Source organism: Catellatospora sp. NPDC049111 (assembly GCF_040648615.1).
Lineage (GTDB): Bacteria > Actinomycetota > Actinomycetes > Mycobacteriales > Micromonosporaceae > Catellatospora > Catellatospora aurea.
The window spans coordinates 1-55,203 of sequence record NZ_JBEZEB010000039.1; the positions used below are offsets into that span (position 1 = coordinate 1).

The 55,203-nt window shown below is 70.7% G+C and carries 57 protein-coding genes, 1 tRNA gene and 1 pseudogene (1 of these 59 only partly in view); 29 read left to right on the plus strand and 30 right to left on the minus strand.

The window, feature by feature from the left end; genetic code table 11:
• Positions 1 to 190 precede the first annotated feature (190 nt).
• On the minus strand, positions 191 to 517 hold the full coding sequence (locus tag AB0B66_RS34185; protein WP_360537831.1) for a hypothetical protein: 327 nt from the start codon (positions 515 to 517) through the stop codon (positions 191 to 193).
• Positions 518 to 752: 235 nt separating this feature from the next.
• Between AB0B66_RS34185 and AB0B66_RS34190 the strand changes: the two genes are divergently transcribed.
• Entirely contained in the window at positions 753 to 1,247 is a 495-nt protein-coding gene (locus AB0B66_RS34190; protein ID WP_166388977.1) for a DUF3145 domain-containing protein, read from the plus strand.
• Positions 1,248 to 1,336: 89 nt separating this feature from the next.
• Positions 1,337 to 3,034: a glycoside hydrolase family 3 protein gene (locus tag AB0B66_RS34195; protein WP_360537833.1), complete on the plus strand. Its 1,698-nt coding sequence runs from the start codon at positions 1,337 to 1,339 to the stop codon at positions 3,032 to 3,034.
• Positions 3,035 to 3,111: 77 nt separating this feature from the next.
• Here the strand turns inward: AB0B66_RS34195 and AB0B66_RS34200 are convergent, their stop codons facing one another.
• From AB0B66_RS34200 to AB0B66_RS34220, 5 genes are all read right to left on the minus strand, one after another.
• A complete protein-coding gene (locus tag AB0B66_RS34200; RefSeq protein WP_360537835.1) occupies positions 3,112 to 4,386 on the minus strand; it encodes a sigma-70 family RNA polymerase sigma factor in 1,275 nt (424 codons plus the stop codon).
• Positions 4,383 to 4,721, minus strand: a complete 339-nt coding sequence (locus AB0B66_RS34205) for a YciI family protein (RefSeq protein ID WP_360537837.1) — start codon at positions 4,719 to 4,721, stop codon at positions 4,383 to 4,385. The genes AB0B66_RS34200 and AB0B66_RS34205 overlap by 4 nt, the downstream gene beginning before the upstream one ends.
• 365 nt (positions 4,722 to 5,086) lie before the next feature.
• Complete coding sequence (locus tag AB0B66_RS34210) at positions 5,087 to 5,617, minus strand: XdhC family protein (protein ID WP_360537839.1); 531 nt, start codon at positions 5,615 to 5,617, stop codon at positions 5,087 to 5,089.
• Positions 5,618 to 5,844: 227 nt separating this feature from the next.
• Positions 5,845 to 8,250, minus strand: coding sequence for an acyltransferase family protein (locus AB0B66_RS34215; RefSeq protein ID WP_360537841.1), 2,406 nt, complete (start codon positions 8,248 to 8,250; stop codon positions 5,845 to 5,847).
• Positions 8,240 to 8,467: a hypothetical protein gene (locus AB0B66_RS34220; protein ID WP_360537843.1), complete on the minus strand. Its 228-nt coding sequence runs from the start codon at positions 8,465 to 8,467 to the stop codon at positions 8,240 to 8,242. The genes AB0B66_RS34215 and AB0B66_RS34220 overlap by 11 nt, the downstream gene beginning before the upstream one ends.
• 432 nt (positions 8,468 to 8,899) lie before the next feature.
• On the opposite strand from AB0B66_RS34220, the gene AB0B66_RS34225 reads away from it, so the two are divergent.
• Positions 8,900 to 11,008, plus strand: a complete 2,109-nt coding sequence (locus tag AB0B66_RS34225; RefSeq protein ID WP_360537845.1) for an acyltransferase family protein — start codon at positions 8,900 to 8,902, stop codon at positions 11,006 to 11,008.
• A gap of 117 nt (positions 11,009 to 11,125) precedes the next feature.
• Here the strand turns inward: AB0B66_RS34225 and AB0B66_RS34230 are convergent, their stop codons facing one another.
• From AB0B66_RS34230 to AB0B66_RS34265, 8 genes are all read right to left on the minus strand, one after another.
• On the minus strand, positions 11,126 to 12,535 hold the full coding sequence (locus AB0B66_RS34230) for a carboxyl transferase domain-containing protein (protein WP_360537847.1): 1,410 nt from the start codon (positions 12,533 to 12,535) through the stop codon (positions 11,126 to 11,128).
• Positions 12,536 to 12,649: 114 nt separating this feature from the next.
• Positions 12,650 to 13,876: a beta-ketoacyl-ACP synthase II gene (fabF, locus tag AB0B66_RS34235; protein ID WP_360537849.1), complete on the minus strand. Its 1,227-nt coding sequence runs from the start codon at positions 13,874 to 13,876 to the stop codon at positions 12,650 to 12,652.
• 16 nt (positions 13,877 to 13,892) lie between these two features.
• Positions 13,893 to 14,135 carry an acyl carrier protein gene (locus AB0B66_RS34240; RefSeq protein ID WP_120316303.1) on the minus strand — a complete coding sequence of 81 codons (243 nt, stop codon included), beginning with the start codon at positions 14,133 to 14,135 and terminating at the stop codon, positions 13,893 to 13,895.
• A 58-nt stretch (positions 14,136 to 14,193) separates the two neighbouring features.
• The gene (locus AB0B66_RS34245) at positions 14,194 to 15,138 is read right to left on the minus strand and encodes a beta-ketoacyl-ACP synthase III (RefSeq protein WP_360537851.1); all 945 of its coding nucleotides are present in this window, start codon (positions 15,136 to 15,138) and stop codon (positions 14,194 to 14,196) included.
• On the minus strand, positions 15,135 to 16,100 hold the full coding sequence (locus tag AB0B66_RS34250; RefSeq protein WP_360537853.1) for an ACP S-malonyltransferase: 966 nt from the start codon (positions 16,098 to 16,100) through the stop codon (positions 15,135 to 15,137). Before AB0B66_RS34250 ends, AB0B66_RS34245 begins: the two co-directional genes overlap by 4 nt.
• Positions 16,101 to 16,218: 118 nt before the next feature.
• Positions 16,219 to 17,418 (minus strand): helix-turn-helix domain-containing protein, encoded by a 1,200-nt coding sequence (locus AB0B66_RS34255; protein ID WP_360537855.1) that lies wholly within the window; start codon positions 17,416 to 17,418, stop codon positions 16,219 to 16,221.
• Between the two features lie 41 nt (positions 17,419 to 17,459).
• A complete protein-coding gene (locus AB0B66_RS34260; protein ID WP_360537857.1) occupies positions 17,460 to 18,269 on the minus strand; it encodes a hypothetical protein in 810 nt (269 codons plus the stop codon).
• 52 nt (positions 18,270 to 18,321) lie between these two features.
• Positions 18,322 to 18,945 carry a hypothetical protein gene (locus tag AB0B66_RS34265; RefSeq protein ID WP_360537859.1) on the minus strand — a complete coding sequence of 208 codons (624 nt, stop codon included), beginning with the start codon at positions 18,943 to 18,945 and terminating at the stop codon, positions 18,322 to 18,324.
• A 269-nt stretch (positions 18,946 to 19,214) separates the two neighbouring features.
• On the opposite strand from AB0B66_RS34265, the gene AB0B66_RS34270 reads away from it, so the two are divergent.
• Positions 19,215 to 19,820 (plus strand): copper resistance CopC family protein, encoded by a 606-nt coding sequence (locus AB0B66_RS34270; RefSeq protein ID WP_360537861.1) that lies wholly within the window; start codon positions 19,215 to 19,217, stop codon positions 19,818 to 19,820.
• Between the two features lie 56 nt (positions 19,821 to 19,876).
• Here the strand turns inward: AB0B66_RS34270 and gltX are convergent, their stop codons facing one another.
• The gene (gltX, locus tag AB0B66_RS34275) at positions 19,877 to 21,319 is read right to left on the minus strand and encodes a glutamate--tRNA ligase (RefSeq protein ID WP_360537863.1); all 1,443 of its coding nucleotides are present in this window, start codon (positions 21,317 to 21,319) and stop codon (positions 19,877 to 19,879) included.
• A gap of 100 nt (positions 21,320 to 21,419) precedes the next feature.
• Positions 21,420 to 23,096: a glycosyltransferase family 39 protein gene (locus AB0B66_RS34280; protein ID WP_360537865.1), complete on the minus strand. Its 1,677-nt coding sequence runs from the start codon at positions 23,094 to 23,096 to the stop codon at positions 21,420 to 21,422.
• Between the two features lie 98 nt (positions 23,097 to 23,194).
• Between AB0B66_RS34280 and AB0B66_RS34285 the strand changes: the two genes are divergently transcribed.
• Positions 23,195 to 24,868, plus strand: coding sequence for a stealth family protein (locus AB0B66_RS34285; RefSeq protein WP_360537867.1), 1,674 nt, complete (start codon positions 23,195 to 23,197; stop codon positions 24,866 to 24,868).
• Between the two features lie 114 nt (positions 24,869 to 24,982).
• Here AB0B66_RS34285 and AB0B66_RS34290 read toward each other — a convergent pair whose 3' ends face one another.
• Complete coding sequence (locus AB0B66_RS34290; protein WP_360537869.1) at positions 24,983 to 26,767, minus strand: ABC transporter ATP-binding protein; 1,785 nt, start codon at positions 26,765 to 26,767, stop codon at positions 24,983 to 24,985.
• 9 nt (positions 26,768 to 26,776) lie between these two features.
• Positions 26,777 to 27,307 carry a MarR family transcriptional regulator gene (locus AB0B66_RS34295; RefSeq protein WP_360537871.1) on the minus strand — a complete coding sequence of 177 codons (531 nt, stop codon included), beginning with the start codon at positions 27,305 to 27,307 and terminating at the stop codon, positions 26,777 to 26,779.
• A gap of 84 nt (positions 27,308 to 27,391) precedes the next feature.
• On the opposite strand from AB0B66_RS34295, the gene AB0B66_RS34300 reads away from it, so the two are divergent.
• Both AB0B66_RS34300 and AB0B66_RS34305 read left to right on the plus strand, forming a co-directional pair.
• Entirely contained in the window at positions 27,392 to 28,630 is a 1,239-nt protein-coding gene (locus tag AB0B66_RS34300; protein ID WP_360537873.1) for an MFS transporter, read from the plus strand.
• 60 nt (positions 28,631 to 28,690) lie between these two features.
• Complete coding sequence (locus AB0B66_RS34305; protein ID WP_360537875.1) at positions 28,691 to 29,344, plus strand: ThuA domain-containing protein; 654 nt, start codon at positions 28,691 to 28,693, stop codon at positions 29,342 to 29,344.
• A gap of 200 nt (positions 29,345 to 29,544) precedes the next feature.
• On the opposite strand, the gene aceE is transcribed toward AB0B66_RS34305, so the two are convergent.
• The gene (aceE, locus tag AB0B66_RS34310) at positions 29,545 to 32,280 is read right to left on the minus strand and encodes a pyruvate dehydrogenase (acetyl-transferring), homodimeric type (RefSeq protein ID WP_360537877.1); all 2,736 of its coding nucleotides are present in this window, start codon (positions 32,278 to 32,280) and stop codon (positions 29,545 to 29,547) included.
• A 202-nt stretch (positions 32,281 to 32,482) separates the two neighbouring features.
• Here aceE and AB0B66_RS34315 point away from each other — a divergent pair, with 202 nt between their 5' ends.
• From AB0B66_RS34315 to AB0B66_RS34330, 4 genes are all read left to right on the plus strand, one after another.
• Positions 32,483 to 33,013 (plus strand): hypothetical protein, encoded by a 531-nt coding sequence (locus AB0B66_RS34315; RefSeq protein ID WP_360537879.1) that lies wholly within the window; start codon positions 32,483 to 32,485, stop codon positions 33,011 to 33,013.
• A 173-nt stretch (positions 33,014 to 33,186) separates the two neighbouring features.
• Positions 33,187 to 33,591, plus strand: a complete 405-nt coding sequence (locus AB0B66_RS34320; RefSeq protein WP_360537881.1) for a secondary thiamine-phosphate synthase enzyme YjbQ — start codon at positions 33,187 to 33,189, stop codon at positions 33,589 to 33,591.
• Positions 33,592 to 33,902: 311 nt separating this feature from the next.
• Positions 33,903 to 36,434, plus strand: a complete 2,532-nt coding sequence (locus AB0B66_RS34325; RefSeq protein WP_360537985.1) for a glycoside hydrolase family 9 protein — start codon at positions 33,903 to 33,905, stop codon at positions 36,432 to 36,434.
• Positions 36,435 to 36,529: 95 nt separating this feature from the next.
• The gene (locus tag AB0B66_RS34330; protein ID WP_360537883.1) at positions 36,530 to 38,110 is read left to right on the plus strand and encodes a DUF4139 domain-containing protein; all 1,581 of its coding nucleotides are present in this window, start codon (positions 36,530 to 36,532) and stop codon (positions 38,108 to 38,110) included.
• A gap of 54 nt (positions 38,111 to 38,164) precedes the next feature.
• Here AB0B66_RS34330 and AB0B66_RS34335 read toward each other — a convergent pair whose 3' ends face one another.
• Positions 38,165 to 39,079, minus strand: coding sequence for a metallophosphoesterase (locus AB0B66_RS34335; RefSeq protein ID WP_360537885.1), 915 nt, complete (start codon positions 39,077 to 39,079; stop codon positions 38,165 to 38,167).
• Positions 39,080 to 39,180: 101 nt separating this feature from the next.
• On the opposite strand from AB0B66_RS34335, the gene AB0B66_RS34340 reads away from it, so the two are divergent.
• The 6 genes from AB0B66_RS34340 to AB0B66_RS34365 all read left to right on the plus strand — a co-directional run bounded on the left by AB0B66_RS34340 (position 39,181) and on the right by AB0B66_RS34365 (position 43,781).
• Positions 39,181 to 41,499, plus strand: a complete 2,319-nt coding sequence (locus AB0B66_RS34340) for a thiamine pyrophosphate-dependent enzyme (RefSeq protein ID WP_360537887.1) — start codon at positions 39,181 to 39,183, stop codon at positions 41,497 to 41,499.
• 282 nt (positions 41,500 to 41,781) lie between these two features.
• On the plus strand, positions 41,782 to 42,225 hold the full coding sequence (locus tag AB0B66_RS34345) for a DUF3052 domain-containing protein (RefSeq protein ID WP_203687816.1): 444 nt from the start codon (positions 41,782 to 41,784) through the stop codon (positions 42,223 to 42,225).
• Positions 42,226 to 42,297: 72 nt separating this feature from the next.
• Positions 42,298 to 42,753 carry a peroxiredoxin gene (locus tag AB0B66_RS34350; protein ID WP_360537889.1) on the plus strand — a complete coding sequence of 152 codons (456 nt, stop codon included), beginning with the start codon at positions 42,298 to 42,300 and terminating at the stop codon, positions 42,751 to 42,753.
• A 72-nt stretch (positions 42,754 to 42,825) separates the two neighbouring features.
• Positions 42,826 to 42,900 (plus strand) — tRNA-Val (locus tag AB0B66_RS34355).
• A gap of 71 nt (positions 42,901 to 42,971) precedes the next feature.
• Positions 42,972 to 43,331 (plus strand): hypothetical protein, encoded by a 360-nt coding sequence (locus tag AB0B66_RS34360; RefSeq protein ID WP_360537891.1) that lies wholly within the window; start codon positions 42,972 to 42,974, stop codon positions 43,329 to 43,331.
• Between the two features lie 24 nt (positions 43,332 to 43,355).
• Positions 43,356 to 43,781: a hypothetical protein gene (locus AB0B66_RS34365; protein ID WP_360537991.1), complete on the plus strand. Its 426-nt coding sequence runs from the start codon at positions 43,356 to 43,358 to the stop codon at positions 43,779 to 43,781.
• On the opposite strand, the pseudogene AB0B66_RS34370 reads toward AB0B66_RS34365, so the two are convergent.
• Positions 43,782 to 43,886 (minus strand): annotated as a pseudogene (locus AB0B66_RS34370) (hypothetical protein); the annotation flags it as partial.
• Positions 43,887 to 44,190: 304 nt separating this feature from the next.
• Here AB0B66_RS34370 and AB0B66_RS34375 point away from each other — a divergent pair.
• From AB0B66_RS34375 to AB0B66_RS34385, 3 genes are all read left to right on the plus strand, one after another.
• Positions 44,191 to 44,745 (plus strand): hypothetical protein, encoded by a 555-nt coding sequence (locus AB0B66_RS34375; protein ID WP_360537893.1) that lies wholly within the window; start codon positions 44,191 to 44,193, stop codon positions 44,743 to 44,745.
• A gap of 438 nt (positions 44,746 to 45,183) precedes the next feature.
• A complete protein-coding gene (locus AB0B66_RS34380) occupies positions 45,184 to 45,522 on the plus strand; it encodes a hypothetical protein (RefSeq protein WP_360537895.1) in 339 nt (112 codons plus the stop codon).
• Between the two features lie 187 nt (positions 45,523 to 45,709).
• Positions 45,710 to 45,889: a hypothetical protein gene (locus AB0B66_RS34385; RefSeq protein WP_360537897.1), complete on the plus strand. Its 180-nt coding sequence runs from the start codon at positions 45,710 to 45,712 to the stop codon at positions 45,887 to 45,889.
• 109 nt (positions 45,890 to 45,998) lie between these two features.
• On the opposite strand, the gene AB0B66_RS34390 is transcribed toward AB0B66_RS34385, so the two are convergent.
• Both AB0B66_RS34390 and AB0B66_RS34395 read right to left on the minus strand, forming a co-directional pair.
• The gene (locus AB0B66_RS34390) at positions 45,999 to 46,418 is read right to left on the minus strand and encodes a hypothetical protein (protein WP_360537899.1); all 420 of its coding nucleotides are present in this window, start codon (positions 46,416 to 46,418) and stop codon (positions 45,999 to 46,001) included.
• 459 nt (positions 46,419 to 46,877) lie between these two features.
• Positions 46,878 to 47,057: a hypothetical protein gene (locus AB0B66_RS34395; RefSeq protein ID WP_360537901.1), complete on the minus strand. Its 180-nt coding sequence runs from the start codon at positions 47,055 to 47,057 to the stop codon at positions 46,878 to 46,880.
• Positions 47,058 to 47,209: 152 nt separating this feature from the next.
• On the opposite strand from AB0B66_RS34395, the gene AB0B66_RS34400 reads away from it, so the two are divergent.
• A complete protein-coding gene (locus tag AB0B66_RS34400; protein WP_360537903.1) occupies positions 47,210 to 48,430 on the plus strand; it encodes a helix-turn-helix transcriptional regulator in 1,221 nt (406 codons plus the stop codon).
• On the opposite strand, the gene cutA is transcribed toward AB0B66_RS34400, so the two are convergent.
• The 4 genes from cutA to AB0B66_RS34420 form a co-directional block, all read right to left on the minus strand.
• Positions 48,417 to 48,740 carry a divalent cation tolerance protein CutA gene (gene cutA, locus AB0B66_RS34405; protein ID WP_360537987.1) on the minus strand — a complete coding sequence of 108 codons (324 nt, stop codon included), beginning with the start codon at positions 48,738 to 48,740 and terminating at the stop codon, positions 48,417 to 48,419. The two genes, AB0B66_RS34400 and cutA, sit on opposite strands and share 14 nt — an antisense overlap.
• 110 nt (positions 48,741 to 48,850) lie before the next feature.
• On the minus strand, positions 48,851 to 49,684 hold the full coding sequence (locus tag AB0B66_RS34410; protein ID WP_360537905.1) for a helix-turn-helix transcriptional regulator: 834 nt from the start codon (positions 49,682 to 49,684) through the stop codon (positions 48,851 to 48,853).
• An 11-nt stretch (positions 49,685 to 49,695) separates the two neighbouring features.
• Positions 49,696 to 50,238 carry a DUF6879 family protein gene (locus tag AB0B66_RS34415; RefSeq protein WP_360537907.1) on the minus strand — a complete coding sequence of 181 codons (543 nt, stop codon included), beginning with the start codon at positions 50,236 to 50,238 and terminating at the stop codon, positions 49,696 to 49,698.
• Entirely contained in the window at positions 50,235 to 50,435 is a 201-nt protein-coding gene (locus AB0B66_RS34420; RefSeq protein ID WP_360537909.1) for a lipid A biosynthesis lauroyl acyltransferase, read from the minus strand. The genes AB0B66_RS34415 and AB0B66_RS34420 overlap by 4 nt, the downstream gene beginning before the upstream one ends.
• A 300-nt stretch (positions 50,436 to 50,735) precedes the next feature.
• On the opposite strand from AB0B66_RS34420, the gene AB0B66_RS34425 reads away from it, so the two are divergent.
• The 8 genes from AB0B66_RS34425 to AB0B66_RS34460 all read left to right on the plus strand — a co-directional run bounded on the left by AB0B66_RS34425 (position 50,736) and on the right by AB0B66_RS34460 (position 53,577).
• Positions 50,736 to 50,945 (plus strand): hypothetical protein, encoded by a 210-nt coding sequence (locus AB0B66_RS34425; protein ID WP_360537911.1) that lies wholly within the window; start codon positions 50,736 to 50,738, stop codon positions 50,943 to 50,945.
• Positions 50,942 to 51,142 carry a hypothetical protein gene (locus AB0B66_RS34430; RefSeq protein ID WP_360537913.1) on the plus strand — a complete coding sequence of 67 codons (201 nt, stop codon included), beginning with the start codon at positions 50,942 to 50,944 and terminating at the stop codon, positions 51,140 to 51,142. The genes AB0B66_RS34425 and AB0B66_RS34430 overlap by 4 nt, the downstream gene beginning before the upstream one ends.
• Entirely contained in the window at positions 51,139 to 51,414 is a 276-nt protein-coding gene (locus AB0B66_RS34435) for a hypothetical protein (RefSeq protein WP_360537915.1), read from the plus strand. The genes AB0B66_RS34430 and AB0B66_RS34435 overlap by 4 nt, the downstream gene beginning before the upstream one ends.
• On the plus strand, positions 51,387 to 51,647 hold the full coding sequence (locus AB0B66_RS34440) for a hypothetical protein (RefSeq protein ID WP_360537993.1): 261 nt from the start codon (positions 51,387 to 51,389) through the stop codon (positions 51,645 to 51,647). Before AB0B66_RS34435 ends, AB0B66_RS34440 begins: the two co-directional genes overlap by 28 nt.
• Before the next feature lie 191 nt (positions 51,648 to 51,838).
• The gene (locus AB0B66_RS34445) at positions 51,839 to 52,093 is read left to right on the plus strand and encodes a hypothetical protein (protein WP_360537917.1); all 255 of its coding nucleotides are present in this window, start codon (positions 51,839 to 51,841) and stop codon (positions 52,091 to 52,093) included.
• 6 nt (positions 52,094 to 52,099) lie between these two features.
• On the plus strand, positions 52,100 to 52,624 hold the full coding sequence (locus tag AB0B66_RS34450; RefSeq protein ID WP_360537919.1) for a hypothetical protein: 525 nt from the start codon (positions 52,100 to 52,102) through the stop codon (positions 52,622 to 52,624).
• A gap of 12 nt (positions 52,625 to 52,636) precedes the next feature.
• The gene (locus AB0B66_RS34455; RefSeq protein WP_360537921.1) at positions 52,637 to 53,119 is read left to right on the plus strand and encodes a hypothetical protein; all 483 of its coding nucleotides are present in this window, start codon (positions 52,637 to 52,639) and stop codon (positions 53,117 to 53,119) included.
• Between the two features lie 272 nt (positions 53,120 to 53,391).
• The gene (locus AB0B66_RS34460; RefSeq protein WP_360537923.1) at positions 53,392 to 53,577 is read left to right on the plus strand and encodes a hypothetical protein; all 186 of its coding nucleotides are present in this window, start codon (positions 53,392 to 53,394) and stop codon (positions 53,575 to 53,577) included.
• 102 nt (positions 53,578 to 53,679) lie between these two features.
• Here AB0B66_RS34460 and AB0B66_RS34465 read toward each other — a convergent pair whose 3' ends face one another.
• The 3 genes from AB0B66_RS34465 to AB0B66_RS34475 form a co-directional block, all read right to left on the minus strand.
• Positions 53,680 to 54,297 (minus strand): hypothetical protein, encoded by a 618-nt coding sequence (locus tag AB0B66_RS34465; RefSeq protein WP_360537925.1) that lies wholly within the window; start codon positions 54,295 to 54,297, stop codon positions 53,680 to 53,682.
• A 197-nt stretch (positions 54,298 to 54,494) separates the two neighbouring features.
• On the minus strand, positions 54,495 to 55,139 hold the full coding sequence (ribA, locus tag AB0B66_RS34470; protein WP_360537989.1) for a GTP cyclohydrolase II: 645 nt from the start codon (positions 55,137 to 55,139) through the stop codon (positions 54,495 to 54,497).
• Between the two features lie 5 nt (positions 55,140 to 55,144).
• Positions 55,145 to 55,203: the end of a dihydrofolate reductase family protein gene (locus tag AB0B66_RS34475; protein WP_360537927.1), read on the minus strand. 646 nt of this gene lie beyond the right edge of the window; 59 of the gene's 705 nt are visible here — the last part of the coding sequence; its start codon lies off the right edge, out of view; the stop codon is at positions 55,145 to 55,147.

The following is a 55,203-nucleotide window of genomic DNA, read 5'->3' on the forward strand; positions in this document are numbered from 1 at the left end:
GGGCGCGCCGCCGCGGGCGCCGCCCCCCCCCCCGCCCCCCAATTAAAACCCCTCGCGCCCCCCCCCACTCCCTGAGGCCGCAAGTCTTTAAAAGTCGCCGCGCGGGTCGGGCGTGGCGCGGCGGCGCGGCGGGCATGGTTGAGGCCCCGGCCGCGGGGCGGACGGGGCCTCAAGGTGAGACAGAGGGGGCTCAGCCCTCGAAGATGCCGGCCTCGGCCAGGCGCTTCTCGGTGGCGTCCCAGCCGTGGCCCGGGTGGGAGCTGTTGAGAGCGACCAGCTCAGCGCGGATCTTGGTGGCGTGGCCGGCGCCCGCGAGCACGCGGATCTCCTCGACGAAGGCGTCCGAAGAGGTGCTCAGGTGCACGGTCTTGCCGTTGGTGAGGTTCCGCACGTAGGCGTGCTTGCCGTTGTTCAGCGGAATGATGTACTTGAACTCACCGAGCACGCTCAGCGCGCCACCCTTGGCCTCACCGGCCCGGACAGACGCGCGCGCGGTCTTGGAGGTGTTGCTCGCCACGACGTACTCCTTGAAAGTCTGGTTGACTTAAGAACTCTACACGACCCCCGAGCAGACCCTGACCGGCGTCGCCTTCCGGTGTGACGGACACGTCGCCGCGGGCCGGTCGGACAATTCATCCGGCGAGTTTGGCGATTCTCTGGCGCCACATCCGCCCCAGCCGTCATCATGGGTGAGATCGCCGGAGTCGCCAGGCCGTAGGGGAAGACGCGCCTGTCCGTCTCGGGAGGTCACCGTGCCCACGCGTGGCGTCGTACACGTCCACTCGAGCCCGCTTGCCGTGTGTCCTCACGTCGAGTGGGCGATTTCGCGCGCCCTGAAAAGCGGCGCGGTCAACCTGCACTGGACCGTGCAGCCGCTCGAACCCAGCGCGCGCCGCGCCGAGTGCGGCTGGTCCGGCCGCCCCGGCACCGCCGCGGAGATCGCGGCTGAGCTGCGCCAGTGGCCGATGCTGAGGTTCGAGATCACCGAGGAGCCGAGCGCCGGGGTCGACGGCGAGCGGTTCATGCACGTGCCCGGCCGGGGCCTGTTCCGGGCCGCGATGGGCGCGGCCGGCGACATCCAGCTCGGCGAGGACCGGCTGCGTGCCCTCATCACGGGCAGCCGCAGCCCGGAGGCGCTGGCGCATGCCCTCGACATGGCGATGGGCACCCCCTGGGACGCCGAACTCGAGCCGTATCGCTACGCCGCCGAGGGGGCGCCGGTGACGCTGCTGACCAGGGCGGGTTAGTCCAGGCGTGGGTGGCGGGCTCGGCCGTAAGGAGGATGTGGTCGCGTGTAACGGTTGACCCCGTCCCGTACTGCTGGTGGGATACCCGCGTGACCTCGTCAACGCAGAAGTGGTTCCGCCGGCTCGGTGCCGTCGTGTCCGGCCTGTGCACCGTGGCGGTCGTGGCAAGCGCGTGCGGCACGGCGCCCGACAACGGGGGAACTCTGCCGATGCAGGACCCGGCCGACGTCTCCGCCAAGGTCGCGGGGATCATCAAGAAGATGTCCGACGCGGACCTCGCCGGCCAGGTGCTGATGCCGTTCGCCTACGGGCGCTCGGCCACCGACGTCTCCGCGGGCACCGCGGCGGGCAACAAGGCCCTCGCGGGTGTGGACAGCCCCGCGCAGATGGTCGAGAAGTACCGGCTCGGCGGCATGATCCTGATCGGGTTCGGTGGCAACGACCCGACCGCCGCCAACCAGCCGGTCAACAACGTGCAGTCGCCGGAGCAGGTGCGGGCGCTGACCGGAGGCCTGCAGGCGGCCGCTGCCCGGCTGCCCGCCGACGTGCCGCTGCTGATCGGCATGGACCAGGAGTTCGGCGTGGTCACCCGGCTCACCGCCGGGATGACGGTGCTGCCCAGCGCGATGACGTTCGGGGCGGCCGCCGACCCGGGCCTGACCGAGGTGGCCTGGCGCGCGGCGGGCCTGGAACTGGCCGCGGTGGGCGTGAACGTGAACTTCGCCCCGGTCGCCGACGTGCTCGGACCGGCGGGCAGCTCCGTGATCGGCTCCCGGTCGTACGGATCGGACCCGCGCGCGGCCGGTGATCAGGTCGTCGCCGCGGTCAAGGGCATGCGGGCGGGCGGCGTGGCCGCGACGCTCAAGCACTTCCCCGGGCACGGCCACACCAGCGCGGACAGCCACACCGAACTGCCCGTCGTGAAGCAGTCCCGGCAGCTGCTGGACACCGACGACCTGGCCACCTTCAAGGCGGGCATCAAGGCCGGGGCGCCGATCATCATGTCGGGCCACCTGGACGTGCAGGCGGTCGACCCGGGCGTGGCGGCGACGTTCTCCAAGAAGGTGCTGACCGACCTGCTCCGCAAGGAGCTGGGCTTCCAGGGCGTCGTGGTGACCGACGGCATGAACATGGCTCCGGCGATGAAGGTGCCGCCGGGCGAGGCCGCCGTGAAGGCGCTGCTGGCCGGCAACGACCTTATCCTCATGCCGCCGCACGTCGGCCAGGCGCACCAGGGCATCGTCGACGCGGTGAAGGCGGGCACCCTGCCCCGGGCCCGGCTCGTCGAGGCCGTCGGCCGGATCCTGCACCTCAAGCTCGGCTTCGGCCAGGCCGCGGCGCCGGCCCTGTCCACCGTGGGCACCCACCAGCAGGACGTGGCCCCGCTCGCCGCGGCCGCGGTCACGGTGCTGCGCGGCACCTGCGGCAAGCCGCTGGTGACCGGCCCGGTGCGGGTGACCGCCTCCCCGGGCCGGGACAAGGCCCGCAACCGCCTGATCGAGGCGCTCAAGAAGTCCGGGGCCACCGTGGTCGAGTCCGGTGGCAGCGTCGTGCACCTCGTCGGGTACGGCGACACCGCCGACGACCTGGCCGCGGGCGCGGCGGTCACCGTGCACATGGACGTGCCGACGCTGCTCACCAAGTCGACCTCGAAGGTGCTGGTGGCGACGTACTCGTCCAGCGATCTGTCCATGGACGGGCTGGCCGCGGTGCTCACCGGCAAGGCGAAGCCGACCGGCCGCTCGCCGATCGAGGTGGCCGGCCTGCCCCGGACCACCTGCGCCTGATCTGCCGAGACGCCCGCCGCGTGCCCCCGTGGCCGCAGCGGGCGTCTCGCCGTTCGCAGGGCTGCGCCCGGGTCAGGTCAGCACCCGGGCCCATCGGATTCCTCGCGGAGCTCGTCGGCGCGGTCGAGCAGGGCGCGCCGCTCGACCTCGCTGTGGGCGTGCGCGGCGGCGGTGCGGAACAGGTCCGCGGCGCGTGCCCGGTCGCCGGCCCGCGCGGTGAAGTCGGCCTCCGCGGCGATCGCCAGCGGGTATCCGTCGAGTGCCCCGCCCGTTCGGGCTCGGGCCAGCAGGTCCAGCCCGGCCGCCGGCCCGTGGGCGTAGCCGTGCGCGACCGCCCTGTTCAGTTCGACCACGGGGCCGGGCTGCAGCTCGGCGAGCCGGTCGTAGCAGTCGGCGATGCGCCGCCAGTCGGTGTCCGGGACCGACGCCGCCGTGGCGTGGCAGGCCGCGATCCGGGCCTGCAGCGCGTAGGGTCCGGGTTCGCCGTGCCCGGGTTCGCCGTGCCCGGGTTCGTCGAGGCCGGACAGGATGCCGACGGCTTCGTCGATCGCGGCGCGGTCCCAGCGGGACCGGTCCTGCCGGTCGAGCGGGACCAGGTCACCGGCCGCGTCGCGGCGCGCGTGCCGCCGCGAGTGCTGCAGCAGGAACAGCGCGAGCAGGGCGTGGGCCTCGGCCTGGGCCGGCATGAGCCGGGCGAGCAGACGGGCCAGCCGGATCGCCTCGTCGGCGAAGGCGGGCTCGCCATCGGGGTTGTAGCCGTGGGTGAACAGCAGGTAGAGCACGGCCAGCACACCGGGCAGCCGCTCTTGCAGGGCGGGGCCGGTCGGCACGCGATACGGGATGCGGGCTTCTGAGATCTTGGTTTTGGCCCTGGTCAGCCGCCGGGTCATGGTGGATTCGCTGACCAGGAACGCCCGCGCGATGTCGGGGGTCGGCACGGCGCAGATGGTGCGCAGGGTCAGCGCCACTCGGCCTTCGAGCGGCAGCGCGGGATGGCAGCAGGTGAAGATCAGTCGCAGCCGGTCGTCCACGATCTCCTCCCGCTCCGGTTCGCCGGTGGCCGCGGTCAGCGCCAGCACGGCCAGTTCACGCAGCTTGCGGCGTTCGACGGTGCCGCGCCGCAGCACGTCGAGGGCACGGTTGCGGGCCACCGTCATCAGCCAGCCGCCGGGGTTGTCCGGCACTCCGTCGGCCGGCCAGCGGTCGAGCGCGAGCGCCAGCGCCTCCTGGGCGCAGTCCTCGGCCAGTGTCCAGTCGCCGGTGATGCGGATCAGGGCCGCCACGATGCGCTGGTACGCCTCGGTGGCCGCGGCCGCGGCGGCCTGCGCCGCCGCGGCCCGTGCGTCGGTCAAGACCGGTCCCAGTCGGCCTGCGGCCGGATCTCGATGCGGCCCCCGCGGGCCATCGGGTGGGCCTTCGCGACCTCGATCGCCTCGTCCAGGTCGGCGCACTCCAGCAGGTCGAAGCCGACGATCAGTTCCTTGGTCTCGGCGAACGGTCCGTCGGAGACCAGGGTCTGCCCGTTGCGCACCCGCACGGTCGTCGCCGTCGACTTCGGCGCGAGCCCCATGCCCATCAGGCGCTGCCCGCTGGCGTCGTGCTGGTTGACCCAGACGTCGACGTCGGGCTCCGGCGTGGGATCGGTGTCCGGCTCGGTGTCGGTGCAGACGAACATCAGATACTTCATCTCTTTGCTCCTCTTGTTCGAGTCCACCCTGGTGACGAACGGCCGACCGCGCTCCGGACAGTCCCCGCCAAGATTTTTCAGAAGCAAGGGCACCTTCTTATCGCTCCGCGTATAAGAAGGTGCCCTTGTTAACGCGGCGCCCCGTGTGAGCAGGGAATAGGCGAGAGGAAGGTGCCAAGGGCTGAGCCGGCCCACCGGAACTCCGGCGGCACGGTGGCTGCCGCCTGCGGGCCCGCGGGCCGAGAACACGACGTCGCGTTCCGGCTTACATCTTTTTTGATGTGAGCACATCAAAAAAGATGTAAGCGCAGACAGACATGTCCACGCGCGCACGCCGTCCAGCCCGGCTGAGCCACCAGGGCGAGTCAGAAGGCGAAGCCGCCGGGGCGGCCGTTGCGGTCGGCGATGAGGCCGGCCAGCGTCGCCACGGCGATCTCGGCGGGCGTACGCGACCCGATGTTCAACCCGATCGGCCGGTGCACCCGCGCGACCGCGTTCTCGTCCATCCCGCGTTCACGCAGCGCCGCCACATGCGGGGCGGTGTGGCGCGGGCTGCCCATCACGCCGATCCACCGGGCCCGGGTCTGCAGCGCCGCGTCCAGAACCGCGCCGAGTTCCGCCCGGTCGTGGTCGGTGACCACCACATCGGCGTCGCCGTCGGCGAACGACGGGTCGACGGTGCTGGCCAGCCGCAGGTGCTCGGGTCGGGGCACGTCCTCGACCCGGTGCAGATCGGGCTCCACCAGCACGGTGCGATAGCCCAGGTCGTGCCCGAAGTGCAGCAGGTGCGTGGCGACCGGGGAGGCGAACACCGCGATCAGGGTGCGTTCGCCGGGCGGCGCGGGGAGGTGACCGTGGGCCGCTGCGCAGGCCGGATCCGTGTGCTGATGTGCCACTCGCCCAGCCTAGTACCGTGGCGTCGGTTTCCGGGACGACCGCGGGCGGCGCTCGCATCGGCTCGTCGCCAGGGGCGGCCGGGCGCGGTGTCCCGCGCGGCGGCCGTGCGGGCAGTCAGCGCAAGCCGGCCGGAAAGGCGCAGGCCACCGCGGCATGACCGTTAAGAAGGGCACCTTCTGCAACGCGGAGCGTTAAGAAGGTGCCCTTCCTTCGCCCCCCGCCGGGGTCAGGGGACGGGGGCGGTGGCGCGGATGGTGCGGGCGGTGATGGTGGACATGACCATGGTCTGGTCGGGTTCGGGCGGCGGGGCGATGACGGCGACGACCTCGGGATGGTGGCGGCCGACGCGGGCGTGGGTGCGGCGACGGCGGCGGGGCAGGTCCTCGACCCAGCCGAGCAGCCAGCACGCGCCCGCGACGAAGACGCACGACAGGGCGAGCTTGATCGCGATGAGCAGGGGCTCGTTGTCCAACGCCCAGATGCGGGCCTTGCCCAGGATGAAGATGGTGGTCAGCACCGCGAGCTGGTGCCACAGGAACATGGTCAGCGAGCGGCTGCTGATCCACTCGACCACCCGGCGGAACCTCCGGCGGGCCGACAGCCAGGTCAGCTCCGGGTCCCAGTGCAGCAGCGGCACCACGAACGCGGCACACCACAGCACCTGACCGACCGGGCTGGCCTGGAGCAGCCCGCCCGCCGGCGGGAAGAAGTGCAGCCAGCCGAGCGCCCCGCCGACCATGACAGCCGACAGTGCCAGGACCAGCTTGCGGTTGGCCCGCTGGAGCCGCCCGGTGGCGTGCCAGTAGCCGAGCACCCAGCACGGCGCGTAGATGCCGAGCATCTGGGTGACGTCGGCCAGCCACGAGCTGAACCCGATGAGCGGCGACACGGCCAGCAGCGCCAGCGGGGCCAGCGCGGTCAGCAGCGGGCGGCGGCGGTAGCAGGCCCACAGCAGCGGGGCCAGCAGCGTCAGCCACAGGTAGGTGCGGATGTACCAGAGCACACCCGTGATCGGCACGGCCCAGTCGTTGCCCGGCGGGTCCGACAGCGGGAAGACCCAGGCCAGCACCGCGGTCTCGTTGAACGGTCGCGCGTCCGTGCCGTCCCAGCCCATCACCCACATCAGCGGTACGAGAATCAGCCCCGCCGCCCACACCGCGGGCATGACCCGACGGAACCGGCTCCACACCGCGATCTCGGGCCGGTCCTTGGCCTTCATCATGGACCGCGCCATCAGCGACCCGGCCAGCGCGAACATGACGCCCATCGAGGGCAGCGCGAAGCCCAGCCAGACGAAGCCGGTGGCGTGGAACGCGATGACCCGGGCCATCGCCAGCGCGCGCAGCAGGTCGAGGAAGAACGACCGGCCCTGGCGCGGCTGCGGAGCCGGTTCGGCGGCCTTCGGCTTGGCCGCCTCCTTGGCCTCGTTGCGGGTCTGCCAGGACTTGTGGCGCAGGTTTGCCAGCCCGGCGAGCACGGCCGGCCCGACCACGACGAGCTGGAAGACGTACAGCGCCGGGGTGAGCAGCAACCACGTGCTCAGCCGTTCGGTGAGCGGCACGCCGCGCCGGTCGAACAGGTACACGGTGGTCTGCGCGTACAGGAAGGCCACCCACAGGCCGACGCCGACCCACGGGACCCGCCACTGCGCGAACGGGAACACCATCAGCGCGCCCAGAATGAAGATCGGGGCCAGGCACATCAGCGCGAAGTCGAACGTGCGCAGCCAGAACGACCAGCCGGTGAGGTAGCGGATGTCCAGCGCGGTGACCCGGTAGTAGTCCCGCGCCCAGCGGATGCGCTGCCGGAACAGGTCGGGCGCGTTGTCGGGCACGGCGGTGTGCACGATCGCGTCGGCGACCGCCGCGGTGGTGCCGCGCCGCTGCGCGAAGTGGGTGAGGTGCCGGTCGTCGGCGACGCCGCGGCGCAGGTACTCGGTGAGGTTGTCCATGACCACCGCCGAGCGCCACACCGCCAGCGCGCCGGAGGCGGTGAAGATGTCGCCGGTGGCCGACAGCCCGTCCCGGATCACCAGGCAGCTGTGCAGGTAGTGCAGGTCGGTGACCTTGGTGATCAGGTTCTCGGCCCGGTTCATGGCGTACACCACGCCGGTCACGCCCTGGATCTTCGGGTCGGCGAAGCGGCGCAGGCAGCGCTCCACGGCGTGCCGGTCGACCACGGAGTCGCTGTCCACGGTCACCACGAAGTCGAAGTCCGCCAGTTCGGCGACCAGCGCGGTGGCCTGCGCGTGGTGCTTGCCGCCGTTCTCCCGCTTGTGCCAGATCACCCGGGCGTGCTGGAACGGCGGCAGCTCGGAGGCCGAGCCGTCGTCGACGACATGGATGACGTCCGGCACCACCGTGCCGTTGAGCAGGCTGCGTACGGTGTCGTGCAGCATCTCCGGGTCCTCGTTGTACGCCGGCACCACCGCGATGATCCGGCCGGAGGGCAACGGCAGGTCCCGGTGCCGGCGCAGCAGCCCCGCCAGCAGGATGCCCAGCGAGTACAGCAGCACCACCAGCGACAGCACGCGCTCGGCGGAGTCCGTCCCGACGAACTCGACGTACGCCACGATGACGGCGACGCAGACCAGCGCCGCGACCAGCCGCGCCCAGCGGTTGTCAGCGCGCATCGGTGCGCCACCCGCCGTCCGGGCGGGCCCGGTGCCGGCCGCGCGGACGCGGGATGCGGCCCGCGAACCGCTCCTGCCGACCGGACAAACGCAGCAGCACGATGCCGACGAGCACGGCGGTCAGCGCCGCCGAGATGACTTTGAGGACCACGCCGGGCGCGAGCAGCATGCTCACTCCCGTCACGGGCAGGATGTGCTGGCTTGAGCCGAAGGCCATCGAGGGCTCCCCTGTGATCGCGCCGGGGGATGGCGCGCAGCGAATGTCGTTCCAGATCGGATGGAGACGATCGGGAGTGGACCGAAACTAACGGCCCCAACGGGCCTGCTCAGCCACCGGCAACGCCGTGTCGGCAGGACCAGCCGCGCGGATTAGTCCGCGAAACGGTGAATGAGCGCGTGAGGTGCCGCCGCGCCATGGCCCGGTCGGCGGAGTGTCAAAGTTGCGCTGACCTCGGTTTTCATACCCTGCGGAAAACGTCCGGCGGTGGACCGCCGCACGGCCGGAACCCGCTGTCCTGTCGGCCTACCCGGTTCGAGCGGATCTTCGGCGGGATGCGGCGGCAGGCGTTTCCGGTGCGGCCCGCGGCCCGATGCACTCGTGAGCCCGCCGACCCCAGCCGCCGCGCTGGCACCGCGAACAGGAATCCGCATGAGCGTCTCGCGCACCCCCGTGCCCGCCCCGCCCGCCGCCCCGCCGCCCCGGGCCGCCCGCAGGCAGCCCCAAGCCGGCTTCCGGCCCGACGTGGAGGGCCTGCGGGCGCTCGCGGTCACCGTGGTGGTGCTGTTCCACGCGGGCGTGGGTGTGCTCAGCGGTGGCTACGTCGGCGTGGACGTCTTCTTCGTCATCTCGGGCTTTCTCATCACCGGCCACCTGCTGCGCGAGGTCGATAAGACGGGCACCATCTCGATCGGCTCGTTCTACGCCCGGCGGGCGATCCGGTTGCTGCCCGCGGCGACCTTCGTCACCGCGGTCACCGTGGGCGTCGCCTGGCTGTGGCTGCCGCCGGTGCGCTTCGCGGCCATCGCTGGCGACGCGCTGGCGACCACCTTCTACGGCATGAACTACCGGCTCGCGGTGCAGGGCACCGACTACCTGGGCTCGGCGCAGACACCGTCACCGCTGCAGCACTTCTGGAGCCTCGCCGTCGAGGAGCAGTTCTACTTCGTATGGCCGCTGCTGCTCATCGGGGCGGTGCTGCTGACCCGCCGCCGCCCGCGCCGCCGCCACCGCACCGTGCTCGCCCTGTTCTCGGCGATCGTGGCGGTCTCGTTCGGCCTGTCGGTGTGGCAGACGGGCGTCTCCGCGCCGTGGGCGTACTTCGGCATGCAGACGCGGGCCTGGGAGCTGGCCATCGGCGGCTTGATCGCCGCGACGGCGGTGCACTGGGAGCGGCTTCCGGGGCGGCCGGCCGTGGCGCTGCGCTGGGTCGGCCTGGCCGGCATCCTGCTGGCAGCGTTCACCTTCACCGAGCACACCGCCTTCCCCGGGTACGCCGCCGCGCTGCCCGTGCTGGCGACCGCGCTCGTGCTCGGGGCGGGCTGCGCGCGTCCCGACTCCCGGGTGCTCGGGCTGGCCCCGGTGCAGCTGACCGGGCGGCTGTCCTACGGCTGGTACCTGTGGCACTGGCCGGTGCTGGTCGTCGGGCCGTACGTGTTCGGGGAGCTGACCACCGGCCGGCTCGTGGTGCTGGCCGGACTGTCGTACCTGCTGGCCGCCACGACCCTGGTCAAGGTCGAGGACCCGGTGCGCTCCGCGCCCCGGCTGCGCCGCCGCCCCTGGCACGGCATCGCGCTCGGCCTGGCCCTGTCCACCTCGCTGGCCGCGGTCGCGGTCGCCGCCCCGGTGTACGTGCCGCCGCCCACCTCCGGCTCCGGGCAGGCCCTCGACGTCGCGTCCGCGCTGGCCAACGCCACCGGCGCGGAACGTGAGCTGATCAACCTGGTGGCCGCGGGCGCGGCGTCGAGCACGGTGCCCGCCAACCTCACCCCGGCCGTGGACAAGGCCAAGGTCGACGTGCCCAAGCTCTACCTCGACGGCTGCGATCCGGCGTTCAGCGAGTCCGAGGTGCGCAAACCCTGCATGTACGGCGACCCGGACAGCAAGACCACGATCGTGCTGTTCGGCGACTCGCACGCCGGGCACTGGTTTCCGCCCCTGGACGCCGTCGCCAAGCAGCGCGGCTGGCGGCTGGCCGTGGTCACCAAGTCGGCCTGCTCCGCCGCCAGCACCCTGATCTACATGAGCAACCTCAAGCGGCCGTACGAGGAGTGCGTGCGCTGGCGCGACGCCGCCGTGGAGTACATCCGCTCGCTGAACCCGGCGATGGTGGTGATGTCGTCCAACGGCAACGGCGACGCCCTCGACGTCGGCCCCGACCAGGCGACCGGCTGGGCGTCCGCGTGGCGCAAGACGTTCGGGAGGCTCGCCCAGCCAGGCATGAAGCAGGTCCTGATCAGCGACACGGCCTGGCCCGCAGGCGACGCCCCCGAGTGCGTGTCGAGCCACCTGACCAAGCTGGAGGCCTGCCACCGCCCCACCCAGGCCGCGATCGGCGACGGCCGCCGCCGCGCCCTGGTCGCCGAGGCCGCGACCCTGGACGGCGTCACCGTCATCGACCCGCTCCCGTGGATGTGCACGGCGGCCAGATGCCCCGTGGTCATCGGCAACGTCCTCGTCTACAAGGACAACAGCCACCTGACCGCCACCTTCGCCGCCCTCCTCGCCACCGTCCTAGCCGACCGCCTCCCCACCGTCTGAGGGAAAGGAAGGGCACCTTCACAACGCTCCGCGTTGTAGAAGGTGCCCTTCCTAACGCCAAACCGGCGGTGAGCTGCTGCTGGTGGCAGTCGAGACCGCGCCGACAGGCGGGCAGCGTCAGAGCGGAATGTTGCCGTGGGCGCCGCGGGCGGCGGGGGCGGCGGCGAGGGCCTCGGCGATGCGCTTGCGGGACTCGGCGGGCTTGATGACGTCGTCGACGACGCCGATCTCCAGGGCGCGGTTGACGCCGCCCGCGGCCTGGGTCTGCTCCTCGACCAGGCGTACCCGCAGCGCCTCGCGCTCGTCGGGCGGGGCGGCGGCGAGCCTGCGGCGGTGCAGGATGTTCACGGCCGCGCCCGCGCCCATGACGGCGACCTCGGCGTTCGGCCACGCGAACACCGCGCTCGCGCCGAGCGAGCGCGAGTTCATCGCGATGTACGCGCCGCCGTACGCCTTGCGGGTCACCAGGGTCACCCGGGGCACGACGGCCTCCGCGAAGGCGTGCAGCAGCTTCGCGCCGCGGCGCACCACACCGTCCCATTCCTGGCCGAGGCCGGGCAGGTAGCCGGGCACGTCCACGACGACGATCAGCGGCACGCCGAGCGCGTCGCACATGCGCACGAAGCGGGCCGCCTTCTCCGCCCCGGCGGAGTCGAGGCAGCCGCCCAGGCGCAGCGGGTTGTTCGCGACGACGCCGACGGTGCGGCCGGCGAAACGGCCGAGGGCGGTCACCACGTTCGGGGCCCACTTGGCGTGCAGTTCCACACCGGGCTCGTCGAGCAGGGCCTTGACCAGGGGCCGGACGTCGTACGCCCGGTTGGCCTGCTCGGGCAGCCACGCGCCGAGGTCGCGGTCGTCGGCGACGTCGGCGGGGGACAGACGGCCCGGCCGGCCGAGCAGCCGGGCCAGCCGCCGTGCCTCGGCGACGGCGGACGCGTCGTCCTTGCAGGTGAGGTGGACGACGCCGGAGCGGCGACCGTGCGCGTCGGGGCCGCCCAGGCTCTCCATGTCGACCTGCTCGCCGGTGACGGAGCGGACGACCTCCGGGCCGGTCACGAAGATCCGGCCGGCATTGCTCATGATCACGATGTCGGTCAGCGCCGGCCCGTACGCCGCGCCGCCGGCCGCCGGGCCGAGCACCACCGAGATCTGCGGCACGCGGCCCGAGGCCCGCACCATCGCCGCGAAGACCTGCCCGACGCCGTCCAGCGCGACGACACCCTCGGCCAGCCGGGCCCCGCCGGAGTGCCACAGCCCGACGACGGGGATGCGCTCGCGGACCGCGGTGTCGATGACGTCCACGATGTGCTCGCAGCCCTCGGCGCCCAGCGCTCCGCCCATCCGGGTGGCGTCGGTGGCGAAGGCGACCGCGGGCATGCCGTCGATGTCTCCCCGGGCGCCGAGCACGCCGGAGCCGTTCGCGGCGGTCAGCGTACGCACCGTGCCCTCGTCGAACAGGGCCCGCAACCGCACCAGCGGGTCGCGATGGTCGACGTCGCGCGCGGCTGCCGCCGAGGTCGTGGTCATGCGGATCTCCCTTGTGGCAGGCGGTCTACGCGACGACGCCCAGGCGCACTGAGGCACCTGGGCGTCGCCTGGCACGAGCCGGGGACCGAACCGAACTGCTCGGCCGACCCGGCCTCAGGGCCGCGTGAACAGGAGGGCGACGTTGTGCCCACCGAAGCCGAACGAGTTGTTCAGCGCGGCTGCGATCTGCAGCGGGCGGGCCTTGTGCGCCGCCACGTCCATGGTCAGGGCGTCGTCGGGGTCGTCGAGGTTGATCGTCGGCGGCACGACACTGTCGCGGATCGCCAGGATCGTCGCGATCGACTCCAGCGCGCCCGCCGCGCCGAGCAGGTGCCCGGTCATCGACTTGGTCGCGGTCAGCACCGGGTGGTCACCCAGCGCCGCCCGCAGCGCCGCGATCTCGGCCATGTCGCCGACCGGGGTCGACGTGGCGTGGGCGTTGACGTGCGCGACGTCGGCCTTGGCCACGCCGGCGTCGCGCAGCGCCATCGCGATGGCCCGGGCGGCGCCCGTGCCCTCGGGATGCGGCTGCACGATGTCGTACCCGTCGGAGGTCATGCCCGCACCGGCGAGACGCGCGTAGATCCGCGCGCCGCGCGCCGCGGCGTGGTCGGCCCGCTCCAGGATGACGATGCCGGCGCCCTCACCGAGGACGAAGCCGTCACGGCCCTTGTCCCACGGCCGGGAGGCCTTCTCCGGCTCGTCGTTGCGCGTCGACATGGCGCGCATCGAGGCGAAACCGGCGATCGGCAGGGGGTGGATGACCGCCTCGGTGCCGCCCGCGATGACCACGTCGGCACGACCGGACCGGATCATGTCCAGACCCCACGCGACGCCCTCGGCACCGGTGGCGCACGCGCTGGTCGGCGCGTGCACGCCGGCCTGCGCGCCGTACTCCAGGCCGACGAAGGCGGCCGGACCGTTCGGCATCAGCATCGGCACCGTGTGCGGGCTGACCCGCCGCGCGCCGGACGCCTCCAGGATGTCGTCCTGGGCCAGCAGGGTCTGTGCGCCGCCGATGCCGGAGCCGACGACCACGCCGAGCCGCTCTTTGTCGAGGCCGGCGTCGGCCAGGCCGGAGTCGGCCCACGCCTCGGCGGCGGCGATGAGCGCCACGGCCTCGGAGCGGTCCAGCTTGCGCAGCCGGACGCGGTCGATGACCTCGCTCGGCTCCACCGCCAGCTGGGCAGCGATCTTCACCGTCAGCTGATCGGCCCACTCCTGGGTCAGCTTGCTGACCCCGGAGCGGCCCGCCAGCATCGCGTCCCAGGTCGACGCCACGTCCCCGCCGAGCGGGGTGGTGGCGCCGAGACCGGTGACGACAACGTCAGGCTTGGTCACGTCAAATCTCGCAACTTCAGGAGTTGGCGACGATGAAGGAGACAGCGTCGCCGACGGTCTTCAGGTTCTGGACCTCGTCGTCCGGAATCTTCGCGCCGAACTTCTCCTCGGCGGCCACGACGACCTCGACCATGGAGAGCGAGTCGACGTCGAGGTCCTCGGTGAACGACTTCTCCTCGGAGACGTCGTCGGGGTTCACGCCGGCGACCTCTTCGAGGATCTCGGCCAGGCCGGTGACGACCTCTTCGCGCGTAGCCATGGAACTTGGTTTCCCTTCGGTTGGTGGAACTGATGTGGGTGTAAGCCAGGGGTGGGGCTCAGGGGCAGCGGACTACCTGACCGGCGTAGGTCAGGCCGCCGCCGAAGCCGACGAGGAGCACCGGCGAGCCGGACTTCACCTCGCCGCGCTCGATCATCTTGGACAGCGCCAGGGGGATGCTCGCGGCCGACGTGTTGCCGGACTCCACGATGTCGCGGGACAGCACCGCCGGGTCGACGCCGATCTTGCGGGCCAGCGGCTCGATGATGCGCAGGTTGGCCTGGTGTGGCACGAAACCGCCCAGGTCGCCGGGGGCCACGCCGGCCTTCTCGCAGGCCGCGAGCGCGACCTGCGGCGCGGTGCCGGTGGCCCAGCGGAAGACCTTCTGGCCCTCCTGCACGATGTACGGCTGCCAGCCCTCGATGGCGATCGCGTCGCTCGGCTCGCTGCCCCAGACCACGGGGCCGACCCCGGGCTCCTCGCCCTCGGCGGTGGCCGACACGACCGCCGCGCCCGCGCCGTCGGCGAAGATCACGCAGGTGCTCCGGTCGGACCAGTCGGTGATCTGCGACAGCTTCTCCGCGCCGATCACCAGAGCGTGCTTGGCTGCCCCGGCGCGGATCGAGTGGTCGGCGTTGGCCAGCGCGTACGAGAAGCCCGAGCACGCGGTGTTCAGGTCGAACGCGGCCGCCCCGGCGATGCCGAGCTTGTCGGCGACCCGGCAGGCCACGTTCGGGCTGCGGTCGATCGAGGAGCAGGTCGCCACGATCACCAGGTCGATGTCCGCGGCGGTCAGGCCGGACGCGGCCAGCGCCTTCTCGGCGGCGAACCCGGCCATGTCGGCGACGGTCTCGGTGTCGGCGATGCGCCGCTCCTTGATGCCGACGCGGGACTGGATCCACTCGTCGTTGGTGTCGACCATCTGCGCCAGATCGTCGTTGGTCACGACGCGCGACGGCTGGTAGTGCCCGAAAGCGAGGATCTTGCTGCCGCTTACGCTCATGATTGCTCTCCGATGCGGGCTTGCGGGGTTGACTCGTGCGACCCCGGCGCGCTGTGGCGCGAGATGAGGTCCTTGGCGGCGGCCAGGTCGTCCGGCGTGTTCAGCGTGACGATCTCCGGCGTGCCGGGCTTCAGCTCGCGCTTGACCAGCCCGGCGAGGGTGCCCGCGGGCGGCAGCTCGATCACGGCGGTGACGCCGCGCTCGGCCAGGGTGCGCATGCACAGGTCCCAGCGGACCGGCGCGGTCACCTGGCGGACCAGGCGGCCGAGCATCTCCTGGCCGTCGGTGACGGCCGCGCCGTCGGCGTTGGACAGCTGCGGGCGGGCGGCGTCGGCGGTGGCCACGCTGCTCGCCACGGCGGCCAGGGCCGCTTCGGCCGGGGCCATGTACGGGGTGTGGAACGCGCCCGCGACAGCCAGCTTGATGACCCGCGTACGGGCCGGCGGCGCGGCGGCGAACTTGTCGAGCGCGTCGAGCGCGCCCGCGATGACGATCTGACCGGCGCCGTTGCGGTTCGCGGCGTAGAGCCCCGCGGCCTCCAGCGCGGCCAGCAGCTCGGCCTCGTCGCCGCCGAGCACGGCGGCCATGCCGGTGGGCTCCAGCGCGCAGGCGGCGGCCATCTCCCGGCCGCGTACGCCGGCCAGCGTGATCGCCGCGTCCGGGGTGAGCATGCCGGCCAGTGCCGCCGCGCCCAGCTCGCCGACGCTGTGTCCGGCCACGAGCGAGACGCCCTCCAGCGGCAGTTCGCCGGCGGCCAGCAGGGCGGCGGCGATCAGCAGCGGCTGGGTCTTCGCGGTGTCCTTGATCTCCTCGGCGTCCGCCGCGGTGCCCAGGTGCACCAGGTCGACTCCGGCGAGGTCCGACCACCAGCGCAGACGATCAGCGGCGCCGTCGAGGTCGAGCCACGGCGTGAGGAATCCTGGTTTCTGGGCACCCTGGCCCGGGGAGAGTACGGCGAGCACGTATTCAACCCTGAGGGATCACGGACCGGCGCGCCGTTGCCGGGGATGACTAAATCCTCCTACCGATGTTGTGGGTACCCCACAAAGATCGGCGTACGGTGGCGGAATTTTGTCCCGTTCATGTCGGCTTGGTGAGCTGTTCGCCCTGCGTACCGGGCTCCAGTCGGCCCAACGCGAGCGCGATCTTGAGGGTGAACGCGTCACGCGGAGTCAGCGGCCCGAAGCCTGTGACCTCGGCCACTCGGCGCAGGCGGTAACGCACCGTGTTCGGGTGGACGAACAGCGCGCGAGCCGTCGCCTCCAGCGCGCCACCGTGCGTGAGGAACGCGTCCAGCGTCTCCAGCAACTCCCCGCTGGTCCGCGCCAGCGCCCCGTACGCCGAGTGGCGCAGGATGCGCCGGGCCTCCCCGTCGCCGGCCAGGGCGCGTTCGGGCAGCAGGTCGTCGGCGGCCACCGGTCGGGGCGCGGCGGGCCACGCGGGCGCGGCCCGATAGCCGGCCATCGCCGAACGGGCCGACTCCGTGGCCGCCTCCAGCGACGGCACCGCCGGGCCCACCACCACCGGGCCCTCGCCGAACGCGGGCAGCAGCCGTTCGGCCACCGCCACAGGATCGCTCGCCCCGCCCACCACCACGACCAGCCGGTCGCCGTGCACGCCGCCGAGCACCTCGACGTCGGCGCGCCGTGCCGCCCGGTGCACCCCGTGCAGCACGATCGCGGCCTCGCCGCCGGGGGAGCGGCCGACCACCACCGCGACCGGCGGCGCGTCGGTCCAGCCGAGCGCGGCCGCGCGGCTGGCCAGCACGTCCGCCGAGTCGCCGCGCAGCAGCGCGTCCACCAGCAGCGCCTGCAGCCGGGCGTCCCACGCGCCGCGCGACTCGGCCGCGCGGGCGTACACCCGGGCGGCGGCGAACGCGACCTCGCGGGAGTAGCGCAGCACCGCCTCGCGCAGCTGCTGCTCCTCGCCGGGCGCGGCCAGGTGCGGCACCTGCTCCTCGACGACGTCGATGGTGACCTTGATCAGGGCGACGGTCTGCTGCAGGTTGATGCTGCGGGCCAGCGCCCGCGGCGCGACGTCGAACACCTCGTCGGAGACCGCCTGCGGCCCGCCGCGCGCGCCCGCGCCCGTGCGCAGCCACTGCACCAGCGACTGGACACCGGCCTGCGCCACCAGCATGACCCACGACCGCTGGTCGGCCGGCAGCTCGCGGAACCACGGCAGCGACTCGTCCATGCGTGACACGCTGGCGGTTGCCAGGGCGCCGGCGGACCGCTCGATCTGCCGCAGCGTCGCGGCCAGCGGTTCGCCGTCGGTCATGTGCCCCATATTAGGGAGCCTGCGGGCTCCACCGGCCCGGCTCAGTGGGGCTGCCCGTCCGTGCCGCCCTGCTGCGGCGCGGCGTAGGGCGTGGTGGCCGGGTTCCCGCCGACGGGCTGGGCCACCGTGGCCGGGTCGTACGCGGTCGCCGCGTACGGGTCCGGCGCGGCGGGCGCCTTGCGGCGGGTGAGCCAGACGGCCAGGAAGACGATGCCGATGATCACGGCGAGGCCGAGCGCGCCGCCGACCACCGCGACGACCAGCCACGGGAAGGCGCTGCCCTCCTCGGCCACGGCCCGCAGCTCGTTCTTGCCGCCCAGGGCGACGTTCCAGCGCACGGTGTTGCCGTCGACGACCGCCTTGGCGTCGTGCTCGATCACCTTTCCGGGGAAGGTGACCGCGAAGGTGATCTGCAGGCTGCTCAGGAACGGCTTGACCATCTCGGCCTGCGGGCCGAGGCCGTCGGCGCCGGTGTCGAGGTCGGCGGTGAAGACGTACTTGCCGTTGGCGTGGGTGATCGAGGGCGAGCCCTTCTCACCGGTGTTGAACTCGGTCAGCGGCAGGTCGTCGTAGATGATCTTCTTGCCGTAGTACTTGCCGTCGTCGTACACCTCGGTCTTCGCGCCCTTCGGCAGCTCCGCGAGGCTGTCGCCGGCGTCTTCGAACGCCTGCTCGGGGCTCTTGCCGCTCAGCTGGAGCACCGACTTGTCCAGCGCCATGACGATCGTGCCGTCGACGGTGTCGTCGCTGTTCACGGTCATGTTCATGTCGAGCTTCATGCAGCCGGAGAGGCTGAAGGCCGCCAGGGCCAGCACGGCGAGGGTGCGCAGGGATGTGCGGGGCAGTCGCATCGGGCCAGTATGTGGCACCTGCGCCCCGGCCGGAAGCCGGGGCGCACCGACGTCAGATGGTGCGCCGGAACGCGTACGCGATGGCGAACACGCCGAGCGCGATGACCACCACGACCGCGCCGTTGAGTCCCACGAAACGCTGCCAGTCGCCGACCATGGCGCGGATGTCCGGCTCGGCCGTCGCCGACTCGACCAGACCGCCGCCCGTGCCGCCGCCCTCGGCCGGCGCGGCCGTGCCCAGCGAGATCCCGGCACCGCGCAGCGAGGCGTCCATGGTGAAGCGCCCCAGGAACCAGGCCGCGGTGACCTTGCGCTTGTCGGGCTGCGCGGCCGGGCGGAAGACCCGGGGACCGCCCGCGGCCAGCGGGTACAGGTCGTAGGTCTGCTTGTCCACACCGTTGACCGCGGCCACCACGACGAACTTCGGGCCGAGCTTGTCGGCGGCCGGAGCCTTGAGCGGCGACGTCCCGCCGGCCAGCCAGTCGACCTCGCCCGCCATCGCCGTGAACTGGCGCTGGTGCTGGTCGGAGCGCAGCACGATGGGCGCGGTCAGCATGTCCGAGGAGATGGTGATGGTGCGCACGGTCGGCGACGGGCTCGGCTTGGGCGACGGCGTCGGCGCGCCGAACGCGGGCGCGCCGAGCAGCAACAGGGCTGCGGCGAACAGTCCTGCCACGACCTTCACGATGGTGCCCCTCACGTTGATGCCCTGCATGGCCCCCGCCCCGTTTCGCGCTGCGTCACCTGGTGCCAGTGTGACTGGTGGTACCTCTTCTAGACCCGTGGGAAACCTGTCAGGTTGCTACGCCGATAGTCACGTTTCGGACACGGGCGCGGCACTGTCGGGCTTGGTGGGGTAACGCACGCGATTGGTCGGGAACCGAAAGGGTCGGTAACGTCGACCAACTGCGGATTGCGGTGGATCATAACGAAGCGGAGGCGATCGTGGGGGACAGTCGGCGGCGGAGCGGGCAGGGCCAGGTGGCCCGGCGTGGCGCGGCGGTGCTCGCCGTCCTGGTGGGACTCGGCGCGCTGCTGCTCGGCGCGACCCCGGCCTGGGCGCACAATGCCCTGGTCGAGGCATCTCCGAAGAAGAACGCCACATTGACGGCCGCCCCCGCGGCGGTGAAGCTGACCTTCCTGGCCACGCTCAAGAGCGATGGGACGAAGCTCACGGTGACCGGCCCGGACGGCGGCGCGGCGGCGGGCCCGGTGACCGTGAGCGGCAAGGCGGTGTCCGTGCCGTTCACCGGCGCCGCGGGCGGGGCCTACACCGTCGCTTACGAGGTGCTGTCGAAGGACGGCCACCTGGTGAAGGGGTCGTACAAGTTCAGCCTGGCGGTGGCCGAGAGCGCCGCCCCGAGCCCGTCCCCGGTCACCGAGTCGGCGCAGGTGAGCCCGTCGGCGAGCCCGGCGGCGGCGAGCACCGCGCCGGTCGCCGACACCGGCTCCGGCGACCCGTGGTGGCCCTGGGTCGGCGGGGCGGCCGTGGCCGGCCTGCTGGTCGGCGGGGTCATCAACCTCGTCAAGAAGCGCCGCGAACAGGCCTGATCCGATAAAGCAGGACGCCCCCGCCGAAGCACGGCGGGGGCGTCGTCGTCTGCGGATCAGGCCGCGGCGGCCGCCAGCCGGCGCAGCGTACGCTCGCGGCCGAGCACCTCCAGCGACTCGAACAGCGGCAGGCCCACCGAGCGGCCGGTGACCGCGACGCGGACCGGGGCCTGCGCCTTGCCCAGCTTCAGCCCGTGCGCCTCGCCGACGGTCACCAGGGTGTTCTTCAGCGACTCGGCGTCCCACGACGACAGCTCGCGCAGCGCCGCGATGACGTCGGGCAGGATGCCCGCGTCCTTGGACGCCTTCGCCCAGGACGCCTCGTCCAGCAGCGGTGAGTCCAGGAACAGGAAGTCCACGTAGGACGGCACCTCGGACAGCACCGTGATGCGCGTCTGCACCAGCTCGGCGACCTGCCCGAACACGGCCGGGTCGTACGCCTCCGGCGACCACGGCGGCGGCGTGATCCCGTAGCCCCGCTCGGCCCGCTCCTGCTCGGTGGGGAACGGCCCGGTCAGCCACGGCGCGCACGCCTCGGTGAACTCCGGCACCGACAGCGCCCGGATGTACTCGCCGTTGAACGCGCGCAGCTTCTTCTCGTCGAAGAACGCCGGAGACGGGTTGACCTCGTCCAGGCGGAACTCGTCCTCGATCACCGACCAGGGCACGATCTCCCGGTCGCCGCTGGGCGCCCAGCCGAGCAGCATCAGGTAGTTGCGCATGGCGGCGGCAAGGTAGCCCTCGTCCCGGTACATCTCCAGGGCGACCTTGTCGCGGCGCTTGGACAGCTTCTGCCGCTTCTCGTTCACCACGACCGGCACGTGCGCCCACACCGGCGGGGTCTTGCCCAGCGCCTCCCAGAGCAGCTGCTGCTTGGGCGTGTTGGGCAGGTGCTCCTCGGCGCGGATCACGTGGGTGATCCCCATGGTCATGTCGTCGACGACGTTGGCCAGCAGGAACACCGGCGAGCCGTCGCCTCGGGCGATGACGAAGTCCTCGATCAGCTTGTTCTCGAAGGTCGGCTCGCCGCGGATCAGGTCGACGACCTTGGTCACGCCCTCGTCGGGGGTGCGGAAGCGCAGCGCCCGGCCCTCGCCCGCGCTCAGGCCCCGGTCGCGGCAGAAGCCGTCGTAGCCGGCGTATTTGGCGGACCCAGCCTTGTTGTCGGCGCGGGCCTGCACGTCGTCGCGGGTGCAGTCGCAGTAGTAGGCCTTGCCCGCGTCGAACAGCTGCTGGGCTGCCTTGGTGTGCTCCGCGTGGTACGACGACTGGAACAGCGGGCCCTCGTAGGTGTCCCGGGCGATGCCGATCCACTCCAGCGCGGACAGGATGCCCTCGGTCCACTCGGGGCGGTTGCGCGCGGCGTCGGTGTCCTCGATGCGCAGCACGAACACCCCGCCCTGCTGCTTGGCGAAGACCGCGTTCTGCAGCGCCGAGCGGGCGCCGCCGACGTGGAACATACCGGTCGGGGAGGGAGCGAAGCGCACACGTACCGTCACGGTCTCCAGGGTACGGCGCGCCCCCGGGCGTCGCGCCACCAGGTTTGCCGGATGCGCGAAGGGCCCACCCCGCCCCGGGGTGGGCCCTCGACGTCCGCCGTTACGGCTGGGAGGCGGGTGGCTGCTCGCGGACCAGCAGGGCCACCGCGACACCCTGCGTGCGCTGGGCGAACACCGTGGTGAACTCGTCGCGCAGCAGCTCGGCCCGGGCCACCGGCATGGCCGCGAACAGGTCGCGGTCGGGCGCGGAGGTCACCAGCCAGATCCGGGTGACGCCCTTGGCGCACTCGGCCGGGTCGGCGCACTCGACGGCCTCGAAGCTGCCCCGGTCCTGGCCCCGGACGGACACGAAGACGTCCTTGGGCCCGTCGAGGTCACGCAGTTCGAAGGTCATCCCGCGGCGGAAGGTGCGCGGGCCGCCGTGCGACTCGCCGCCGTAGGCGATGGCGTCGCCCGGCAGCAGGCGCGGCCGCATGATCTCCGCGGCGGTGCGCAGATCCGCCTGGTTGCCGGCGGGCAGCGTGCGGGCCTCGACCTGCCCTGGCAGGCCGACCAGGGCCAGCACCGCCAGCGCGCCCAGCGACACCGCCCAGGCGGGCCCGTCCCCGGCCAGCGCTCGCCGGGCCGGGGAGCGCCGTGCGCCGGTCTCCGCCGCCTCGCCGCCGAGGATCGCCTTCGCGCTGCGCGGGCCCGCGACGGCCCGGCGGGCCGCCGTCGTCGGCGGGACCGGGGACACCGCCCGCGCCGCCGCCGCGCGGGCCGCCGGGGTCAGCGCGGCCACCCGGGCCGACGCCTCACGCAGCGTGCAGGCGGCCAGCAGCACCCAGGCGGGTACGGTGAACAGCAGGTACCGCGACAGCATCATGTTGATCACCGGGGTGAGCGCCAGCACGGCGGCGGGCGGCAGCAGCGCCCAGGCCAGCAGGAAGCGCCGCCGGGGCTCGGCCAGCCGCACCGAGAGCAGCGCCAGCCCCAGCACCGCCAGGCCGACCCACATCGAGCCGAAGATACTGGTGATGAACTCGCGGACCGACTCCTCGCCGCGGTCGCCGATCCAGCCGATCTGACCGGTCTGTCGCTTGCCCAGCCACAGCAGCGGCAGCACGGGTAGGCCGCCCACGGCGGTGGCGATCAGCCAGTTGCGCAGCGCGGCCGAGCGTAGCCCCACCGCGCCGAGCACGGCCACCGCGTACGCGGCCAGCACCGTCAGCGCGACCAGGTGCGACCACCCGATGGCGGCGACGATCAGCGCGTACGGCACCCAGCGCCGCCACCGCTCCGGCTGCTCCAGCGCCCGCAGCAGGGCCAGCGCACCCGCGACGGCGAACGCCAGCGCGAACGCGTACGGCCGGGCCTCCGCGCCGTAGCGGGAGACCGCGGGCAGCAGGGCGAACAGCAGCCCGGCGACCAGGCCCGCGCCGGGGGAGAACAGCCGCCGCCCGAGCGCGCCGATCAGGCCCGCCGCGGCGGCCATGGCCAGTGCCGAGGGCAGTCGCAGGCTGGTCAGCCCGTCCCCGAAGAGGGCGACCCACGCCCGGGTGAACAGGTAGAACGGCGCGAACACCGCATCTACCTTGGACAGCAGGAGTTCCAGCTGGTCGGTGGTGAGCGAGGCGGCCCACCAGGTGGCGTACTCGTCGCGCCAGAGGGCGCGCCGATCGTGTCCGATCAGCACCACGAGCAGGGTGACCAGCGCCGGAATCGTGATCGGAAGGCTGCGGGCGAGCCGGGCACCGAACGGGGCCGGGCCGAAAGCGTGCGGTTGTGGGCGGGTCAAGCGTTGACCCCCTGACGGCTGAAAACGGCAGTCAACATGAATGTCCTTATTAACCAAATACGCAGTCCTATGCGGCTTATGACCTATGTTGGGTTGTTGTGAAGCAGATTGTCAAACGCCTCCTGCCGAGACCCGCGCTGCGCGCCGCCGCCTACCGGCTCCCGCTGCGCCAACGGGTCCGCATCGCCAAGCTGCTCGTCGGTGGACCGTCCCGCACCCGGCCCGCCGGCCCCGTCACCGCGTCCGGCGCCTCGTCGCCCGCCCACGCGTGGCACGACAATCTGCAGACCGTGACCGGGCTGCTGGAAGCCGACGGCGTCGACTACTTCTGCCTGCCGCACACCGACCCGCGGCGCAGCGCCGTCGCCGTCGCGGCCGAGCACCGCGCGCAGGTGCTGCGCCTGCTGCGGGGCAGGGCCGGCGGGGACACCGTCATCCGGACCCTCGACGTGGCCGGCCGCCGGGTCAGCCCGCAGCGCTGCGCGGTGGTGCAGGTCTACCGGTCCGCCGGGGGCGCGGCGAACACGCCGCTCACCCAGGACGCGTACGCCTGCGAGATCGAGTTCTGGTCGACCGTGAAGCAGCAGGGCTGGCAGGCCCCGCGCCAGGTCGGGCCGCGCAACCACAAGGTCGGCACCGTCGTCAGCGTGGACAACCCGACGCAGTACGTCGCCGCCGCGCGCCTGTCGGCGTTCGTGCCGCGCGACGCCGAACCGCGCTACCGCAGCCGCGCCGTCTACGCCGAGCCCGGCCCCAACGACGTGCAGTTCCCCATCGACGTCGTCTACACCTGGGTGGACGGCGACGACCCGGCCTGGCGCAGCCGCAAGGCGCTGGCCCTCGGCGAGGACCCCGACGACTCGTTCGCCGGGCTGGCCACCAACGACTCCCGGTTCACCTCACGCGACGAGCTGCTCTACTCGATGCGCTCGCTGCACGCGTTCGCCCCGTGGGTCAACCACATCTACCTGGTGACCGACGACCAGACGCCGTCCTGGCTCGACCCGACGTCGCCGCACGTCACGCTGGTCTCGCACAAGGAGATCTTCGGCGATGTCGGGGTGCTGCCGACCTTCAACTCGCATGCCATCGAGTCGCGGCTGCACAAGGTGGCCGGCCTGTCGGAGCACTTCCTGTACTTCAACGACGACATGATCCTGGGCCGGCCCGTGCTGCCCACCCAGTTCTTCTTCGCCAACGGCGTGGCCAAGTTCTTCCCGTCCAGCTCGCTGGTCGACGTCAACCCGCCCGCGCCCGCCGACGCGCCCGTCGACGTCGCGGCGAAGAACAACCGCCGGCTGCTCCAGGAACGCTTCGGCACCCAGCTCTACCAGAAGATGCGGCACGTGCCGTACCCGCTGCTGCGCGCGGTGCTGGAGGAGATCGAGACCGAGCTGCGCGAGGAGTCGCACGCGACCGCCTCGCACCAGTTCCGCGACCGCGGCGACCTGTCCATCCCGTCGTCGCTGGCGCACTACTGGGCGCACAGCACCGGGCGCTCGGTGCCCGGCTCGATCAGCCACGTCTACATCGACCTGGGCCGCCTGATCGCCCCGGTCATGCTGGCCCGGCTCGTCCGCCAGCGCAACGTCGACGTGTTCTGCCTCAACGACACCAACTCGGCCGCCGGGGAGATGGACGAGCAGACCGAGATGGTGCGCGACTTCATGGAGGCGTACTTCCCGTTCCAGGCGCCCTGGGAGCTGTCCGGCCGCATGGACCTCACCCAGCGCACCGCCGAACCCGCCGTCGCCGCCCCGGTGGCCGGCTGACCCGTCTTTCCGCTGACGTTGGCCTATCTCATCGAAAATGATCGCCTCGTATTCGATGAGATGGGCCAACGTTTATTCCTGGCAGAGCGGGCCGGGGCGGCCCGACGGGCAGGGTCAGGCCGGATCCGGGGCGGGGTCGACGAGGAACTGGTGGGCGGCGAGCTCGCGGTAGAGCGGGCTGGTGTCCAGCAGTTCCTCGTGGCGGCCGGTGGCCACGACGCGGCCGTGCTCCAGCACCACGATCTGGTCGGCGTCCACGACGGTGGACAGCCGGTGCGCGACGATCAGCAGCGTGCGGCCCTGCGCGACGGTGTCGATCGCCGAGCGCAGCGCCGCCTCGTTGCGCGCGTCGAGGTTGCTGGTCGGCTCGTCCAGCAGCAGGATCGGCGGCGCGGCCAGCAGCGTACGGGCGATCGCCAGCCGCTGCCGCTCCCCGCCGGACAGCAGCACGCCGCCTTCGCCGACCTGCGCGTCCAGCCCCAGCGGGGTCCGGTCGACCAGCTCCTCCAGGTTGACCGCGGCCAGCACGGCGCGCATCTGCTCCTCGGTTGCGTCGGGCGTGGCCAGCCGCAGGTTGTCCCGCAGCGTGCCGGCCAGCACCGGCGACTCCTGCTCGACGTAGCCGAGCCGGGACCGCAGCGTGTCATGACTCAGCTCGCGCACGTCCACCCCGTCGACACGCAGGCTGCCCGAGGTCACCTCGTAGAACCGCTCGACCAGGGACAGCAGCGTCGACTTGCCCGCCCCGGACGGCCCGACCAGCGCGGTCCGCGTACCCACCGGGGCCTGGAAGCTGACCTCGCGCAGCACCGGCTCGCCGACCCGGCCCTCGGCGTCGGTGTAGCCGAAGCCGACCCGGTCGAACTCGATCGCCGGGGCGCCGGCCGGGCCGGACTGCGCCGGCACGGGTGCCGAGCCGTCGCCCTCCAGCGGGATGACCAGGACCTCCTCCATGCGCTGCAGCGCACCGAGACCGGCCTGCAGTTGGGTGTACGCGTTGAGCGCCTGGCCCAGCGGCATCACCAGGAAGAACACGAACAGCACGAAGGCGACCAGGTCGCCGACGGTGATCGCGCCGGACGCGACGCGCGCCCCGCCGACGCCCAGCACCAGCAGGAACGAGCCCTGGATGGTGGTCACCATGGCGGGCTGCACGATCGCCTGCAACCGGGCGATCCGCACCCCCGCGTGGTACGCCTGCTCGGCGCTGTGCGCCACGGTCGCCGTCTCCCGGGCCTCGGCCCGGCTGGCCCGGATGGTGCGCGCGGCGGTGATGGAGCGTTCGACGGCGGCGGTCATCTCGCCGATGCGCGCCTGTGCGTCGCGGGACATGCCGCGCACCTTGCGGGCGAAGTAGATGCCGCCCGACATGCCGATCACCAGGCCGATCAGGGTGACGCCGAACAGCAGCGGGTCCAGCAGCACCATCGCGGTCGCCGCGCCGATCACCATGATCGCGCCGCTGACGGTGTCGAACAGGCCGGAGGTGACCACGGCCCGCAGCAGCGTGGTGTCCGCGCCGACCCGGGACAGCAGGTCACCGGTGCGGCGCTGGTCGTACTCGGCGATGGGCAGGCGCAGCAGGTGCCCGGCCAGGCGGCGGCGCGACGTGAGGACCAGGCCCTCCGCGGTGCGCTGGAGCAGGAAGTGCCGGAAGCCGTCGATCGCGGCGACGCCGACCAGCGTGACCACCAGAGCGAGCACGCTCGCGCCGATCGGCGTACGTGCACCGAGCCCGTCGAGCACATTGCGGGTCAGCACCGGCTGCAGCAGCGTGCCGGCGGTGGTGACCAGGGACAGGGCGGCGACGACGAGCAGCGAGGAGCGGTGGGCGCGCAGGTACGGCCAGAGCGTGCGCAGCCCCACCTGGGGCATGGCGGCGGGGTCTTCCGGGGGCATGCCCCGACACTAGCCGCCGCCGTGCAACGGCTGGCCTGAGCTGCGGTCTCCGGGTTGCTCGGCGGCGAGCATGATCCGGCGCAGCAGGTCGGCCAGCGTACGCCGCTCCGCCGCGTCCAGGGCCCCGAGCAGCCGGTACTCCTCGTGGCCGAGCACGTCCATCGCGCCGAGCCAGGCGGCGCGGCCGGACTCGGTCAGCTCGATGTCGACTCGCCTGCGGTCGGCGGCCGACGGCGTACGGCGGATGAAGCCGCGCTGTTCCAGCCCGTCGAGGCGGCCGGTGATCGTCGCGGGGGCCATGGCCAGGTCACCGGCCAGCTCCGACGGCGCGGCGCGGCCACCCCGCCCGGCCAGCGAGTGCAGTGTGTCGAACTCGTGGCGCTGCAGGTCGAAGTCGACGAGCGACTGCTCGCGTACCCGTCGCAGGTGGTGCGACAGCTTCTTCATCCGCGTCACCGCGGCCTCGATGTCGGGGTCGAGGTCGGGCAGCACGGGCAGCCAGCGGGCGACGTGCGCGTCCACCGAATCTCGGGGCTCCATGCCGGTGATCCTATGACGGCCACGACCTTTCGGAAACGAATTGTTCGTTGACAAAAAGTTCGGTACCGAAATATCTTGGCGAACATGGCTCACCCCCTGCGCCAACGCGCCTTCCGGCTGCTGTTCGTCGGCCGCACCCTGTCTTCGCTGGGCGACTTCGTCATCCCCGCCGCGCTCGCCATCGCCGTGCACCACGCCACCGGATCCAGCGGCGCCCTGGCGCTGGTGCTGGCCTGCGCGATGGTGCCCCGGCTGGTGCTGCTGCCGCTGGGCGGCGTGCTCGCCGACCGCCACGACCCGCGCCTGGTGGCGCTGTCCGCCGACCTCGTCCGGTGCGCCGTGCAGGTGTTCGTCGGCTGCGAGCTCATCGGCGGAGATCCGGAGCTGGCACACCTCGCCGTCGCGTCGGCGGTCGGCGGGATCGCCTCCGCGTTCGCCATTCCCACCACGTCACCGCTGGTCGCCGGGGTGGTGGACGGCGTCCAGCGGCAGGCGGCCAACGCCGCGATGGCCGTCGCCACCGGCGTCACCCGGCTGGCCGGGCCCGCGCTGGCCGGGGCGCTGATCCTGTTCGCAGGGGCGGGGTGGGCGTTCCTGCTCGACGGCGCGTCCTTCGCGGTCAGCGCGCTGCTGCTGGCCGTCATCCGGGTGCGCCGCGTGCCGATCGAGCGCCGCACCCTGCTCGCCGACCTGGCCGCGGGCTGGGCCGAGGTCCGCTCCCGCGACTGGTACTGGACCAGCCTCATCGCCCACGCCGCCTGGAACGGCGTCGCCGCGGTGCTGATCACGCTGGGCCCGGCCATCGCCGTCGACCGGCTCGGCGGCGACGCGACGTGGGTGCTCGTGCTGGAGGCCGGCGCGGTGGGCCTGCTGCTCGGCTCCCTCGTCGCGAGCCGGGTGCGCCCCCGCCGCCCCGTGCTGGTGGCGAACCTGGGCCTGGCCACCTACGCGCTGCCGCTGGCGCTACTGGCGGTGGCCGCCCCGGCGCCGGCCGTCATCGGCTCGTACGGCCTGGCCATGGCGGCGCTCGGCTTCCTCAACCCGGTATGGGAGACGGTCGTGCAGGCCGAGATCCCGCCGCAGGCGCTGGCCCGGGTGACGTCGTACGACTGGCTGTGCTCGCTCGCGGCCACTCCGATCGGCTACGCGCTCGCGCCGCTGGCCGCGGCGGCCTGGTCGCCGCAGGTCCCGCTGATCGCCGCGGCGGTCGTGGTGGCCGCCGCCTGCCTCGGCACCGTGCTCGCCCCGGGGGTGCGCCGGATCGGCCTGCCCACCCCGGTGCCGGCCCCGGCCGCGGCCGAGCCTGTCGGAGCCGCCCGGTGAACGGCTGTCCCGCCAGGGGCGTGCTCGCCGAGCAGAGGGAAACCGTTTACCCTGTGCGCCATGCGTAGCGCGTTGATCGTCCGCGGTGGTGCCGAGTTCCACGACCCCGTCGGCACCACCGACAGCTTCCTGCCGTTCCTCAAGGACCAGGGCTTCACCGTCGAGATCGCCGACGACCTGTCCGTGTACGACGACGCCGCGCTGCTCGCCCGTACCGACCTGATCGTCAACTGCTGGACCACCGGTGACCTCAGCCCTGACCGGGCCCGCCATCTCGACGACGCCGTCCGCGCCGGCACCGGCCTGGCCGGCTGGCACGGCGGCATCGTCGCCGCGTTCACCGAACGCCGCTACCAGTGGCTCACCGGCGGCTGGTTCACCTGCCACCCCGGCGACTTCGTCCCGCACACCCTCACCGTGCGACCCGACCGCGCCGACCACCCGATCGTCGCCGGCATCAGCACCGTCGCCCTGCACACCGAGCGCTACTGGATGCTGGCCGACCCGCTCAACGACGTCCTGGCCACCATCACGTTCCCGGTCGAGGACGGCGAACCCTGGCGCGAGCCGGTCACCCACCCGGCCGTGTACACCCGGCAGTGGGGCCAGGGCCGCATCTTCGTCTCCACGGTCGGACACCACCTGCCCGATCTCGACATCCCCGAGATCCGCACCGTCACCGAACGTGGCCTGCTCTGGGCCGCCCGCCCCTGAACCACCGCCCTTCGGCGAACAGGTGAGCTGGCGCAGCCGCGCGAGGCCCACAGCCTCGGCCGGGCGTGTTCACCGGCGATTCATACCCAGAAGACCGCCACGTACGGCGAAGGCCCCGCGACACCAGGTCGCAGGGCCTCCACCGTTAGGAAGGGCACCTTCTACAACGCGGAGCGTGGTGAAGGTGCCCTTCCTTTCTCTCAGCTGTCGCCGCCGGTTTCGCCGGCGGGGGCCGCCAGGACGTCGTCGATGGCGTACTTGCGGGCGGCCTCGGCCGGGGCGGTCGCGGGGACCTCGCCGGCGCGGGCGAGCTGGGCCAGGACCGCCACGACGACCGACTCGGCGTCGACGTTGAAGTGGCGGCGCAGGGCCGAGCGGGTGTCCGACATGCCGAAGCCGTCGGTGCCGAGCGAGGTGTAGTCGCCCGGGACCCAGCGCGAGATCAGGTCCGGGACGGCGCGCATCCAGTCGGACACGGCGACCTTCGGGCCCGGGGCGTTGCTCAGCGCCCGGGTCACGTACGGCACCTTGGCGGGCTGGTCCGGGTGCAGCAGGTTGTGCCGCTCCGTCTCCACCGCGTCGCGGCGCAGCTCGGTCCAGCTGGTCGCCGACCACACGTCGGCGGCCACGCCCCAGTCCTCGGCCAGCAGCTGCTGGGCGCGCAGCGCCCACTGCATGCCGACACCGGAGGCCATGATCTGCGCCTTCGGGCCCTCGACCGTCGCCGGAGCATACCGGTACAGGCCCTTGAGCAGGCCCGCCACGTCCACGTCGGCGGGCTCCGCCGGGTGCACGTACGGCTCGTTGTAGACGGTCATGTAGTAGAAGATGTCCTCCGGCGACTCGCCGTACATCCGCTTGAGACCGTCCTCGACGATGTATGAGATCTCGAAGCCGAACGCCGGGTCGTACGCCACCGCGGCCGGGTTGGTCGCCGCGATGAGGTGCGAGTGCCCGTCCTCGTGCTGCAGGCCCTCGCCGTTGAGCGTGGTGCGGCCCGCGGTGGCGCCCAGCAGGAAGCCGCGCGTCATCTGGTCCGCCGCCGCCCACAGGCCGTCGGCCGTGCGCTGCCACCCGAACATCGAGTAGAAGATGTAGACCGGGATCATCGGCTCGCCGTGGGTGGCGTACGCGCTGCCCGCGGCCGTGAACGAGGCGATCGAGCCGGCCTCGTTGATGCCCTCGTGCAGGATCTGCCCGGCGGTGGACTCCTTGTAGGACAGGAACAGCTCCCGGTCCACCGAGGTGTACTGCTGGCCGTGCGGCGAGTAGATCTTCGCCGTCGGGAACAGCGAGTCCATGCCGAAGGTGCGCGCCTCGTCGGGGATGATCGGCACCCAGCGGTGGCCGATCACCTTGTCCTTCATCAGGTCCTTGAACAGGCGGACGAAGGCCATCGTGGTGGCGATCTTCTGCTTGCCGGAGCCCTTCTTCAGGTCCGCGTAGACCTTCGTCTCGGGCAGCTGCAGCGGGACGGGCTTGGTGTTGCGCGAGGGCAGCGAGCCGCCCAGCGCCGCACGCCGCTCCATCAGGTAGCCGATCTCGTCGCTCTTGGCACCCGGGTGGAAGTACGGCGGCTCGTACGGGTTGGCCTCCAGGGCCGAGTCCGGGATGTCGAGGAAGAGGCGGTCGCGGAAGCTCTTCAGGTCGTCCAGCGTCAGCTTCTTCATCTGGTGCGTGGCGTTGCGGCCCTCGAAGTGCGAGCCCAGCGTCCAGCCCTTGATGGTCTTGGCGAGGATGACCGTCGGCTGACCGGTGTGCTCGGTCGCGGCCTTGTAGGCGGCGTAGAGCTTGCGGTAGTCGTGGCCGCCGCGCTTGAGACCCCAGATCTCGTCGTCGGACATGTGCTCGACCATCTTGCGGGTCCGCGCGTCGCGGCCGAAGAAGTGCTCGCGCACGTACGCCCCGGACTCCGCCTTGTAGGTCTGGTAGTCACCGTCGGGCGTCACGTTCATCAGGTTGACCAGCGCGCCGTCGGTGTCCTGGGCGAGCAGCGGGTCCCACTCGCGGCCCCAGACGACCTTGATGACGTTCCAGCCGGCGCCCCGGAAGAACGCCTCCAGCTCCTGCATGACCTTGCCGTTGCCGCGGACCGGGCCGTCGAGGCGCTGCAGGTTGCAGTTGATGACGAAGGTGAGGTTGTCCAGCTCCTCGCGCGCGGCCAGGCCGATCGCGCCCAGGGTCTCCGGCTCGTCCATCTCGCCGTCGCCCAGGAAGGACCATACTCGCTGGTCCGAGGTGTCCTTGATGCCGCGGTGGTGCAGGTAGCGGTTGAACCGCGCCTGGTAGATCGCGTTCAGGCCGCCCAGGCCCATGGACACCGTCGGGAACTCCCAGAAGTCCGGCATCAGGCGCGGGTGCGGATACGACGGCAGGCCGCCGCCCGGGTGCGACAGCTCCTGGCGGAACCCGTCGAGCTGGTGCTCGCTCAGGCGGCCCTCCAGGTACGCGCGCGCGTACATGCCGGGGGAGGCGTGGCCCTGGTAGAAGATGTGGTCGCCGCCACCCGGGTGGTTCTTGCCCCGGAAGAAGTGGTTGAAGCCGACCTCGTAGAGCGAGGCGGACGACGCGTACGTCGAGATGTGCCCGCCGACGCCGACACCGGGGCGCTGCGCCCGGTGCACGGTCATGGCCGCGTTCCACCGGATGTACGCGCGCAGCCGGCGCTCGATGTGCTCGTCGCCGGGGAACCACGGCTCCCGCTCGCTGGGGATCGTGTTGATGTAGTCGGTCGTGGTCAGCGGGGGGACGCCGACCTGCCGCTCACGAGCCCGCTCCAGCAGGCGCAACATGACGTACCGGGCGCGCTTGGCGCCTCGCTCGTCGATCACTCCGTCGAGCGACTCGACCCACTCGGCCGTCTCCTCGGGATCGATGTCCGGGAGCTGGCTCGGCAGGCCGTCGCTGATCACCGGGCGCTTGCGTTCGGTGGCCACAGGCGTTCCCTCGTAGTTGTAGTGATGATCGGTCTAGACACAGAGTTTGTCTGTTCGACCCATCCTGCCCCTCCGGTGGGGGATTCGTCACGCGTACCGGCACGCGATGCGACACGCGACACGCATACTGACCAGTAACATTTCGGTCGGCTTCACGACCGGGGGAGCGCTCCAGTGGCGTACGCCGATTAGATTGCCGCCCATGCGACGACTCCTCGGTCTCCTTCTCATCGCATACGGATTCCTGCTCGCCGTCAACACGACCTTCCCCCTCCTGGCCGATCTGGGCGGGGAAAAGGTGACGGCAGGGAACAACGGTGATGCTTTGGTCTGCCAGCAGGACCTGCTGGCCCCGCCGTACGCGGGCATCTACGGCAACTGCGAGCTCAGCTGGGTCAACGGGCCGCTGCGGGACAGCGGCCGGGTGGTCGGCCGGGACGTCGCCGCCGCACTCGACGCGAACAAGTCGGCGGTCCCGGCGGTCGCGATCACCGGCATGGACGGTTACGCCTTCATCCCGCCCACGGGCCTGGAGCGCGTCGCCGGCTTCGCCGCCCCGCTGGTGATCGTCTTCGGCCTGATCCTGCTGTTCGCGCCACGCAACCGCCGCCGCGGTGGCCACTCGCACGGCGACCACGACCACGACGATGACGACTACGACAGCGACGACTCCGGCGACTCGGGTGACTCCGGCGGCGACGGTGGCGGCGACGGCGGTGGCGGCGGCGACTGACCCGCTGCCCCCGCTGCGCTCGGTGCGCTCGGTGCACTCGGTGTCAAGATCGGTGTTTCCGGTCCAGAAGTGCGGTCCGACCTCACTTTCTGACCGGAAACGCCGATCTTCCTTTCGCTCGCGGCCGGGCCGGGCCGGGACGAGTCGGGGCCGGGGGCGATTAGGGTGGGCGGGTGCGTAGTGAAGTGCTGACGGTGCGGACCGGGAGCCGGGCGACCGTCGTCGACATCACCGATGAGGCCGCGGCCTTCGTGCGGGAGCTGGGCGATGGGCTGCTGCACGTGTTCGTGCCGCATGCGACTGCCGGGATCGCGATCATCGAGACCGGCGCGGGCAGTGACGACGACCTGCTCACGGCGCTGGAGCACGTGCTGCCCGCCGACAACCGCTGGCAGCACCGGCACGGCTCACCCGGCCACGGGCGCGACCACGTGCTGCCCGCCTTCGTGGCCCCGTACGCCAGCCTGCCGGTCCTGAACGGCCGCATCGCCCTGGGCACCTGGCAGTCGATCTGCCTGGTCGACACCAACGGCGACAACCCCACCCGCCAGGTTCGCCTCTCCTTCCTCGCCGGCTGAAACTTTCGGCCCACCGCCCGCGCAAGGTCATCCGACTTGCCCGGGACCTGTGCGTATCTTGTGCGCCGATTCGCCCACCTGCCTGGCAAGTCGAGCGATCTTGGGCGGCCGCCGGGCGCGTTGCGAAAGCGCGGGGCCGGGTGGGTGATTGACACCCCCGAAATGTGGCGGCAATAATTCATGGGCGCAGATGGGAGCGCTCCCAGATCATTGGCGCATTCCGGCTGCTCACGCCCGCTTTCGATGCACCACCGATCGCTCCATCGAAAGGACCCCCAGTGCGTAGACCCGTGCTGATCGCGCTGGCCGCCGTGGCCGGGCTCGTGTCGACGAGCCTGACCGCCGCCGCCGCCTCGGCAGACGCCCCCGAGCAGATCGTCAACGGCACCTTCACCTCCGGCCACGCCCCCTGGTGGGGGACCGGCAACATCACGCTCGACTCCAGCAGTGGGCAGCTGTGCGCCGACATTCCGGGCGGCACCGTGAACCCGTGGGACGTGATCATCGGGCAGGACAACATCCCGCTGGTCGCGGGGGAGACCTACAGCTACAGCTTCACCGCGAGCGCGACGCCGGACAAGGTCGGCAAGGCGCTCATCCAGCTCCCGGTGGACCCGTGGACGCAGTTCCTGGCCGCGAATCCGCTGATGACCGGCACTGCCACCGGCTACTCGTACACCTTCACCGCGCCCGTCTCCCTTCCGAACGCGCAGGTGGCGTTTCAGATCGGTGGCAGTGCCTCCCCCTGGCGGCTCTGCCTCGACGACATCTCCCTCAAGGGCGGCGCGGAGCCCGAGGTCTACGAGCCCGACACCGGCCCGCGGGTGCGGGTCAACCAGGTCGGCTACCTGACCAAGGGCCCGAAGAACGCCACCGTGGTGACGGAGTCGACGGCCGCCCTGGGCTGGCAGCTCAAGAACGCGGGCGGCGACGTCGTCGCGAGCGGGAACACCACGCCGCGCGGCGTGGACGCCAGCTCCGGCCAGAACGTCCACTCGATCGACTTCAGTGCGTACGCGGTTGCGGGCACCGGCTACACCCTGGTCGCCGACGGCGAGACCAGCCGCCCGTTCGACCTGGCCGGCAACCTCTACGCGGGGCTGCGCGACGACGCGCTGAAGTTCTTCTACACGCAGCGCTCCGGCGTCGCGATCTCCGACGCCCTGCGGCCCGGCTACGGCCGCCCGGCGGGCCACGTCGGCGTTGCGCCGAACAAGGGCGACACCTCCGTGCCCTGCCAGCCGGGCGTCTGCGACTACTCGCTCGACGTCTCCGGCGGCTGGTACGACGCCGGTGACCACGGCAAGTACGTCGTCAACGGCGGCATCTCGGTGTTCCAGCTGGTCAACGAGTTCGAGCGGGGCAAGTGGGCGGCGACCGCGCAGGCGTTCCCGGACGGCCAGCTGAACCTGCCGGAGAGCGGCAACGGCGTGCCGGACATCCTCGACGAGGCGCGCTGGCAGCTGGAGTTCCTGCTGAAGATGCAGGTCCCGGCCGGTAAGCCGCTGGCCGGCATGGCCCACCACAAGATCCACGACAGCGAGTGGACCGGCCTGCCGCTGCTGCCCAACCTCGACGACAAGCAGCGCGAGCTGCACCCGCCGTCGACCGCGGCGACGCTGAACCTGGCCGCCGCGGCGGCGCAGGCGGCCCGCGTGTACGCCCCGTACGACGCGGCCTTCGCGGCCCGTAACCTGGCCGCGGCCCGCACCGCGTACGCGGCGGCGCTGGCCCACCCGGCGATCTACGCGAGCCCGTCCGACGGCACCGGCGGCGGCACGTACGACGACGTCGTCGTCACCGACGAGTTCTACTGGGCGGCGGCCGAGCTCTACCTGACCACGGGCGAGAGCCAGTACCTGTCCGCGGTGACCGGCTCGCCGCTGCACACCGCCGACGTGTGGAGCAGCAACGGCTTCGGCTGGCAGTCGCTGGCCGCGCTGGGCCGCCTCGACCTGGCCACGGTGCCCAGCGCGCTGCCCGGCCGGGCAGCGGTGCGCGCCTCGGTGGTGTCCGGCGCGGAGGAGTACCTGGCCGCGATCGAGGCGCACCCGTACGGCGTGCCGTACCAGCCGGCGAACAACGCCTACGACTGGGGCTCCAACAGCGGGATCGCCAACAACCTGGTGGTGCTGTCGACGGCGTACGACATCACCGGCCAGGACCGCTTCGCCGACGCGGTGACGCAGGGCGCGGACTACCTGTTCGGCCGCAACGCGCTGAACATGTCCTACGTGACCGGCTACGGCGAGGTCCATTCGAAGAACCAGCACAGCCGCTGGTACGCCCACCAGCTCAACCCGGAGCTGCCGAACCCGCCGAAGGGCACCCTGGCCGGCGGTGCGAACTCGTCCATCCAGGACCCGCTGGCGCAGCAGAAGCTGACCGGCTGCACCGGGCAGTTCTGCTACATCGACGAGATCGACTCGTGGTCCACCAACGAGCTGACCATCAACTGGAACGCCCCGCTGGCCTGGGTGGCCGCCTTCCTCGCGGGCCAGGGCGACGGCGCGAGCGCGCCCGCGTCCACCTGCAAGGTGACCTACACCAAGCACGCGCAGTGGCCGGACGGGTTCAACACCCAGATCACTGTCAAGAACACCGGCTCCACCGCGGTCAACGGGTGGACGCTGAAGTTCTCGTTCCTGGGCGCGCAGTCGGTCGACGACGTCTGGAGCGCCGCGGCGACCCAGTCCGGTGCGACGGTCAGCGCGAGCAACCTCGCCTGGAACAAGGTCATCGCACCGGGGCAGTCGGTGACCTTCGGGTTCATCGGCGACGCCGCGAGCGGCCCCAACCCCGACCCGGCCCTGTTCACCCTGAACGGCGCCGCCTGCTCGTAACACCTCCTCCCCCAAGGGGCGGTCGCGGCCACAAGCCGCGGCCGCCCCGCCCCATTGGGGCGCTTCGCTCAGGCCGGTTTGGGTAGCCTCGTTTCATGAGCGAACGATTCACGGGATCGGACGGCCCCGACCTCGTCGACGCCCCGATCGTCGCGGTGACCGTGTTCCCCGACCGGGCGCGGGTGACCCGGCGCGCCACGGTGACCCTGACCCCCGGCGAGCACCGCGTCCCGTGTGGACCGCTGCCGCTGAACCTGCTGCGCGACTCGGTGCGGGTGTCCGGTCACGGCCCGGCCGCCGTCGCCGGGGTGAACGTGGTGACCCGCCGCGAGCCGGTGACCACACACACCGCCGTCGTCGAGCTGGAGGCGGAGCTGCGCGAGATCGAGGCGGTGATCGCCGTGCTCGACGACGCCGACACGGTGGCCACCGCCCGGGAGAAGTTCCTCGGCAGGCTGGCCATGCGTGGCGCAGGCGCGCTCGCCTCGGGCGAGCCCGGCGCGGCGGCCGTCTTCGCCGACGGGCTGGACGAGCAGCTCACCGCGATCCACGCGGGCCGCCGCAGCCGCGAGCGGGAGCGGTTCGACCTGCACCGCCGCCGGGAGGCCGCCGAGCGGCGGCTGATGGACCTGCGCGGCAGCACCCGGCCGGACCGGCTGGCCGCGGAGATCCTGCTGGAGGTCGACGAGCCGGGCGAGATCGAGCTGGAGCTGTCCTACGTCGTGCCCGGCGCGAGCTGGAGCAGCGGCTACGACCTGCGGCTCGCCGGCGACGCGCTCACCCTGACCTGGCACGGCATGATCACCCAGCGGACCGGCGAGGACTGGCCGGAGTGCGCGCTCAAGCTGTCCACGGCCCGCCCCGCGGGCGCGCTGGAGGTGCCGGAGCTGGACCCGTGGTTCGTCGACGTGGAGCGCCCCATGCCCATCGCCTACGCCGCCGCCCCGATGGCGATGTCCGCCCCGCCGCCGCCCGCCCCGGGGGCCGCGCCGATGCAGACGATGATGCCCAAGGCGCGGGCCGCGGTGCGGGAGACCAGCGCGAGCGTGGAGGAGGGACCGGTCGCGGCCACGTACACCCCGCTCAAGCCGGTGGCCGTGCCCGCCGACGGCACCGCGCACCGCACCCTGATCGCGCGCTTCGACCTGGCCGCCCGCCTCGACCACATCACCGCGCCGGTACGCGCCGAGGAGGCCACCCTGCGCGCCACCGTGCTCAACACCTCCGGCCACACCCTGCCCGGCGGCACGGCGGCCCTCTTCCACGAGGGCGACTTCGTCGGCTCCACCCGCCTGGAGCCCTGGGCCCCCCAGGAGGAGCGCGAACTGGCCCTCGGTGTCGACGACCGCGTCCGCGTCGAGCGCGAACTCGTCCGCCGCGCCGCCAGCAAAGCCACCCTCGGCTCGTCCCGCCGCACCGACGCCGAATACAAGATCACCATCGCCAACCACACCCCCCGCCAGGTCTCCGTCACGGTGCTCGACCAACTTCCGGTCTCCCGCGACTCCCAGATCACCGTCAAGGAACTCCACGCCAAGCCCGACCCCGCCGAACGCTCCGACCTGGGCGTCTACACCTGGAAACTCACCCTCGCCCCCAACGCCACCCAGGAAATCCACTTCGCCCTGCGCGTCGAGTCCGCCAAGGGCGTCGACATCTCCGGCTGGCGCGACTGACGAAACGGTGGTGGCCTTCCGTCACGTCCCGGAAGGCCACCACCGTTCAGTGCGTCAGTGGCAGGTGGCCAGGCCCTGGTCCTGGAAGGTGCTGCCGGGCTGGCCGACGAATTTCCAGGTGTAGAAGTCCTGGTAGAGGGAGAGTTTCAGAACGCCGAAGGTGTCGTCGTTGCGGGCTCGGGAGTTGGCGGCGATGGTCTTGCTGAAGCCGTTGAGGCCGCCGCCGCCGGTGCCGACGGTGAACTGGCGTACGCCTTTCTCCTTGTCGAGTTCGCCGTCGGGGGTTTGCGGGGCGAAGCGCTCGTAGTGGTGGTTGTGGCCGTTGAGGACGAGTTCGACGCCGTGGTCGTAGAGGAGCTGGAAGAAGGGCTTCACGCGGGGGTCGGCGCCGTGTTTCCAGCCTGAGGTGAACAGGGGGTGGTGCCACATGGCGACGGTGCACTTGCCGTCGGAGGACTCCAGCTCCTCGCGCAGCCAGTCGGCCTGCTCGGAGTCGTCCTCGCAGTCGACCAGGTCGCAGGTGGAGTTGAGCACCAGCACCTGCCAGCTGTTCAGCTCGTACGAGTACCAGCCCTTGTCCTTCTCGCCCGCCGCCTCGCCGAAGTAGTCGTAGTAGGGGCCGCCGTTGTCGGTGCGCATGTCGTGGTTGCCGATCGCGGGGCGGGTGCGGTCCTTGTGGCGGCCCCAGTACGGCTCGTAGCACTTCTGGAACTGCTCGGCGGTACCGGCCACGTATGCGTTGTCGCCGAGGGTGAACACGGTGCCCGGGATCCGGTCCAGCAGTTTCGCCGTGGCCTCGTCGCCGTCGCTGAGGCAGCTGCCGATGTCCCCGGCGCCGACCAGCACCGCGGGTTCCTCGGCAGCGGGCGCGGCGTTCGCGGCGGGCTGGGCGGGCGCGAGGGCGGCGAACAGGCCGAGACCTGCGGCGGCGAACAGGAGGCGGCGGGCACGGGGGGACCGGTGAACCATGACGCAGATTATGGGTAAATCTGGATAAATCGTCCATCTTGTGCAGTGGTGTGGCGTGTCCGATCACCGATCCGGGTGGTCGCCCCCGCCCCCTCTGGGTAATGCTGTGCAGCGTGAGCACCTCTCATGATCTCGACGAACGGTTCCGGAGCGCGCTGGCGGCGTGGCCCGCCAGCACCCCGCCGAACGGCGATCCGCATGCGACGGTGCGCCCCGACAGCGGCCTCACCGGGTCCATGGCCAGGGAACTCTTCGACGCGCAGGTCACCAGCCGGCACCTGGACCTGGCCGCGCGGCGGCTGCGCGCCGACGGCGCCGGGTACTACACCATCGGCTCGGCGGGCCACGAGGGCAACGCGGGCGTCGCCGCGGCGCTGCGCCCCACCGACCCGGCGCTGCTGCACTACCGCTCCGGCGCGTTCTACGCCGCCCGCGCCGCCCAGCTCGCCGAGGGCAAGGTCGACGCCATCCGCGACGTGCTGCGCGGCGTCGTGGCCAGCGCCGCCGAACCCATCGCGGGCGGGCGGCACAAGGTCTTCGGCAGCACCGACCTCAACATCATCCCGACCACCTCGACCATCGCCTCGCACCTGCCCCGCGCGGTCGGCCTGGCCTTCGCCGTCGAGCGTTCCCGGCAGGGCCTGGACACCCGCCGGGGTCGGCACGCCGCCGAGGACGGCGGACCGGCGCTCGTGCCGCCTGCCTGGCCCCGCGACGCCGTCGTGCTGTGCTCGTTCGGCGACGCGTCGGTCAACCACGCCAGCGCCGTCGCCGCCTTCAACACCGCGGGCTGGTCCGACTTCACCGGGTTGCGGCTGCCGCTGCTGTTCGTGTGCGAGGACAACGGCCTCGGCATCAGCGTGCGCTCCCCAGCCGGCTGGGTCGGCGAGACCCTGCGCGCCCGCCCCGGCCTGCGCTACTTCCACGCCGACGGGTGCGACCTGGCCGACACGTACGCCGTGGCCCGCTCCGCCGTCTCCTGGGTGCGCCGCCACCGCCGCCCCGCGGTGCTGCACCTGCGCACCGTGCGGCTGATGGGCCACGCCGGGGCCGACGCCGAGCTGGCCTACCGCACCAACGCCGAGATCGAGCACGACCTGGCCCTGGACCCGCTGCTGCGCACCGCGCGGCTGCTCGTCGACGCCGGGCAGGCCAGCCCGATGGAACTGCTCAGCCGGTACGACGAGATCGGCTGGCGGGTGCAGCAGGCCGCCACCGGGGTGCGCGACGAGCCGAAGCTCGCCTCCGCCGCCGAGGTCGTCGCCCCGCTGGCCCCCCGCCGCCCGCTGCGCGTCGCCAAGACCATCGCGCAGGCCGGGGAGCGGGCAGCCGGGGCCGCGCTCGCCGAACGCCACCGCATCTTCGGCGGCAAACTGCCCGAGCAGACCGGCCCGCAGACGCTCGCCCAGGCCGTCAACGCCACCCTGGCCGACCTCATGATCAGCCACCCGCAGGCCATGGTCTTCGGCGAGGACGTGGCCCGCAAGGGCGGCGTCTACGGGGTCACCAAGGGCCTGCGCGAGCGCTTCGGCCCGGCCAGGGTCTTCGACACCCTGCTCGACGAGACGTCCATCCTCGGCCTGGGCCTCGGCGCGGGGCTCGGCGGGCTGCTGCCCGTCCCCGAGATCCAGTACCTGGCGTACCTGCACAACGCCGAGGACCAGCTGCGCGGCGAGGCGGCCAGCATGCGCTTCTTCTCACAGGGGGCGTACCGCAACCCGATGGTCGTGCGCATCGCCGGGCTGGCGTACCAGAAGGGCTTCGGCGGGCACTTCCACAACGACCACTCGGTGGCCGTGCTGCGCGACATCCCCGGCCTGGTCGTCGCCGTGCCCTCGCGCGCCGACGACGCCGCCGCCATGCTGCGCACCTGCGTCGCCGCCGCCGAGGTCGACGGCACGGTCAGCGTCTTCCTGGAGCCCATCGCCCTCTACCACACCCGCGACCTGCACACCGACGGCGACGGCGGCTGGCTGAGCCCGTACGCCGCGCCCGACCGCTGGGCCGACACCCACGTGCCCGTCGGCCGCGCCCGCGGCCACTCCTACGGCAGCGGGGACCGGCTCACCGTGCTCACCTTCGGCAACGGTGTACGCATGTCCCTGCGCGTCGCCGCCCGCCTGGCCGAGGAGGGCCACGGCTGCCGCGTCGTCGACCTGCGCTGGCTCGCCCCGCTGCCGCTGGCCGACATCGTGCGCGAGGCGGGCGCCACCGGCCGGGTCCTGGTCGTCGACGAGACCCGCCGCTCCGGCGGAGTCGGCGAGGGCGTGCTCGCCGCGCTCGTCGACGCCGGCTACGTCGGCCTGGCCCGCCGCGTCGCCGCCGTGGACACCTTCCTGCCGCTCGGCCCCGCCGCCGACCACGTCCTGGTCGGCGAGGACGCCATCGAACGCGCCGCCCGCGCCCTGCTGGCCGCCTGAGCTTTGTGCCAAGATCACTCGAATTGCCCGGCAAGTGGGCTTAAAACGGTGGAAGATACGCACAGGTGCCCGGCAAGTCGGACGATCTTGGACGGATGTGGTCACCGCGCCGCCTCCGGAAGCGCCTGAGCCGCGTTTTTGGCGACCCGCCGAGGCCGCCACTTGCGCTGGACGCTAGAACTGTGTGGACTACCCGCAGTCGGCTGTGACGCCGACGACAATAATCGAGTGACCCCGCAACGAACCGCGGGTGTCCGGAAAACGAAGAGGAGGCACAAGACAGTGAGCGCGACCGCTGGTCAGGCCGCCGAGGGCGTACGCAGCCTGGCGGACCGGTTCGGCATCGAGCCGGACATGGTGGTCATGGAGATGGGGTACGACGACGACGTCGACCACGAACTCCGTGACGCCCTGGCCGACGCATGCGGATCTGATCTGGTGGACGAGGACACCGACGAGGTCGTCGACGCGGTGCTGGTGTGGTACCGCGAGGACGACGGTGACCTGTTCGAACTGCTGACCGACGCCATCTCCCCGCTCGCCGAGAGCGGCGTGGTGTGGCTGCTGACCCCGAAGTCGGGTCGGCCCGGGCATGTCGAGCCCAGCGAAATCGCCGAGGTGGCACCCACCGCGGGACTCTCCCAGACTTCCACCCTCAGCGCCGGCAAGGACTGGAGCGCGGCGCGGCTGGTGGCACCGAAGGCGGCACGCGCGTCCAAGCGCTGAACCCCGCCGCGGACCTTCGAGCGGCCTGCCCCGAGCGGCAGGCCGCCAGGGAAACCTGCGACCATGGAGCACATGATCGAGGTAGGCGTGGTTGCGCCCGATTTCGTGCTGAAGGACCAGAACAACCAGGAAGTACGGCTGTCCGGCTTCCGGGGCGCGAAGAACGTGCTGCTGGTGTTCTATCCACTCGCCTTCACGCGTACCTGCCAGGGCGAGCTGTGCGAGATCCGGGACAACCTGAACGACTTCGTCAACGAGGGCACGCAGGTGCTGTCGATCAGCGTGGACTCGGTGTTCGCGCACAAGGTGTGGGCGGGGGAGCAGGGGTACGAGTTCCCGCTGCTCGCGGACTTCTGGCCGCACGGGGGCGTGGCGCAGGCGTACGGGGTCTTCAACGAGGACCGGGGGTATGCCAACCGGGGGACGTTCGTCGTCGACAAGGCGGGGGTCGTTCGGTACGCGGAGATGAACCTGCCCGGTGAGGCGCGTGACCAGGAGGCGTGGCGCAAGGCGCTCGGGGCGCTCTGAGTCGTAAGTCCGGTGAGGGCGGGGTCGGCGGTCAGGTAGGATGTGCCGGTTCGTGTCGGCGCAGGCCGAAGCGGGCGTGTAGCTCAGCGGGAGAGCATCCGCCTTACAAGCGGAGGGTCGCAGGTTCGAACCCTGCCACGCCCACCAGCACAAACGGGCTGTTACAAGCGGGAATTACCCCCGTATTTAGCAGCCCGTGTAGCAGTGGGTCAATCCAAGTGGTCATCGAGACGCTTGGCCGCCTGGCGCATCGCATGTTCGACGAGTTGATTACCTCCGACCAGCCGAAGGCCGCGTTCGCGAAGTGGTGGGAGGTCCAGAATGCCTACGGCTACTTCGTAGAACTGGGTCTCAAGCAGCGCGACCAGCGTAAGGAGGGTGCGAACGTCGTCATGACCTATGATGTGCAGTTCGCATCTGAGGGCCGGTTCATGCCAGGTGATCGCATGTTTCACGTCAGCAAAAGCGCCGAGACCTGGTCCATCACGCTCACAGAAGTTTTGTTCGGCGGCTGGAAGGTGAGCCGGATCGACGTTCTCGACCCGGTCGGGATTAGCGATCGAGGGGTTATGCCGTAACGGCCCGCTATTAAGATCAAAAGCGTGACCCAGGAGTTCGCAGCTGTTATGGCGCAGGTGATACCGGTTGTCGCACTCGCCCTGGTTGTGCACGCAAGGGGCGAAGTGGCACGCGCGCAATCCGGCGTAGACGATGTGTTGGCTCACAACGATATGTCAGCGACACACGCAGAACTGGAGCAGCGTCGAGTCGCCACTTTGGCCATTCAGCATTCACTAATTCTGCTCGCGCTCGCGGCTTCCGAAATTCTATGTCTGCTGGCAGTGCAACAGATTTGGAATCCCGGATGGGGCGTGTGGCTGGTTGAAGTTGGCCCTTTGGGCGGTCGGGACCAAATCGTTTTCATTTGGTCGAATTCGTTCAGCCAGCTCGCGAGTGCCGAGATCTTCTCTGCCACTTCCGAAGAGGTCGATTGCCTCCAGGATCGTAGTCTTTCCGCTCTCGTTTAGGCCCACTAACGTATGGATTCGTCCCGGAGGCGAACCGGCAAGGTCCAGTCGGAGGCGGTGGATGCCCTTGAAGTTCTCGATCTCAAAGTACGTGTAATACACCATGACCTCGAACGTTTGAGGAGGAGTCGCGAGGACACAGGAGAATAAGGCAAGCCGAAGAAGTTGGATAGCGGGTCGTCTGAAACTGGACACATAGGCTGGCGCCGGGACTAACCCCGCCGTCAGCGACACTGAGCGCGAGGACTAGCCGCAACCCGGGCAAAGAGCCGCAGCTTCGGCTTCCTGGCAGGTGTCAGCCAGTTCCCCGAGAGCGCGAGGCTGGTCGACCCAAATCAGGTGGATCGTACTTACAGGATCGATCGTCTTTACGGATCGTCAGTTTTATCCGTTTGGCTGGGTGCTACTCATGTCAGCATCGACCGAGCTGAGTAATCTGAACGGCAAGCGAAGCCAACTCGCAAAGGCGTCCACCGCCCATTTGATCGAGGTAGAGGCAATGTATCCGCCCCATCCATGGGACGATCCTCACATGGCCAGGCCAGCACACGAGCCGCCGCCGCAGCAGCCTTTGGATTGGATCAGTGCTCGCGAGGCTGAACGGGCGGGGCGCAACTATCAGGAGTATCAGGCGCAGATCACCGCTGAAATGCAGCGCATGCAATATGAAGCCTGGCGGGCATCGGTCCCGCCATCGAACGTTGAATCCAGCGCTGCTCTGCTGGCTACCCCAAGCACTGATGTGCGACCCCTAATCGAGGTTGCGGACTATGTAACACCCGTCGTACCCAGAGTTCGCGTCCCCGCGCGGGCGCATGGCAGCGGTGCGGCTAATCATAATTCGTATGGAAAGAAGAGCATTTCGTCCGAAACCTTCATGGTGCTCGCGTTATTCATATTTGTTGTCGCCTGCGCTCTGGGTGCCGCCATCGCATTTGCCGCTGCTTGGTTACTCGACATGTAGGCCAGATGCCGTGCCCGCTCGTGCCCGATGCTGCGGTCAACGACGGTCAGCCGAGGGCTCGGTCGTGTCGGCCTGGCGACCCGTGAGCTGGAGCTGTGCCAAGCCGACGTCTCGCTGCTCAGTGATGACCGATAATTTCTAAACCGCGGCCTGGGCGAGCTCGCCGCGCATCCAGCCTTCGGCCTTGACAAGTCATTGAGACTCCTCCGGCGGGGGCTCCACCTTGCCCACTCCCGGGCGGCCCACTCCCAAGGTTGGCGGGACGACGGCGAGGGGACGGCGGTGCGGTTTATCGCCGCAAGAACACTTTCGCCCAGACAGGGCGGTTATCGAGGACGACGAATATTTCGACCTCGAGGCGCTGCGGGTGTGAATGCCTAGTGTCCGGTCGCCGCCTGCGGTACTGTCCGATAACTACTCTCGCTGAGGTACAAGTTGATGAGCGAACTCGCGGAACCAGATGATGAAGCGCTTCGAGAAGAACGTATCCGCAAGTTCCAACGCGACATGGCGATTGCAAAGGTTCTACTGCCGCTGTTGATACCGGTCGTCGTCTTCTCGGTAGTAAACCTAGCGTCGCTCGGCTTCATTGGTGCCCTGTTCTTCAACTGGCTGTTTGAGACTGACGGCTTCACTGGTTGGTGGATCGGCATCGCTGTCACGGCACTCGGTGGAGTCGTGACGTATGGTAAGAGTGTTGTGGACAAAGCGGCGGAAATCGGCGCAGGACTTGTTCTATTTATACTCGTGATTGGTGTGGCTAAGAGTTGTGGGTAGTGCCCACAGCTCGCTTGACCTCGCGCGAGACCCCGAGCGACCGTGCCGCCGGTAGTTCGCGTCGAGGGGATCGCGGAGTACCGCTGGCATGTAGCAGTCCTTGTAGCAACGAACACGACCGGCTACGGATGTCAGCCGCGTTCAAAGCGGGATCTTCGGTGCGGGCAGGCAACGCGTCCAGGTCGGCGTGGTCCACGCCCGCAAGCTCGCGACCGTCCCCCTCGACGAGCACACCGTCACCGTCTACGACGCCGCCATCCCGATCAAGGCCGTCCCCCGCCGCAACACCACCGACCTGAACCGGACCAAAGCCAAGCATCAGATCACCGTCCCGGATCAAGCCCAGCGAAAGCGTCGCTACGCCTGATCAGCCCTTCACCTGATCATCGGGTCGGTCGCAGCCCGAGCCTGCCATATTCGATCTTGCCGGTCAGAAGGTCCGTACCTTCGGACTTCGCGTCGCCGGAGGGGCCAGCTCAGCGCACTGGCCTGCGGCCTCCCTCGCCAAGAACGTCCGCGCGCAGCACAATCTCAAGCGTGGCGCGATGATGCTGATCCGCCGTTAGTCCGTGAACCCCCTCCAGGGCGGCGCGGTGGCGTGATGGATCAGTCTCGACGACCGCTGCTGAGATACGCCAGCCGCCTCCGGCAACCGGAGAGAACGTTGCTTCGTAGAGCCCGTAGCCGGTCCAGCTGCGGTGCAGGAACACGGTCTGGCCTTCAACGAAGACGTCCCACTTCTCATCCATGTTGCGGGACTGCCAACCCAGTTTGATCTGCTCCCATTGCTCGTCAGACCAGATTTGCGTGGGCAGCTCCGTCATCGGAGTCGGCACGAGAACCGGCAGGACCTTGCCGGGCAGTGACGAGCGGGTCACTGGAGAGGGTGCGATCATCCGGAGATCGTAGGCGTGCCTTCGCCGTCCAGCCGACCTCCGAGTCTGAACGCCCGCACGATCGGCGTCAGATCCGGAACGGCACATAATCGATCTTGATCAGGTGTAAGCATCCTGCGACGCCGATCCGTCAAGCATCATGCGGGACCAGGCAGCCGATGGCATGAGCGTGCCAGCTCGTCGCTGAGTGTGAGGAGGTCGATCGTGCATCGTTGTTCGCCTCACACGATTGCTGCTATCCAAGGCGAAGCAGGACGTGTGCTGGCCAGACCACGAGTCGTGATCCGACGCGCTGGCCGGCAACTAATTCCAAGACGGGCGCTCCGTGAGTGGGGTCAACGCCGATGACAACTCCGACGGCATCCCGATCAAGGCCGAACGGAAGCGGATCGATGGCAACCGTGTCACCGATTCGGAAGCTGCTGCCATCTTCAGCGAGCCAGAACGTTGGGCTCGCCATTATGCGTGCTCGGATTCACGCAGGTGACGGCTGATGACCCGTATGACGGCAGTCGAGGTATTCCAGGAGACCGAACGGGACACCGCTCTCGGGTCGTAGACGATGCGGTCAACCTCGGTCATCTCCTGCGTGTCCTCGTCGGCCCAGAGTGGTCGATCGGCACTCTCGATGGCAGTCATTGAACTCCCCTGAAACAGCACATACCGTTGGGATGGGGCCCGAGGCGGTCGGCGGTGCGAGCGCGACCACCCCGAGCTGTATTCAGCCTCGGGGTCGGACAGCGAGCACTGAAGGCCCTGACCGTCTACGCCCGTCTACGGAAAGCTGTGATGTGACCAGCGAATTCGGCGAAGTCATGAAGGTCCTGCGCGAGTCCGCCGGCCTGAGTTTGTTCGGGCTCGCGAAACGGATCACCTGGAGCAAGGCCGCGGTCGGCCATGCGGAGAGCGGGTTCCGCGCGCCGACTCCCGAACTGGCGCGTGCCATCGACGGGGCGCTTGGGGCGAACGGCGTGCTCATCGCGGTGGCCGCGACGATGCGAACTCGGCAACGTAACGTGAGTGATGTGGACCGCCGTGATCTGCTGAGGTTGCTGGCTTCGACGGGGGTCGCTGCGGCTGCGGAACTTGGCGACAGCGAGGTACCCGGTCGACTCGGCGGGGCCGATGTCGCCCGAGCGCTGGAACGCACGAAGCGATTGCGGCGGCTGGACGATTCGCTGGGCGGCGCTGACACCTACGGCTTGTTCCTGGCAGAGGTACGTTCAACCGAAGCGACGTTGGTCAGCGGCAGCTTGAGCGGGAGTGTCCGACGCCAGTTACTGGCAGCGCTGGCCGAGCAGGCGCAGCTTGCAGGTTGGGCGGCGTTCGACGCTGGTTGGAGCGACAAGTCGACGCGACTCTTCGCGATGAGCCGTCAGGCGGCGCTGGAGGCGGGGGACCTGGCGCTGGTGGCCAATGCGATGGCTCTCGACGCATACCAGCGGGCGTTCAGCGGCCGGGTCGATGTGGCATTGGCGCGAGCGTCCTGCGCCGCATTGACCGATGCGGTTCCCGGACGTGTCAGGGCGCTCGTGTTCGACCGAGCTGCCTGGTCGCACGCGGTAGCCGGCGATGCGGACGAAGCCGAGGCGGCGCTGGCGGAGGCGTCGGCGGCGGTGGAGTCAGCCGTCGGCTCGCCCGAACCCGATTGGGCCGCATGGGTGGATGCCCACGAGATCCGCATAATGACGGGCCGGTGCTGGTCGGTGCTGGGCCGACCTCTCCGGGCGGTGGCGCCGCTGGAGAGCGCGTTGAGCGTGTTCCCTGACGCATACGCCCGAGACAAGGCTCTTTACCTGCTCGCTCTGGCCGAGGCGTACCTACACGGTCGAGAGCTGGAGCTTGCCGCGCAGACCATCCGACAAGCGCACACGTTGACGAAGGATGTGGCGTCGGATCGTCCACGGCATCGGCTGAACACCACCCTGGCTCTGGCCGCGCCGTTCGCGATGGTGAAGCCCTTCAAGGAGCTTCACGAACACATCGCCGGGATCTCGACTATTCCGCGTTGACCGCGGTGCGCGCCCATTCGATACACGCGGGTGCGGCCGCGGTAATGGCCACGGCGGTGATCTGAGGGTTCTGCCAAGGATGATGCGCTGCGAGGTACTTCTCGACCTCGGGGTACCGGTCTGCGGTGGTGATGAACACGGCCTGCCACTCCTCACCGGTGCCGTACTCGCCGAGGTGCCAGAACACCGACGTCACAGGGCCGACTACCTGTGCGGACGCGGCCAGTCTGGCCTGCACCACCGCACCGGCGAGCGCGACCGCGTCGTCACGATGTTCCGTTGCCGTGGTCACCTGAATCAGCCCGGTCATCATGCCGACAGCCTCTCATTTCGGCTTCCTGCCGGATACTCCGCCGGGGTTCGGCCCCGTATGGAGAGTCTCGGCGGATGCCGATGGCATGAGGTTTCCGACTCCGGTTGTCAGCGCCGCGCTGCGGCGATCAACGCCAGAGCGTCCGCGCCCGTCGCCGCGAACTCCCATAGGCGATCGAGCGCGCGAGCGTACGCCGCCGACTCGTCCTCCGAACAGACCAGCTCGGACGTGATCGTCTCGACGATCGCCGTGGAGTCGTACAACTGGAACGCGTTCTGCGGCGTGATCGGCAGCTGCACGGCGAACGGCAGGATCCCGAACCGCACGTGCGGCAGGTCGACCGCGCTCATGAGCCGGTCAAGCTGCACCCGCATGACGTCCGGCGGGCAGAGCTGCCAGTGCAGAACCGGTTCGGCGAGCAGGAACGTGAACTGCTTGCCGGTGTCGTAGAGGTGCCGCTGCCGCTCCAGCCGGGCCGCCACCGCGGCATCGACGTCATCGACGTCCAGGCCGTGCAGCTCGACCATCTCGCAGAAGACCCGGCGGGCGTATGCAGGCGTCTGCAGCAGGCCAGGCACGTACGCGGTCTCGAAGTGGGTGATGGCCGTCGACTGTGCGACCAGGTCGTTGTACGACCGCTGGACCGGCGCGACACCCGCGCGCATCCGGCGGCGCCAGTCGCGGTGCACGTCACGGACCGCAGACAGCAGCTCGCCGAGCTCGTCCTGAGCGACAGCCGGAGCGCCGCAGACACTGACCCAGGTGCCGAGGTCGGCGACCGTGGGCAGTTGTTTGCCGTTCTCCAGCCGCGACACCTTGGACGCCGCCCAGCCGGCCGCCGCGGCGAGTTCTTTGCCGGACAACCCGGCGGCCTCGCGCAGCGTGCGCAGCCGCTCGGCAATGCCGCCGGGCTGGTTCAGCAGGTCATCAATCGTGGGCATGGGACTCCGGGCTATGCGTCGGCACCCACCGGATGGGGGATGCTGTGGTGGACTGCCAGGTCCCGCCACGCTCGCGCCTGCGCCACAGTATCGGAGTCGGCGACGATCTCTGACGTCAGGCGGCGTCCGTCGGTGTCGAAGGTCATGACGACCAGCCATGCGTCGTCGAACAGCCACCAGTCACGGTCGCCCGCCGCCGGGAGCAGCCCGACCTCGTGTGCGCGGGTGCGCGTCAGGTACCGGATGCTCTCCCCGGCCGCCGTGTTCCACGCGCCGATCCAGCGCTCCCAGCGCTGGTAGTCGGTCGGTGGGTCCTCCTGCACGCGGACGCGCTCGACGGTACGGCCGGCGGCGGTGTGCACCTGGATCTGGTTGTACCAGTCGGCGAGGTCCGGCACTTCGATCGGCGGCTGGGGGTCGCCCGCCTGCCATCGGGCGAAGGTCGCCGCCTCGCTCGGTTCGAGGTAGGCCTGCTGCAGTTCCAGCCGGAACGCGCTGGTGTGGAAGCGGCTGAACACGGCGGCGAACTCCGCGGCGGTCAGGGGCACGGTCACGCCCCGGTGCGCAGGCGGTCGAGGACATTCGCCGGGACGAAGACCGCGTCTTCATCGTCGGCGAGTTGCCGCAGCTGGGCGCGGTCGGCGTCGGCGAGTTTCACGCCTTGGACGACGTAGCCGCCGTCGACGGCGTAGAGGGTGGGGCAGCCGCCGCCCCCGGAGCTGGAGTCTTTCCACAGGAACTGCAACTGCATTGCCTTCTCCTCGGTTCGTCATCCGTCTATGTCGATGGTTGCAGTGAATTGCTTGATACGCAACGGCCCTCTCCACGTGCGGATGAGAGAGCTGGTGTTGGCATTATGGAACCTGGCACTCGCCATGGTACAGCAATTGCGAGCAATTGCTTGACTCGCCCACGTCAGCTGTGGACACTCGAAGACGCACCGGAGACGCTGGGTTCACCGACCCAGGTAGACAACCCTCGGTGCCCGGATCGGCACCAGGCCGGTGTGAACAGCTCCACCCGCCCGTGTTCTACCGAGGAGGCGACCACCATGGACGTTCTGTTCACTGCGATCTGCGCAGTGATCGTCGGCGCGATTGCCGGCTGGACCACGAGCAAGCGGGCGGCGCACTGGTGCCAGGACTGCGGCGGCACACTGCCGTTGCGCCATCGCGCCGGCGAGGGATGCCGTGCCGACCGCCGTGCTGACATCGCCTCGTACGCGGACCACCTCGCGACCGAGCCGGGGGCGCGCCCGTGAGCACCCTGACCGCGCTCCTGCCGATCAGTGACGCGGCCGCCGCGCGCCTGCACCGGCAGCTCAACGAGCACGCTGCGGCTGCCACCGGACCCTGTCGGCGGTGCCACCAGTGGCGGTGCATGCCGTGGCGGGATGCGTACGCCGAGCTCGCCGCAGCCGGGCGCATCGCCCCGATCCAGTGGAGAAGGCCGACGTGACCGAACATATGACGTACGAGCTTCCCGCCGACCATCCCGAGCCGCAGATCGGCGATGTGCTGCAGGTCCCGCACTACCTGGTCGACCGCCCGCCCGTGCTGGTGACCGTCACTCGGGTCGACGCGTGCGTCAGTCTGCGGCCGTCGGCATGGTGGGTGTTCGGGCAGGAGCGAGCCGGTTACGGCGTCCGGGTCTACGTGCACAGGCAGCACCCGCAGCGCGGCGAGCAGGCCGAGGGGGCGACGTGGCGGGACCAACTGCGGGCGGCCTGAAGTCGCGCCCCACCCTCGCGGGCCTCCAGCCGGGCGATCTGCTGCACACCACGCGCGAGGCGAGTGTCCAGTTCCAGCAGTCGATGATGCTCCGACTGATCCGCGTGCACGACTGGGCGACGTACGACGGCTGGGTGTGGCTCGACGGCTACCAAATAAACGCGGCCGGGGACGCGGTCGAGCGGCGCTCGATCTTCGTGCAGCGCTCGGGCCTGCACTTCGTCCGGGGCTAGGTTCTGTGTACTGGACAGGGCCTGGCGAATCCCCCGATTGGCTCGGCAACAACACGAGGCTTCCTCCCGGATACCTCGCCGGGGTTCGGTACCCCGACAGCAGCGGACGCCCCTAACCAACAAGATCGGTCAGAGGCTCGATCCGCCGGGACGGAACCGCCCTGGCGGGTGCCTGCTAGCGTGCCGTTCTCATGAAGCCTGTGAAGTCGCCGCTGGGGAAGATCGCCGTCTGGCTCGGCATCGCCGGTCTTGTGCTGCTGCTGGCCAGCTTCAGGAACCGGGTCACCACTGAGATCGACATCCAGCATGGACGCGTCTACCTGCTGGCCATCAGCCTTGCCGTGCTCACCTGGGCGGTGGTGTTCGGTGTGGGCGAGGTGATCATCCGGGAGCTGAGGGAGCATGAACTGACGCGCCGCGTGCTGCGCGATGCCAGGGCGGAGTAGCCGCGCTTGAGCTTGCACTACGAATGGACGCTCTCGCTGCGCCTGCGCGCGGACGTGTCCGAACGTTTTCTCGCCGAGCTTCGCTTTCACCTCGGGCTGGCTGAAGAACTGCCCGAAGACCCCGAACTCGAGTACGGCTGGCCGTGCCTGGTCGGGGACTCGGACGACGTCCTGCCCGGCGGTGGTGCCCGGTCCCTGGTCCTCCAGCAGCCGTATTCGAGTCGGCCCGCTTCGCTCGGGCTGTTCGTCAGGTTGATGGTCCGCGACGACGAGTTGTATGACGTGATCCAGACCGTGCCCGCGTGGCTGGCCCCCCGGTCGGCGACGCAGGGCTGGATCGGGTTCGCGCGCGAGGAGCAATCGCTGCACCCCTGGCTGAATCTCTACGTCCAGGACGGGCACGCGTACGCGGCTCATCCCGGCGGCATAGCTCACCCACTGGCCGAATCAGCGCCGCCCTTCAGGCTTAGCGAGACCACGGACCTGAGGGCAGGGTGCCTGTCCGAGTTGCCACGCATCGTCGGTTCCTAGCCTGCCGGCCTGATGACACGACGATTCGGGAATCGGAGCACCTTCGCCGTCGAGGTCGGCGAGGCCTGGTCTCGGGACCTGCGCATCGTCGACCTCTGGGCCGGGGGCAAACGGCTGACGACCGACGACGACACGGCATTCGTCCCGTCCATCTGCCATCAGCTGCGGTTGACCGCAGCGCTGGTGCGGCAGCGTGAGATACCGCCCTGTCCCTTCCCTGGCCGGTCTCCGGAAGAGATCTTCCGGCTGTTGCGGGCAGACGGCACGGAGTTCGCAGAGCGGTACTGGCTCATGGAGTGGAGCGAGATCGTCGACAACGTGTCCAAGTACGCCTACCTGGACCGGGAACTGGTGATCGTCTTCGCTTTCTGGCGGGCGACGCACCCGTTCCCCGAGGACCTGGGCAAGGTCTTCACTGCCAGGATCCCGCCGGACGAGTTCGCGAGCACGGTGCAGGATGCGGCTGACCTGATGCACGCCGAATGGGCCGGTTGAGGCCACTGCGGCGCAACGGCCGGATTTCCAATCGACTGGCCGGCGTTCGCCGGACCCGGTGCCGATCTTGGCTGCGGTACGGTCGCACCGCGGAACGGGACCGACTCATCCGGCTGCTCGGTGAGCCCGTCGACGCGTTCCGGGCCTGCCGCCAGGCGCTGCGAGACGGAGCGTCCTTTCGGATCTCGGAAGATTCCGCGCCGCTGCCGGCTCACCACTATGCGGGAATCTACGCACATCGAGAACGGCACGTCCGGCAAGCCGGAATTCCCGTGCTCGGTTTCCGGGAAGCAGTCGACCGGCTCGACGAGCTGGGAGATCAACCACTGCGGCTCGGTCAGGTGGCCGTGCTGTCGCCGCCGTACCACTTCCTGCTGTTCCTGACCGCAGATCTGTCCGCTGTGGTGGCGTGCATCGGAGTGGACCAGCAGCATCAGGCCGGTCGATGGCGGAGCTGATCACACACCCGCCCTTCATGCGCCGCCAGACCATCCACGGCTGACGCCTGACACGGCGACCCGTTGTCAACGGATCACCGTGTCAGGCGGTCAGGGAGGGGATCAGCAGAAGTCGGTGCCGCCCTCGTAGCTGGACTTCAGGTAGGCGGCGTCACCGGCGATCATGGCGAAGACCTTCTTGTTCTGGTCGAGGTCGAACAGGATGCCCCGCCCGGACGTCGTGGTGACCAGGTACGCCGCGCCGCCGTTCAGTTCCTTGCCGAGGTTGCCGTAGATCGACGAGACGGCGGCCAGCGTCATGCCCAGGCGGGCGCCGGACGGCGTCGGGATGGTCTTGGACCGGTTGACCACCAGGTACAGCACACCGTCGGGCCGGAACTGGAGCTGGATGTCCTTCCAGACGCCGGTGCCGCTCGCGGTCGTGTTCACCGGGCAGGTCTCGGCCCCGGTGGCGACCTTGTCGAGGATTCCGCCCGCCTTCAGCGCCTCCAGGTTCGCGCCGATCGTGTAGGGGCCCGCGCCGTCGACGGTGAAGTTGATCGCGGGGGAGGGCGACGGCGACGCTGCCGGGCTCGTCTCCGCGCTGGGGGAGGCCTCCGCGGACACGCTGGTCTGCGCGCTCGGCGCGGGCGTGGTCGGGGCGGGGTCGTCGTCGCCGCAGCCGGCGAGGACGGCGACGGTGAGCACGGGGAGCAGGGCGAGACAGGCACGACGCAGCATGATCTGTAGTGGAGCGGATCGCGGATCGGCGCGCTATCAGCAAACCGACTCACGTTTCAGCCCACACGCACATCGGCCCGAACGGCCGATCCCACCCGATCCCGTCGTCCCGGCGTGCGGTTTCCGGGAAACTGCGCCTTGGCGGCCGCCCATTGCCGCACTTTCCTGGAAACTGCACGCCGACAGGCGAGCGGGCGTCAGCGCGTCGGGCGGAGTTGGAGGGTGTGGGCGGCGTGGCGGGCCTTGGTGGCCAGGTAGCCGGCGTTGGCGGGGGAGAGGTGCACCTCGGTCGGGACACGTTCGGTCACCGCGACGCCGAGCCGGGTGAGCTGCTCGGCCTTGTCGGGGTTGTTGGACAGCAGCGCGACCCGGGTCACGTCGAGGGCGCGGAGCATCTGCGCGGCGACGGTGTAGTCGCGGGCGTCCTCGTCGTGGCCGAGGGCGAGGTTCGCCTCATAGGTGTCCAGGCCGGTGTCCTGCAGCGCGTACGCCTCCATCTTGGCGTACAGGCCGATGCCCCGGCCCTCCTGTCGCAGGTAGAGCAGGTAGCCGCCGGCGACGGTGATGCGTTCGGCGGCCTCGCGCAGCTGCGGGCCGCAGTCGCAGCGCTGGCTGCCGAACACGTCGCCGGTCAGGCATTCGCTGTGCGGCCGGACCAGGGGGACGGGCAGGTCGTCGGCGGCGCGGCGCAGGGTCGTGGCGTGGTCGCCGAGGCCGAGCGCGAGGTGTTCGCGACCGTCGACGAGGCCGGTGAAGGTGACGACCCGAGCCGTGGTCGTGTAGCCGTCGGGGAACCGCAGCGGCACCTGGACCTGGGTGCGCACCGTCGCCAGCGGCAGCATGCCGGTCACCGGCCCTGCTCGGCGCTGTCGAAGCGGGGTGACAGCGCGTACCGCAGCAGCACCA

What these genes read in the sequence shown, in the direction of transcription:
- AB0B66_RS34420 (WP_360537909.1), bottom strand. Translation starts at nt 50,435, where the DNA reads ATGCAGTTGCAGTTCCTGTGGAAAGACTCCAGCTCCGGGGGCGGCGGC.
- ribA (WP_360537989.1), bottom strand. Translation starts at nt 55,139, where the DNA reads ATGCTGCCGCTGGCGACGGTGCGCACCCAGGTCCAGGTGCCGCTGCGG.
- AB0B66_RS34380 (WP_360537895.1), top strand. Translation starts at nt 45,184, where the DNA reads ATGAGCGAACTCGCGGAACCAGATGATGAAGCGCTTCGAGAAGAACGT.
- AB0B66_RS34215 (WP_360537841.1), bottom strand. Translation starts at nt 8,250, where the DNA reads ATGCGCGCTGACAACCGCTGGGCGCGGCTGGTCGCGGCGCTGGTCTGC.
- AB0B66_RS34300 (WP_360537873.1), top strand. Translation starts at nt 27,392, where the DNA reads ATGGCTCACCCCCTGCGCCAACGCGCCTTCCGGCTGCTGTTCGTCGGC.
- AB0B66_RS34375 (WP_360537893.1), top strand. Translation starts at nt 44,191, where the DNA reads ATGTCAGCATCGACCGAGCTGAGTAATCTGAACGGCAAGCGAAGCCAA.
- AB0B66_RS34395 (WP_360537901.1), bottom strand. Translation starts at nt 47,057, where the DNA reads ATGACTGCCATCGAGAGTGCCGATCGACCACTCTGGGCCGACGAGGAC.
- AB0B66_RS34315 (WP_360537879.1), top strand. Translation starts at nt 32,483, where the DNA reads ATGCGACGACTCCTCGGTCTCCTTCTCATCGCATACGGATTCCTGCTC.
- AB0B66_RS34245 (WP_360537851.1), bottom strand. Translation starts at nt 15,138, where the DNA reads ATGAGCGTAAGCGGCAGCAAGATCCTCGCTTTCGGGCACTACCAGCCG.
- AB0B66_RS34295 (WP_360537871.1), bottom strand. Translation starts at nt 27,307, where the DNA reads ATGGAGCCCCGAGATTCGGTGGACGCGCACGTCGCCCGCTGGCTGCCC.
- AB0B66_RS34350 (WP_360537889.1), top strand. Translation starts at nt 42,298, where the DNA reads ATGATCGAGGTAGGCGTGGTTGCGCCCGATTTCGTGCTGAAGGACCAG.
- AB0B66_RS34455 (WP_360537921.1), top strand. Translation starts at nt 52,637, where the DNA reads ATGACACGACGATTCGGGAATCGGAGCACCTTCGCCGTCGAGGTCGGC.
- AB0B66_RS34425 (WP_360537911.1), top strand. Translation starts at nt 50,736, where the DNA reads ATGGACGTTCTGTTCACTGCGATCTGCGCAGTGATCGTCGGCGCGATT.
- AB0B66_RS34305 (WP_360537875.1), top strand. Translation starts at nt 28,691, where the DNA reads ATGCGTAGCGCGTTGATCGTCCGCGGTGGTGCCGAGTTCCACGACCCC.
- AB0B66_RS34335 (WP_360537885.1), bottom strand. Translation starts at nt 39,079, where the DNA reads ATGGTTCACCGGTCCCCCCGTGCCCGCCGCCTCCTGTTCGCCGCCGCA.
- AB0B66_RS34260 (WP_360537857.1), bottom strand. Translation starts at nt 18,269, where the DNA reads ATGCGACTGCCCCGCACATCCCTGCGCACCCTCGCCGTGCTGGCCCTG.
- AB0B66_RS34205 (WP_360537837.1), bottom strand. Translation starts at nt 4,721, where the DNA reads ATGAAGTATCTGATGTTCGTCTGCACCGACACCGAGCCGGACACCGAT.
- AB0B66_RS34240 (WP_120316303.1), bottom strand. Translation starts at nt 14,135, where the DNA reads ATGGCTACGCGCGAAGAGGTCGTCACCGGCCTGGCCGAGATCCTCGAA.
- AB0B66_RS34390 (WP_360537899.1), bottom strand. Translation starts at nt 46,418, where the DNA reads ATGATCGCACCCTCTCCAGTGACCCGCTCGTCACTGCCCGGCAAGGTC.
- AB0B66_RS34410 (WP_360537905.1), bottom strand. Translation starts at nt 49,684, where the DNA reads ATGCCCACGATTGATGACCTGCTGAACCAGCCCGGCGGCATTGCCGAG.
- AB0B66_RS34230 (WP_360537847.1), bottom strand. Translation starts at nt 12,535, where the DNA reads ATGACCACGACCTCGGCGGCAGCCGCGCGCGACGTCGACCATCGCGAC.
- AB0B66_RS34330 (WP_360537883.1), top strand. Translation starts at nt 36,530, where the DNA reads ATGAGCGAACGATTCACGGGATCGGACGGCCCCGACCTCGTCGACGCC.
- cutA (WP_360537987.1), bottom strand. Translation starts at nt 48,740, where the DNA reads ATGACCGGGCTGATTCAGGTGACCACGGCAACGGAACATCGTGACGAC.
- AB0B66_RS34220 (WP_360537843.1), bottom strand. Translation starts at nt 8,467, where the DNA reads ATGGCCTTCGGCTCAAGCCAGCACATCCTGCCCGTGACGGGAGTGAGC.
- AB0B66_RS34255 (WP_360537855.1), bottom strand. Translation starts at nt 17,418, where the DNA reads ATGACCGACGGCGAACCGCTGGCCGCGACGCTGCGGCAGATCGAGCGG.
- AB0B66_RS34225 (WP_360537845.1), top strand. Translation starts at nt 8,900, where the DNA reads ATGAGCGTCTCGCGCACCCCCGTGCCCGCCCCGCCCGCCGCCCCGCCG.
- AB0B66_RS34445 (WP_360537917.1), top strand. Translation starts at nt 51,839, where the DNA reads ATGAAGCCTGTGAAGTCGCCGCTGGGGAAGATCGCCGTCTGGCTCGGC.
- AB0B66_RS34465 (WP_360537925.1), bottom strand. Translation starts at nt 54,297, where the DNA reads ATGCTGCGTCGTGCCTGTCTCGCCCTGCTCCCCGTGCTCACCGTCGCC.
- AB0B66_RS34290 (WP_360537869.1), bottom strand. Translation starts at nt 26,767, where the DNA reads ATGCCCCCGGAAGACCCCGCCGCCATGCCCCAGGTGGGGCTGCGCACG.
- AB0B66_RS34340 (WP_360537887.1), top strand. Translation starts at nt 39,181, where the DNA reads ATGCTGTGCAGCGTGAGCACCTCTCATGATCTCGACGAACGGTTCCGG.